Source organism: Paraburkholderia sp. C35, assembly GCF_003121405.1.
GTDB lineage: Bacteria > Pseudomonadota > Gammaproteobacteria > Burkholderiales > Burkholderiaceae > Paraburkholderia.
The window spans coordinates 1-57,036 of record NZ_QBUY01000034.1 but is presented as its reverse complement, the minus strand read 5'-3'; the positions used below and the strand labels follow the sequence as shown (position 1 = coordinate 57,036).

General features: G+C 63.9%; 58 protein-coding genes. 48 read left to right on the top strand and 10 right to left on the bottom strand.

What is annotated here, in order from left to right:
• Positions 1–134: 134 nt before the first annotated feature.
• On the bottom strand, positions 135–2,852 hold the full coding sequence (locus DK391_RS21050; RefSeq protein WP_109479918.1) for a hypothetical protein: 2,718 nt from the start codon (positions 2,850–2,852) through the stop codon (positions 135–137).
• Positions 2,853–3,016: 164 nt separating this feature from the next.
• Positions 3,017–3,235, bottom strand: a complete 219-nt coding sequence (locus DK391_RS21045) for a hypothetical protein (RefSeq protein ID WP_109479917.1) — start codon at positions 3,233–3,235, stop codon at positions 3,017–3,019.
• Positions 3,236–3,734: 499 nt separating this feature from the next.
• Here DK391_RS21045 and DK391_RS21040 point away from each other — a divergent pair, with 499 nt between their 5' ends.
• The 16 genes from DK391_RS21040 to DK391_RS20965 all read left to right on the top strand — a co-directional run bounded on the left by DK391_RS21040 (position 3,735) and on the right by DK391_RS20965 (position 16,353).
• Positions 3,735–3,980: a hypothetical protein gene (locus tag DK391_RS21040; RefSeq protein ID WP_109479916.1), complete on the top strand. Its 246-nt coding sequence runs from the start codon at positions 3,735–3,737 to the stop codon at positions 3,978–3,980.
• Complete coding sequence (locus tag DK391_RS21035; RefSeq protein ID WP_109479915.1) at positions 3,977–4,261, top strand: hypothetical protein; 285 nt, start codon at positions 3,977–3,979, stop codon at positions 4,259–4,261. The genes DK391_RS21040 and DK391_RS21035 overlap by 4 nt, the downstream gene beginning before the upstream one ends.
• Positions 4,262–4,553: 292 nt before the next feature.
• Positions 4,554–5,144, top strand: coding sequence for a hypothetical protein (locus DK391_RS21030; protein WP_109479914.1), 591 nt, complete (start codon positions 4,554–4,556; stop codon positions 5,142–5,144).
• 48 nt (positions 5,145–5,192) lie between these two features.
• Positions 5,193–6,380, top strand: coding sequence for a hypothetical protein (locus DK391_RS21025; protein ID WP_109479913.1), 1,188 nt, complete (start codon positions 5,193–5,195; stop codon positions 6,378–6,380).
• 1,228 nt (positions 6,381–7,608) lie between these two features.
• On the top strand, positions 7,609–7,815 hold the full coding sequence (locus DK391_RS21020) for a ribbon-helix-helix protein, CopG family (RefSeq protein ID WP_109479912.1): 207 nt from the start codon (positions 7,609–7,611) through the stop codon (positions 7,813–7,815).
• On the top strand, positions 7,812–9,035 hold the full coding sequence (locus DK391_RS21015) for a hypothetical protein (protein ID WP_109479911.1): 1,224 nt from the start codon (positions 7,812–7,814) through the stop codon (positions 9,033–9,035). Before DK391_RS21020 ends, DK391_RS21015 begins: the two co-directional genes overlap by 4 nt.
• Before the next feature lie 26 nt (positions 9,036–9,061).
• On the top strand, positions 9,062–9,991 hold the full coding sequence (locus DK391_RS21010) for a hypothetical protein (RefSeq protein ID WP_162600880.1): 930 nt from the start codon (positions 9,062–9,064) through the stop codon (positions 9,989–9,991).
• 125 nt (positions 9,992–10,116) lie between these two features.
• Positions 10,117–10,476, top strand: a complete 360-nt coding sequence (locus tag DK391_RS21005; RefSeq protein ID WP_109479909.1) for a hypothetical protein — start codon at positions 10,117–10,119, stop codon at positions 10,474–10,476.
• A gap of 227 nt (positions 10,477–10,703) precedes the next feature.
• Positions 10,704–11,294: a helix-turn-helix domain-containing protein gene (locus DK391_RS21000; protein WP_109479908.1), complete on the top strand. Its 591-nt coding sequence runs from the start codon at positions 10,704–10,706 to the stop codon at positions 11,292–11,294.
• Between the two features lie 161 nt (positions 11,295–11,455).
• Complete coding sequence (locus DK391_RS20995; protein WP_109479907.1) at positions 11,456–11,905, top strand: hypothetical protein; 450 nt, start codon at positions 11,456–11,458, stop codon at positions 11,903–11,905.
• Positions 11,906–11,917: 12 nt separating this feature from the next.
• Positions 11,918–12,463: a DUF5710 domain-containing protein gene (locus DK391_RS20990; protein ID WP_109479906.1), complete on the top strand. Its 546-nt coding sequence runs from the start codon at positions 11,918–11,920 to the stop codon at positions 12,461–12,463.
• A gap of 307 nt (positions 12,464–12,770) precedes the next feature.
• On the top strand, positions 12,771–13,004 hold the full coding sequence (locus DK391_RS20985; protein ID WP_162600879.1) for a hypothetical protein: 234 nt from the start codon (positions 12,771–12,773) through the stop codon (positions 13,002–13,004).
• A gap of 550 nt (positions 13,005–13,554) precedes the next feature.
• Positions 13,555–14,061 (top strand): DUF6876 family protein, encoded by a 507-nt coding sequence (locus DK391_RS20980; RefSeq protein WP_239482899.1) that lies wholly within the window; start codon positions 13,555–13,557, stop codon positions 14,059–14,061.
• A gap of 64 nt (positions 14,062–14,125) precedes the next feature.
• Positions 14,126–14,557 (top strand): hypothetical protein, encoded by a 432-nt coding sequence (locus DK391_RS20975; RefSeq protein ID WP_109479904.1) that lies wholly within the window; start codon positions 14,126–14,128, stop codon positions 14,555–14,557.
• Positions 14,558–15,257: 700 nt separating this feature from the next.
• Complete coding sequence (locus tag DK391_RS20970) at positions 15,258–15,878, top strand: LPD29 domain-containing protein (protein ID WP_109479903.1); 621 nt, start codon at positions 15,258–15,260, stop codon at positions 15,876–15,878.
• A 16-nt stretch (positions 15,879–15,894) separates the two neighbouring features.
• Entirely contained in the window at positions 15,895–16,353 is a 459-nt protein-coding gene (locus tag DK391_RS20965; protein ID WP_109479902.1) for a hypothetical protein, read from the top strand.
• A 95-nt stretch (positions 16,354–16,448) separates the two neighbouring features.
• Here DK391_RS20965 and DK391_RS20960 read toward each other — a convergent pair whose 3' ends face one another.
• Positions 16,449–16,937: a hypothetical protein gene (locus DK391_RS20960; protein WP_109479901.1), complete on the bottom strand. Its 489-nt coding sequence runs from the start codon at positions 16,935–16,937 to the stop codon at positions 16,449–16,451.
• Between the two features lie 222 nt (positions 16,938–17,159).
• Between DK391_RS20960 and DK391_RS20955 the strand changes: the two genes are divergently transcribed.
• The 6 genes from DK391_RS20955 (at position 17,160) to DK391_RS20930 (ending at position 24,788) form a co-directional block, all read left to right on the top strand.
• On the top strand, positions 17,160–17,960 hold the full coding sequence (locus DK391_RS20955) for a hypothetical protein (RefSeq protein ID WP_109479900.1): 801 nt from the start codon (positions 17,160–17,162) through the stop codon (positions 17,958–17,960).
• The gene (locus DK391_RS20950; protein WP_109479899.1) at positions 17,957–18,556 is read left to right on the top strand and encodes a hypothetical protein; all 600 of its coding nucleotides are present in this window, start codon (positions 17,957–17,959) and stop codon (positions 18,554–18,556) included. Before DK391_RS20955 ends, DK391_RS20950 begins: the two co-directional genes overlap by 4 nt.
• A gap of 356 nt (positions 18,557–18,912) precedes the next feature.
• Positions 18,913–20,787, top strand: a complete 1,875-nt coding sequence (locus DK391_RS20945) for an ankyrin repeat domain-containing protein (RefSeq protein ID WP_109479898.1) — start codon at positions 18,913–18,915, stop codon at positions 20,785–20,787.
• 183 nt (positions 20,788–20,970) lie between these two features.
• Positions 20,971–22,026, top strand: coding sequence for an ankyrin repeat domain-containing protein (locus DK391_RS20940; RefSeq protein WP_109479897.1), 1,056 nt, complete (start codon positions 20,971–20,973; stop codon positions 22,024–22,026).
• Between the two features lie 187 nt (positions 22,027–22,213).
• On the top strand, positions 22,214–23,197 hold the full coding sequence (locus tag DK391_RS20935; RefSeq protein ID WP_109479896.1) for an ankyrin repeat domain-containing protein: 984 nt from the start codon (positions 22,214–22,216) through the stop codon (positions 23,195–23,197).
• A gap of 79 nt (positions 23,198–23,276) precedes the next feature.
• Positions 23,277–24,788 carry an ankyrin repeat domain-containing protein gene (locus tag DK391_RS20930; protein ID WP_162600878.1) on the top strand — a complete coding sequence of 504 codons (1,512 nt, stop codon included), beginning with the start codon at positions 23,277–23,279 and terminating at the stop codon, positions 24,786–24,788.
• Positions 24,789–24,888: 100 nt separating this feature from the next.
• Here DK391_RS20930 and DK391_RS20925 read toward each other — a convergent pair whose 3' ends face one another.
• Both DK391_RS20925 and DK391_RS20920 read right to left on the bottom strand, forming a co-directional pair.
• Positions 24,889–25,602, bottom strand: coding sequence for a hypothetical protein (locus tag DK391_RS20925; RefSeq protein WP_109479894.1), 714 nt, complete (start codon positions 25,600–25,602; stop codon positions 24,889–24,891).
• A 56-nt stretch (positions 25,603–25,658) separates the two neighbouring features.
• Positions 25,659–26,594, bottom strand: coding sequence for a hypothetical protein (locus DK391_RS20920; protein ID WP_109479893.1), 936 nt, complete (start codon positions 26,592–26,594; stop codon positions 25,659–25,661).
• Positions 26,595–26,638: 44 nt separating this feature from the next.
• Here DK391_RS20920 and DK391_RS20915 point away from each other — a divergent pair, with 44 nt between their 5' ends.
• From DK391_RS20915 to DK391_RS20905, 3 genes are all read left to right on the top strand, one after another.
• Positions 26,639–27,316, top strand: a complete 678-nt coding sequence (locus DK391_RS20915; protein ID WP_109479892.1) for an ankyrin repeat domain-containing protein — start codon at positions 26,639–26,641, stop codon at positions 27,314–27,316.
• Between the two features lie 138 nt (positions 27,317–27,454).
• The gene (locus DK391_RS20910; RefSeq protein ID WP_109479891.1) at positions 27,455–28,228 is read left to right on the top strand and encodes an ankyrin repeat domain-containing protein; all 774 of its coding nucleotides are present in this window, start codon (positions 27,455–27,457) and stop codon (positions 28,226–28,228) included.
• 109 nt (positions 28,229–28,337) lie between these two features.
• A complete protein-coding gene (locus DK391_RS20905) occupies positions 28,338–29,123 on the top strand; it encodes a UPF0489 family protein (protein ID WP_109479890.1) in 786 nt (261 codons plus the stop codon).
• Between the two features lie 15 nt (positions 29,124–29,138).
• On the opposite strand, the gene DK391_RS20900 is transcribed toward DK391_RS20905, so the two are convergent.
• The 5 genes from DK391_RS20900 to DK391_RS20880 form a co-directional block, all read right to left on the bottom strand.
• The gene (locus tag DK391_RS20900) at positions 29,139–29,651 is read right to left on the bottom strand and encodes a hypothetical protein (RefSeq protein WP_109479889.1); all 513 of its coding nucleotides are present in this window, start codon (positions 29,649–29,651) and stop codon (positions 29,139–29,141) included.
• A gap of 21 nt (positions 29,652–29,672) precedes the next feature.
• On the bottom strand, positions 29,673–30,788 hold the full coding sequence (locus tag DK391_RS20895) for a Y-family DNA polymerase (protein WP_275426828.1): 1,116 nt from the start codon (positions 30,786–30,788) through the stop codon (positions 29,673–29,675).
• Complete coding sequence (gene umuD / locus DK391_RS20890) at positions 30,785–31,252, bottom strand: translesion error-prone DNA polymerase V autoproteolytic subunit (protein ID WP_109479888.1); 468 nt, start codon at positions 31,250–31,252, stop codon at positions 30,785–30,787. The genes DK391_RS20895 and umuD overlap by 4 nt, the downstream gene beginning before the upstream one ends.
• A gap of 132 nt (positions 31,253–31,384) precedes the next feature.
• Complete coding sequence (locus tag DK391_RS20885; protein WP_109479887.1) at positions 31,385–32,047, bottom strand: hypothetical protein; 663 nt, start codon at positions 32,045–32,047, stop codon at positions 31,385–31,387.
• Between the two features lie 332 nt (positions 32,048–32,379).
• Positions 32,380–34,824 carry an Eco57I restriction-modification methylase domain-containing protein gene (locus DK391_RS20880; protein ID WP_162600876.1) on the bottom strand — a complete coding sequence of 815 codons (2,445 nt, stop codon included), beginning with the start codon at positions 34,822–34,824 and terminating at the stop codon, positions 32,380–32,382.
• Positions 34,825–35,002: 178 nt separating this feature from the next.
• On the opposite strand from DK391_RS20880, the gene DK391_RS20875 reads away from it, so the two are divergent.
• The 23 genes from DK391_RS20875 to DK391_RS20765 all read left to right on the top strand — a co-directional run bounded on the left by DK391_RS20875 (position 35,003) and on the right by DK391_RS20765 (position 56,791).
• Positions 35,003–36,448: a hypothetical protein gene (locus tag DK391_RS20875; protein ID WP_109479885.1), complete on the top strand. Its 1,446-nt coding sequence runs from the start codon at positions 35,003–35,005 to the stop codon at positions 36,446–36,448.
• A 388-nt stretch (positions 36,449–36,836) separates the two neighbouring features.
• Entirely contained in the window at positions 36,837–37,076 is a 240-nt protein-coding gene (locus DK391_RS20870; RefSeq protein ID WP_109479884.1) for a hypothetical protein, read from the top strand.
• Positions 37,077–37,183: 107 nt separating this feature from the next.
• Positions 37,184–37,693 carry an ankyrin repeat domain-containing protein gene (locus DK391_RS20865; RefSeq protein ID WP_109479883.1) on the top strand — a complete coding sequence of 170 codons (510 nt, stop codon included), beginning with the start codon at positions 37,184–37,186 and terminating at the stop codon, positions 37,691–37,693.
• 52 nt (positions 37,694–37,745) lie between these two features.
• Positions 37,746–38,492, top strand: coding sequence for a hypothetical protein (locus tag DK391_RS20860; protein WP_109479882.1), 747 nt, complete (start codon positions 37,746–37,748; stop codon positions 38,490–38,492).
• Positions 38,493–38,561: 69 nt separating this feature from the next.
• Positions 38,562–39,224, top strand: coding sequence for a hypothetical protein (locus DK391_RS20855; protein ID WP_109479881.1), 663 nt, complete (start codon positions 38,562–38,564; stop codon positions 39,222–39,224).
• Between the two features lie 14 nt (positions 39,225–39,238).
• A complete protein-coding gene (locus tag DK391_RS20850) occupies positions 39,239–39,871 on the top strand; it encodes a hypothetical protein (protein ID WP_109479880.1) in 633 nt (210 codons plus the stop codon).
• Positions 39,872–39,992: 121 nt separating this feature from the next.
• Positions 39,993–40,577: a helix-turn-helix domain-containing protein gene (locus DK391_RS20845; protein ID WP_162600875.1), complete on the top strand. Its 585-nt coding sequence runs from the start codon at positions 39,993–39,995 to the stop codon at positions 40,575–40,577.
• Between the two features lie 80 nt (positions 40,578–40,657).
• Entirely contained in the window at positions 40,658–41,632 is a 975-nt protein-coding gene (locus tag DK391_RS20840; RefSeq protein ID WP_109479878.1) for an ankyrin repeat domain-containing protein, read from the top strand.
• A gap of 95 nt (positions 41,633–41,727) precedes the next feature.
• Entirely contained in the window at positions 41,728–42,210 is a 483-nt protein-coding gene (locus DK391_RS20835) for a hypothetical protein (protein WP_109479877.1), read from the top strand.
• 257 nt (positions 42,211–42,467) lie between these two features.
• Positions 42,468–43,571, top strand: a complete 1,104-nt coding sequence (locus DK391_RS20830; RefSeq protein ID WP_109479876.1) for an ankyrin repeat domain-containing protein — start codon at positions 42,468–42,470, stop codon at positions 43,569–43,571.
• Positions 43,572–43,590: 19 nt separating this feature from the next.
• Complete coding sequence (locus DK391_RS20825) at positions 43,591–45,282, top strand: hypothetical protein (RefSeq protein WP_109479875.1); 1,692 nt, start codon at positions 43,591–43,593, stop codon at positions 45,280–45,282.
• A 70-nt stretch (positions 45,283–45,352) separates the two neighbouring features.
• Positions 45,353–45,808, top strand: coding sequence for a hypothetical protein (locus tag DK391_RS20820; protein WP_109479874.1), 456 nt, complete (start codon positions 45,353–45,355; stop codon positions 45,806–45,808).
• Between the two features lie 289 nt (positions 45,809–46,097).
• Positions 46,098–46,808 (top strand): hypothetical protein, encoded by a 711-nt coding sequence (locus tag DK391_RS20815; protein WP_109479873.1) that lies wholly within the window; start codon positions 46,098–46,100, stop codon positions 46,806–46,808.
• On the top strand, positions 46,798–47,424 hold the full coding sequence (locus DK391_RS20810; RefSeq protein WP_109479872.1) for a uracil-DNA glycosylase: 627 nt from the start codon (positions 46,798–46,800) through the stop codon (positions 47,422–47,424). The genes DK391_RS20815 and DK391_RS20810 overlap by 11 nt, the downstream gene beginning before the upstream one ends.
• A gap of 297 nt (positions 47,425–47,721) precedes the next feature.
• The gene (locus tag DK391_RS20805) at positions 47,722–48,033 is read left to right on the top strand and encodes a hypothetical protein (RefSeq protein ID WP_109479871.1); all 312 of its coding nucleotides are present in this window, start codon (positions 47,722–47,724) and stop codon (positions 48,031–48,033) included.
• Positions 48,034–48,350: 317 nt separating this feature from the next.
• On the top strand, positions 48,351–48,626 hold the full coding sequence (locus DK391_RS20800) for a ribbon-helix-helix protein, CopG family (RefSeq protein WP_109479870.1): 276 nt from the start codon (positions 48,351–48,353) through the stop codon (positions 48,624–48,626).
• 41 nt (positions 48,627–48,667) lie between these two features.
• Complete coding sequence (locus DK391_RS20795; protein WP_239482898.1) at positions 48,668–48,949, top strand: type II toxin-antitoxin system RelE/ParE family toxin; 282 nt, start codon at positions 48,668–48,670, stop codon at positions 48,947–48,949.
• A gap of 93 nt (positions 48,950–49,042) precedes the next feature.
• Complete coding sequence (locus DK391_RS20790; protein ID WP_109479868.1) at positions 49,043–49,765, top strand: hypothetical protein; 723 nt, start codon at positions 49,043–49,045, stop codon at positions 49,763–49,765.
• A gap of 119 nt (positions 49,766–49,884) precedes the next feature.
• On the top strand, positions 49,885–50,766 hold the full coding sequence (locus tag DK391_RS20785; RefSeq protein ID WP_109479867.1) for a hypothetical protein: 882 nt from the start codon (positions 49,885–49,887) through the stop codon (positions 50,764–50,766).
• A 160-nt stretch (positions 50,767–50,926) separates the two neighbouring features.
• Complete coding sequence (locus DK391_RS20780) at positions 50,927–53,068, top strand: DEAD/DEAH box helicase family protein (protein ID WP_109479866.1); 2,142 nt, start codon at positions 50,927–50,929, stop codon at positions 53,066–53,068.
• A 30-nt stretch (positions 53,069–53,098) separates the two neighbouring features.
• Positions 53,099–54,721, top strand: coding sequence for an N-6 DNA methylase (locus tag DK391_RS20775; protein ID WP_109479865.1), 1,623 nt, complete (start codon positions 53,099–53,101; stop codon positions 54,719–54,721).
• Positions 54,718–55,890, top strand: a complete 1,173-nt coding sequence (locus DK391_RS20770) for a restriction endonuclease subunit S (RefSeq protein WP_109479864.1) — start codon at positions 54,718–54,720, stop codon at positions 55,888–55,890. Before DK391_RS20775 ends, DK391_RS20770 begins: the two co-directional genes overlap by 4 nt.
• A gap of 52 nt (positions 55,891–55,942) precedes the next feature.
• Complete coding sequence (locus tag DK391_RS20765; RefSeq protein ID WP_162600874.1) at positions 55,943–56,791, top strand: hypothetical protein; 849 nt, start codon at positions 55,943–55,945, stop codon at positions 56,789–56,791.
• Positions 56,792–57,036 lie beyond the last annotated feature (245 nt).

The following is a 57,036-nucleotide window of genomic DNA, read 5'->3' as shown; positions in this document are numbered from 1 at the left end:
TGTTTATCCATCCAATCAAGCAGATTGAAGATTTTAGTCAATAGCGAAACGCCCACTTTCAGGGTGAAAAGCACCCAAAACGAAAAATAAAAATGCCCCGCGGGAAGCGGGGCATTCAGGAGGCTGCGGGTCGATCAGCGCGGGATGGTGTGGCTCTGCCCGATCCCTTTGCGCTGAGCGTTTTTCAGTGCCAGTTGCTCTTGCGCGAAGGACTGCTCCTGGGCGCGCGAGGTCGTGGAAAGGTGCTCGATCGAGGCGGTCGTCCGTTGCAACGTCGGTGCGACCTCCGCGTTGAACTGCTTCACGTCAGCGCTCAACCTCGACGCGAGCGCCCCCAGGTTCGGCAGGTTCGCCGGCTTCTGGTTGGGCGACGTCTCAACGGACGGCTCCGCCTTCACCGGCTCTGCGGACGCCACCGTAGCGGTGACGCTGGGCGTCTGCTCCACCTTCGGCTGTTCCACCGGGGCTTGCACGGCCGGCTCGGGCTGGCGAGCGTCCACACGTTCCGCGAGAGCACCGAGGTTCGGCAGGTTCGGGCGCGCAGGGGCAGGTTCCTGCGGCGCCTGAGTGGCAGAAGCCACGGCAGGTGCTTCCACGTCCACCGTCGGCGACACCGGCTCCTGCGTGACCGCCGGGGCGTGAGCAGGCTGTTCCGGCTGGCGTGCGTCCACACGTTCCGCGAGAGCACCGAGGCTCGGCACCGGCGCTTGGACCGGCTTCTCAACCACCGGCGCAGCGTGCTGCACCGAACCGGCACCGCCCTGGCGCTGACCTTCCCCGTCGTCCTGCTGGACCTCGGGCGCGTTGGCGTGGGCACGGGAATCGAGCTTCGCCGCCAGACCGTCGCGCGACGGCAGGTGGGGGATTCCCACGACGTACCCATCGCGCTGGATCGTATCGATCGCGGACCGCTCGACGTAGGCGTGCAGCGCGTCCTTCACGAACCCGCGGGTGTCCTCGGTCACCGGGTGCCCCAGCGCCTGTTCCAGACGCCCGGTGGGCGCGGTGAACGCGTCGATGGCGTTGGGCTGCTGCTGCTTGCCCATCTCGAGCGCGTCCGGGTCCCACGACGCGTGACCGTTGACGGCTTCACCGTTAACCTTAAAGTCGAAGTACACGCCCTTCTGGTCGCTCGTGAACCCGGTGCGCATCGACGTCCCGGCAGCGTCCAGCGTTTCAGCCAGGACGTGCTGGTCGCTCTTGTGCTGCGTGAGCGCTTGCACGTGCCCGTCGTGCTGCGCGGGCATCCCACCGGGTTGACCCAGTCCGAGGCGCTGATCGCGCTCGGCACGCACGCGCTCGACCTCCGCGACGATGCGGTTGTCCGCAGCGGGCTCGACAGGGCTCTGCGCGGGAGCTTGCGCCTGCACGGGCTCCTGCACCGGTTCAGCGGGCGTGCGGCCCAGCAACGCATCGAGCTTGCGTTGCGCACGGGTCGATGCGCGGGCGACGCGCTCACCCTGTGCGTCTTGACGGGGCGTGGAGGGCGCGTCCAGCATGTTCGCGAAACCGTCGATCGTCTGCGTCTCGCTGGGGTTGCGCTGCTTCCAGGCTTCCGCCTCAACCTTAAACGCCGCAAAGCGGGCACGTTCGAGGTTGTCGTGCTGCTCCAGACGCTCTTCCTGGCGCTCGTCGTGGACGTCGCGTTGCCACTGATCGTGCTCGGCGAAGTCGTGCGCTTTCGCGTCCCAGCCGTTCCGGACCTGGTCGACCTTTTCACCGGTCGCCGGGTCGTTCTTTTCGCCCACGCTGTGCGAATCGGTCTTGCGCAGTTCGATCGTCTCGCCCACGGCGAGACCAGCACGGGCGATCGCCTTGGGCACGTCCACCCCGTTCACGATGTGCTGCTCACCGTGGCGCCCCTCGATGCGGGCGAACGGCGTGCGGCTGGACGGGTCGTCGTCGCGCATCAGGCGGGTCCCGATCTCCGCGAGGGTCCCCCGGTAGAACCGGTCACCGTCGGGTCCGGCTTTCTCACGGAAGTCCGGCTCGGGCTTGAACTCTTCGCGCTCGAACGGCTGCTCGACGAACTGCGGTGCGCGATCGTTCGAATGCTGCGCAGCCTGCTTTTGAGCGTCCTTCAGCGCCTGCTCCGCCTTCTCGGCGTCGATCCGGATGGTTTCCCGGATGGAGATGTCCACGTCGTTCGCCGGGCGCGGCAGCGGGTCGATCTGGCGAACCGCGACGCCCTTGTCGCTGCTGTGATCGAGAAACCCAAGGATGTGGTCCTCGGTCGTTTCGTAGATCGAGCGTTGAGGGGCAACGCGGTCGCCGTGCTCGACGGTATCGCGACCCTTCAGCCAGTTGAACGCCTCCTGCTTCGTGGGAGGCACGGCGATCAGGTCGCGGTCGGGGTTCGCGATCGGGTGGTTGTAGGCGTAGTCGTGCGCCTGCAGGTCGGCGAAACGGTCCTTTGCGACCTCGCCCAGCGCAGCGGCGTTCGGCGCGTTACTCAGCCGCGCGAGTTGTTCTTCGAACGAGGACTTCTCGGCGTCGCGCAGCAGCGTCAGACGCCAGTGGTCCGGACCGCTGGCGAGGTTCATCGTCCCCTGGAGAGACCGCTGGCGCTCGTCCCAGGCGCGTTGCAACCCGGCACGGACCTCGCCGGCGACACCGCGTTCGTTCATCCCGGAGTTCGCGTGCACGTCGCGAAGCTTCTCGACCACGAACGACGAATCGAAGAAGCCCGACAGGCGCTCACCGCTTTCCCCGACGGGGAACCCGTCCTGAACGTCCGGGGCGGCGTCGAGGGGCGACATGGCCACGTTCGTGGTCCGGTAGCGATCGCGCCAGTTGCGATACGCCTGATCCTGGTACTGCTCGGGAACGGTTTCCCAGCGACGGTTGGCCATGCTTGTCTCCTCCTCTGAACACCGGTTGAACCACGCGGTCGCGTGGCGCTTCAGGTCAAACTAGCGGTTCTGCGAACGAGCGCAAGAGCCCGGAGGCTCTGTACGCTAGATTTTTCGTAACCGCCCGTAACGGGGTGCGTTGCACCTGATGGCGGTGTGAAAAATCAGTAGGCGAAGTTGGCGGTCCGGTCCAGACCGTGGCTCTTCAACGCAATCACGCTGCGTTGGCGGGCTTTGCGCAGGTCCACGTTGCGCGAGCGCGTGCCGTGCTCGACGGCGTGACGGGCGAGCCCGTGCGCGCGGCGCAGAAGAGGGATGTGGTCCTCGACGTTCGCTTCGGTCATCGAACGGGAAAGGCTGCTCATGAGGGCGATGGTGCGCATGGTGTCTCACTCCTTTGGGTGCCCCTCGTGCGGGGGCGATGAACCACGGTAACTCGACCCCGGAGGAAATCAACCGCTCCGGTGAAATATATTTGCGTTCCCGCGGAACGCGATCGGGAGGTGCTGTTGCACCTGACGGAAAGGCGGTTCGCCGGTGCCCGGCGCTGCTCGCCGCAGGGCGTTCCGGGTCGCCACCCCTGCGCTGCACCGACCTCATGCCCGACCAAACCGGGACCTTGGCACCTTCGTCGGCCCGTTCAAGGCGCGTTGAACCGGGTGGTCGTTCGCTGCGCGCTCGCCTGCCCGCACCACTTCCCCGCTTGATTCCTTGACCGCTCCTCCGCTCGGCGCCGGGCAGGACCCGGGTCGGACATGAGGAAAACGGTGCAGCACACCACCAGGGCACTGGCTCCCCGGAACAAACGGCAAGGTCCAACGCGGGCCGCCACCAGGAGCCGGTGCATGTCAAGGCAAAGCATCACAAAGCAAGGAGAACAGCATGTTTGTCACGCGCGGCTACAAAGGGCATTACATCCACGTCAACGCGCCCGATCGGGGGCAAGAGATCATCGAAGTGCAGATCGTCCACGCCGACGGTGGTTTCGATCTCATCCGGCGCAAGACGTATGCGGGCGCTCAGCGCTTCATCACGAAGCACGTCGAGCAGGTGAAGCAGAAGGCGGTGTTCGCGGCCGGAGGCACCCTCTTCAACGGCAAGGCGGCGGGCGCGGAGGCACGGTCATGATCCGCATCGACCAGGCGACGGATTACCAGCGTTGCACGAACCCCTGGACGTTCGACCGGATCGAGGTCACCGGCTCACGCTTCACGGGCCCGGCGACGGGCACGCACCTACGGGCGGACTTCGACCGCCCCAGCGAACCGGGGGCGATCTCACTGCTCGGCACGTGCTGCTGCGAGTTCCCCGGCGGAGCGAACCTGACGGGGCTCTCGAGCGTTGCGGCGGAGATCCTGGGCTCGGGCGGGTTCTACGGCATGAGGAGTGGTCGACGGCTCAACCTGTGAGGGGCGGTGGGAGAGCGGATCGGGACCGGTCGCTGGCAGGGCTCAGGTGCTTTTGGCCCCGGCCCGGACCCCGCATCGATCGCACCCGGGAAACCAGACGGGGCGGGGCTTTGGCGAACCCGGCGGTGGGTGAGGATGGAAACATCAAACGTCAACACATGATGTTTTGTGTTGATTCTCGCATGACAGCGTCCTACACTTGCCGCGAGCGCCCGGTGGGCGTGGCACTTCACCGCGCTGGGCGAACCGTCCGGCGCATCAACAAGCATCGAAGAAGAAAGGAAGTGAAGCAATGAAAACGCATAAAAAGCAAATCACCGCGGGGTGGCTGGTCGTGATCGGCATGGCGAGCGCGGTACTGGCGGGGTGCAGCAGCGGACCGTCCAAGGGCGATCTCAAGGACGGTCTGGCGGAGTTCTTCAAAGCGAAGCCGCAGGACGTGTGCTGGAACGTCGAGAACAGCGCGGCGGTGCAGTGGCCCATCCGCATCGCGTTGCAGGGCATGGACAAAGGGCAGATTGCGATCCTGAACGGTGTGAAGGCGTCGGGCGTGGCTGACATCACGGAAGCTCCGAACGTGACCGCGTTCGGAACGATGGGCACCGTGCTGACGATCACGCTGACGGAGAAGGGCAAAGACGCCAAGGCATGGGACCCGCAGAAGGGCTTCTGCGTCGGCACGAAGCAGGTGAAGGACGTGACGGAGTTTACGGAACCGGGGAAAGACGGGGAGAACGTGACCGACGTGAAGTTCACCTGGCAACTGGACGACCTGCCGTCCTGGGTGGACCGCAGCAAGTTCCCGGCGATCGTGGGCATGACCGAGCCCGTGGCGGACGAAACGCTGATGCAGAAAACGAACAACGGCTGGCGCGTTCAGTGACGCCAACAGCCATAACAACATGACACCGGAAGCACGAGGGACCAACCCATGAAATCGCTCAACCTTCGGCGCGCGCCCCGCGCGCTCCCCACGCTCAGCGCCATCCTTCTGACCGCAGCACTGTCCGCATGCGGCGGAGGCGGTGGGGGCGGCGGATCCAGCAACAGCGGCTCCGGTTCGACAACGACGACCTCTGGTCAGTCGCTGCTCGACACGTACACCGTCCCGGACACGGTCGCGGCGGAGAAGACGGCGAACTACCCGACGGCGTTCGACGCGAGCAACACGTTCCTGCAATCGAACTGCCAGGTCGCGGGGAAGGCGAGCACGACGGTCTACGTCGGTCCGAACACGCTCGTCTACGCAACGACCGGCGTGTCGGACAAGGCGCAGGCGTTGGCGGCGGACTACGCGGAGCAGTCCATCGCCGCGGTCAAGGCGTACTTCGGCCTGGACACGTCCACGGTCGGGTTCGACGGCACGAAGGTGCAGGTCTGCGCGGACAACACGCTGGGCGCCAGCGTGGGCGACGACAGCACGGGGGTCAGCGGGCAGGGCGCGTTCCACGCGCTCGACGTGATGAGCGCCGATTCGGTCAACTTCGCCGCCCGGTATCCAGGTGCGACGAGCTTGAACGCACCGGTGGGCACCAGTTATTTCGATCTGTATCGACATGAAATGACCCACGTCTACGCGGAGACCGCGGTCGGGTACGTCGCCTCCGGCTCGCTCGAACGGTGGTTCAACGAAGGGCTGGCGACCACGGTCAGCCAGTTGCCCATGCCGTCGAAAGCAACGGTGCTGGGCTACGCGGCGCAGGACTTGATCGTCCCGGTCAGCACCGCGTCCACCGACATGTCGGTCTACCCCGCGTTCGAAGCGACGATCGAAATGATGACGTCATCGGCGGCGGGCGGGCTGAACAACGGCGTGGCATCGATCCCGACGTTCCTGGCGGCGTACAAGCAAGCCGCGATCAGCGCCTGCGCTATTCCCATCCCGAGCGGGTTGACCCCGACGGCAGCGGCGACGGAAGGCGTCCCGGCAGGCTTCGAGAACAGTTGTTACCAGCCGGCGGGCGGCACGTCCACGACGCTGGCCCCGGTCTTCGACACGACGTTCCGGCAGGTGTTTCATGAGGCGGACGGCGTGACCCCGTTGCTGCTGCACACGAGCGATGGCGGAAACTCGCTGGAAGCGACGTTGGCGACCCGGCTGGCAGCGTTCTTGCCCTGATGCTGGCCACGGTCCCGTAAAACGTCAACGAGGCAGGGCAGTACCCACCGCGGCGGCCCTCGGAGAACGCGGTGCGTGTGTTTAACGCGACCCTACGGGGTCGCTTTTTTTTGCGGCTGGGCTTCATGCGGGAAGCGACGGCAGGATCGCGCGGCCGGGAACGGTCGAACCAGGACGCGGCAACACCCGCCGGAGGCGAGGGCACTCAACCCCCCCCGGGGGCACCTGCGGCGAAGGACGGCGGGCGGTGGCGCTGCGCGTCCCGAAACGGCGCCGGAGGCTGGGTCGGGCTCCCGGGCGACCAGGGTGCGAGGCACCTGGCGGGTGCACGCAGATTCATGGAGCATCCCACCCAGTTCCCGCCCCCGGCACATGCTCACCAGCGGGCGGGCAGAACCGGTGGCATCCGGGTCGGTTCCCGCCCATCCGGCTGCAAACCCGACGGCGGGTAGCCGGAAACATCCGACCCAGTTCCCGCACCGGGTGCAGAGCGGGACGACCGCACCACGTCATTCCGGTCCACCGACGGTTCTGCACGCGGATTCATGGGGGCATCGCGCTCACAGCGTTCCAGGCCCGTGGTGACGGCCCCGGTTCGTCGCCGGCAGGCGGGTACGGGGTAGAGTGCCCAGCGGCGATAGCCGCCCAGGTTTTGGGGTTCCCCGAAGGGATTCGGTTGAACCGGGGACCGCTGAGAGCAAAGCGATCATTTCCACTTCCGGTGGGTTCGGGTGAACCGCCCCACAGGCGGGTTCACCCAAGAACCCCCAACGTGATTCCTCTAGAGTTTTACTAAAGAGCTATCAGCAGGGGTGCGCGCCCGAAGGGCGCACCCTGCTTAATAGCTTATATACTTAAGGGGCGCTGGAACGCCCGTCTGACAAGGCTTTCCGGGGTGTCCGCATCCCACTCGGTTCCCGCTTTCATCCCACCCAGTTCCCGGGTCCATCCCACTCGGTTCCCGCCCTGCGCGACGTGGTTTTATGACACCCGCATGAGCCTAGCCCCATCAATCAGCGTGCAGTACAAGATGGCCAACGGACCCGCACCGAGCGGCATGTAAAGTTTTTGCTACCAAAAACTTGACGGCCACCTGATCTCGAGTTTTACTGATCTCAGAGCGCAACACGCTGCGCGCAACGTTCACGATGGGCCTGCTGCGGCAGGCCAAGACCGACGCCCTTCGGACTAAACCCCGAAGGGCGTTTTTCGTTTACCGGAGACCATCATGGCCACCACCCACGTCCGACACAACCGCGAGACCGAACAGGTCAACATCAGGCTCGAGCCCTTCGTGCTCGCAAAGCTCGACGAGATGGCTGCGGCGCGCTCAACAACGCGAAGCGACGTTTTCCGGACGCTGTTGGCGGCATGGATGCGTGACCCGTCCTCGGTCACGGTGGGGTTCCCGGTGAACAACGGGAGCGAACAATGATCCGCCGCCCCTCACCGTTCCAGTATGTACCGAAGCCGGTCACCCAGACCGATGTGCCCGAACCGATGACCCCCGAGATCGTCGAGGTCGAGACGAACGAGACGTCGGCTGACATGCACCGCGCCGTCACGACCATCGACCCCCGCCAAGGCAAGCGCGTGACGAACGGTGGCGAAGAGACCGTCGCCTGGCCTTCGCCGTTCGTGCCCAACGCGTTCCTGCGCTTCTCCCTGTTCGGCGCACAGCGGGAGCGCATGACGGCCGACAAGATCTTCCCGCGCCGCTCGAAGTCGGTAGCGGACCGCTTCCTGGTCGCGGAAACGCCGCATTACCGTATCGAGTACGAAGGCGCAGAGGCGTTGAACTCCGATGATCTGATCGTGCTGCTGGTCTGCCTGGCGGTCGCACGCAATGCGGGAGACATGGGGGCGTACGTTCCAATCTCCCTCAGCGAGTGCAACCGCTACCTGTGGAAGTCGAAGAGCGGCAAGAACATCCACCTGTTCCGGCAGTCCCTCGAACGGCTCTACAAGGGGTTCATCAAGATCACGGTGGACGGCGTGGGGATCAAACGTCAGCGCTTTCTCGCGAACTACGACAACGACGACACCGATCCCAACAACCCGGTTTACTGGATTCGGATTGACAAGGACATGGCGCCGCTGTTTCAAGCCGACGCAACGGAAATCGACGTGGTGGGGATGGCGCACCAGCAGCAATACCTTGCGCGGTGGCTCTGGTCGTTCTACTCGACGCACGATGGCAAGAAGGACTACGCCGTCAGCGAACTGCAGCAACTGAGCGGGTCGTCCTACCTGCCGTTGTTCAAGTTCCGGGCGAAGCTCCGGGACGCCATGAAGGAGTTGATGGACACGAAAACGATCACGAACGAGAAAGGCGAGGAGCGCTCCATCCGGGCATTGTTCGCCAACGGCACCGCGATCACGAAGGACGACATGCTCCACGTCGTGAAGGCACGTCGGTCGATGATGATCGGTCCGGCAAAACCGGCGGACGCGGCGGCGATCGTTGTGCAGCCAGCAACCCGCCAGGCTGCTCCTGCGCGCGTATCGCCCCGGAGCGCACCGAGCGTCCCGTTCGTGGGCGACGAGGTGGACCCGTTCACGAAGCGAGCCCCGCAGGCACAACAAGGGGACCGCGATACGCGGTCCCCGGCGGAGAAAGCCGCAGCCCGTCAACGGGCGTTCGTCGCCCTCTGATCAACGGCCCTTCGGGGCCGTTTTTCATGCGTCACGCATCGCGCAACTTTTTGCGTGTTTCCCGCAACATTTTTCCGACGAACGGCGTTCGAATCGTCTTGTCCTGGACAGGTGCTGTCGTGCACACTGTTCCCGCCAATAACAACGACCGAACGGGTATGGACTTTCCTAGCTTTCTCCCCCGGATCCAGCCGGGTACAGACGACATCACCCCACGCCACCTGGGACGCTACGAACGGTTGGATTACGAGTTAGGTGATGCGCAAGACCTGATCACCCTGCTCACGTGGCGGTTCGTTGAAAAACCGCAAACCGAGGGCGACCCACCACCGGATCGCACGGGGTATCCCGACCTCGTTCTGAGCGACGATATGGTCGAGCATTGGCGCTGGTGGATGAGGCACAACTCGCACGACGAGCGCCCGATCGTGACGCGGCGCGAGATCATCGACCCTCGCGCGACGCAGATCCGCACGCTCGTCGTCAACTGGCCGTTCTCGTCCGGGAAGCACCACCCGATCGGCATCTTGAAGAAGATCAAGTGGGGCACGCTGATCGCGCAGATTTTTTCCGGCGTCTTGCAGGGCTACGGCGGTGGCAGTCCGGCCGATGCGTTCAAACAGATCACCGACCTCTTTGGCGCGTTCGACGTTGCACTGACGAACTTATCGCACCGCGAGGCGGCGGTCCTGACCATCGCGGACGGGTTCAAGTCCCCGGAATGGACGCAGCGCTGGCTGACGCGGTGCAACCAACTGCTGGCAACGTGGAGCGGCCCCAACGAAGACCTCCGGATGGAGCGACAGGAGTTTTTCGACACGCTGCAAGCCCTTATCGCTCGAGGCATCGAGGTCGAAACGGGCCAGCCGTCGCTGCTCACAGCGTCGGACGTAATCGGCATCCTGGACATCGCGAAGATTCGGATTCGCCCGATGATCCTGTTGATGAACTGGTGACGTTGCACCTTCGGCGACGACGCTAGAACGCAAATATTTTCGTCGATCCCGTTTGACTCCGCGCATGGACCTGGTAGTACATAGGTATGCCCCGGCCGCTAGAGCCGGGCACCAAGGAGACCACCATGAGCCTGTTCAAACTTTTCTCGATGTCCACGCTGGCGCTCGCCGCCGGCACCGCCCCCCTGACCGGCACGGCGAACGGGAGCACCCCGTTCACCGTCCCGACCTCCATCGCCTCGGTCCAGCAGGACGCTGAGGCGATGTGCGAGCGGGTTCCGAACGCAGCGGTCAACGTCGGGCTCCCGGCGCTCGCGGACAACCTCTCGACCGGCTGCGCAAGCGCGGTGCGGGAGGTGAACTCGAAGCTTGCAGCGGGGCTGGGCGATGGCGGCAGCGCGCTGGTGCTCCCGCAGAATGGTCAGCCCATTCTCGTCCGCGTCGCGCAGATGGCGCAGGGCATCGGCGCCCGTCTCCGTCAGTAAGGCGATGGGGTGCAAGGCACCCTGGGGCCCGGCGACACCCCCCGGAGGGGCGCACCGGGCGAGGACAGGGAGCCGCAAGGCTCCCATCCGCTTTTGAGGGGTTGCACGGTCCCGGGACACCTCCTCCGGAGGCTCAGGCGCCCCCGCTTCGCGCCGTCCCGAGGCGAGGCTTGTGTTCCGTCGCACGGGCGGTATGGTGGACCTCCAACGCCACTCAGGAGACCACCATGACCATCACCGATTCCACGATCGCGCAGGGCGATAGCGTGTCCAACGACCCGGACGAACTGCTCACCGTGATCGAAGCCGCTCAAACCTTGGGGGTCTCCGCGTCGCACCTCAACACGCTGCTCGTCGAGGGATGGATTCCCAGCGCATGGCGAACAGACGAGGGGATGCGTGCGCGTCTGGTCCGACGCGGGGATCTGGAGACCTATCGCGCGACGTTGCACCAGCGCATGACGGTCGAGGAGGTTCGACGTGCATTGGGGCTCCACACGCACGCCGGCGTGATGAAGCTCGTCAGAAGCGGTCACCTCAAGACGTTGCCCCTGACGGAGCACCGGCGGAGCAAAATCGCGTTTGCCCGCCCGGACGTCGAAAAGCTCGCCGACCAGCGCGCGCAGGAGGAGGCGGAGCACCGGCGCAAATACGACGAGAACCGTCCGGCGCTGATCGCCGTGCTCGAGCGCTGGCCACAGCAGCCGTACGACGGCGTGGCGCGCTCCCAGGCGGGTGGACGGGTCTACCAGGCGAAGAACGCGAAGGAGACGAACGGAAGCCCCATCGGGCTCCCGGCGCACTGGCGGGTCTTCTGACCTCGACGTGCAGCGCTTCGGCGCGGTCGCCGACCAACGCCCTCCACGGAGGGCGTTTTTTTTAGAGGTTTGTGGGTGCAAAACACCCTGATCGTGTTGACTCCCGGCGCCAGCCTGGTATTCGGAAGGGACAGCAACCCAACCCTCAGGAGGACACCACCATGGCACGCATCACGACCGTCTACAAAGGCACCTTGCAATCGCTTGGGCAGGGCATGAGGAACCAGCGGGGCTACACCGTCCGGGCGATCACCAAAATCGGGGATCGTGAGATCAAGGACCTGCGGTATTCGGCCTACCTCGCGGACTTCATCGACGACAGCGTGGGCGACGAGGTCGAGCTTGGCGTCTGTCGGTACCTCGGCGGTCCGGAGGTCATCGGCGTCCGGTTCCCGGACGGCACGGTGCGACGCGACACCGGTTCGATGCCGTTCCTGCTGGGCTTTTACGCGGTGTTCGGTTTCCTGTTCTTCTTGTGCGCCATGGGTTTTCCGCGCTCGGGGCTTTTCGTGACGATGCTCCCGACGCTTTTCCTGGCGTGGAAGGCGCGCAAACCGTTCAAGGGGCTGCGTCTGGCGCGCACGTTCAAACCGACGGTTCAACAGGAGTGACGGGGTCGCCGCATGTCGATGATCGCGCTCAACGTTCCCTACAGTGAGAAGGACCAGGCGAAACGGCTCGGGGCGCAGTGGGACCCCGTCGCCCGCGAATGGAAGATCGACAGCGGCAAGCTCATCGACTGGAAACGACGCGTGGTCCGTGAACCCTTCCAGCGCTGGCTCTACGGCAACCCGGTGGGCTTCGTGGACCGATTCGAGCGGGACTGGTTGCGCGGCATCGAAGCGGCGAAGGAAAAGGCTCGAATCGACGGCGAACGCCAGGCGTGGGCATCGCGCGCACCACGTGCGACGACCCCGGAAGGGGTGCTCCGGTTGATGGGCTTCACCACGTTTCGACCGTATCGCACAGGCGTCTACGACGAAAACTGGCGATTCGAACACTGGGAGTGGTGCTTCAACGACGAGAAGCACCTCTGCTACTGCGACGACCGGGACGACGGCCCGATCTGGCGCTCCGCTCGTCAGAACTGCCCCTTCGTGTCCCAGGCGGAGCAGGACCTCGTCCTCGACGCGGTGGTGAGGCATGGGTGGACCGGCTACGGCGCGTAGACCGTTCTTCAGGCATCGCTCGACTACGACCTGTTTTCGCAAACGCTCACCGCTCTGGTGGGCGTTCCCCATGCAGGTTTGTTGCCAACCCTCCCGTTCCTCTGCGCTGCTGGGGTGGTCCGCCTTGTGTGAACGACGACGTGTAGCTCCCCGTGTCCCTGATGGGTGCAAGGCACCCGCTGGCGCGCGGTGTCCTCTCCCGATCCCTGCGGGCGTGCGGCATCCGGCACCGACCTGGCACCCGGGCCACGGCTCGCTGATTCCACGTCATGGCGGCTCCACCGAGCAGCGCAACAGGAGAAACAGCATGGCGTACTACCTTCGAATGGGCAACGACTACCTCACCGACGCGGTGAAGCACACGACCAAGGCGGACGCGATCGCAGCGTTCCGCAAAACGAACGAGGAACTTGACCGCTTCGGCAACTCCCCGCTGGAAGCGTCGATCCACATCGCAACGTCGAAGGACGATCTCGCTGAATACCCCGATTTCGTCCTCGCCATGGGTCCGCGCGGCGGCGTCAAGGTCGAACGCGCGTGAGCGCGGCGCCCACCCTCGGGTGGGCGTGACCCTCACCCTGCGGGAAACCCAAACCCGGACAGGCGGGCACGCACCCGCAGACACCTTCGGTGGCTCGGGCGGGCACCTGGGTGATCAGGTGCGTTTCACCCTGCCGCGCGAGCAGGCTGCGCGAAGCGGCGTGCCAGGGGAGCGCAAGCGACCCCAATGGGGTTGTCACCCCATCCCGGCAACACCCACGTCAACGCCATCGAGCACCCCGGGAAGGCGTACAGGCACCCGCGGCGTCACCGCGGCGTGGTGGGTTCACCCGTGATGCCGTGCGTCCCCATCCTCGTCACGTTCCACCTGCTGGGTGGTCCGCCTTGTTCTTCGACGTGTAGCTCAACCCGTCCCTGATGGGGTCAAGGAATCGCGCGCTCGTTGTCTCACCCGTTCCCCTCTCTCCCTCTGGTCGATCGGCGCGTGCGGCTTGCACCAACGTCCATGACCCCGGTCCAGGTCTCGCTCATCCCACGCCGAGGCGGCTCCACAGAGCAGGTGCAACGAAACCGACGAGGAGGGCAAGACCATGACGCACAGCATCGAACCCACCACGTACGGCGCACAACCGCGCAGTTCCTCGCGCCCCGAGGCTCACCGCAAAGCAGGTGAGAACACCTCGAACACATCAACCCTGAAGGAGAGCAAGACCATGAGCGAATCGACGATCGACGCACTGACCTTGGCGCAGTTCACCGGCACCGAGAACTATTACAACCTGGGCATTTTGCTGCGCGACGCGCTGGCGACGGACGGCGTTCATTACCTGATGCAAAACGGGCTGGCTTGGCTGGTCACGGATGCCCTGGCGGTCATCGTGCTGCGTGCAGAACACGACGGGTTTTTCATGGTCGAGTTCACCCCGCGTGATGACGGATCGGGCGAACTGGTGATCGGCGCCGGCAACGGCCCGGTCATTCACCGCCAGGTCTACACCTCGCATTCCTACCCCCTCAGCAAGCCCCTTCGCATGTTCGCGGAATACGGCGAAGTCGTGAAACCGCGTTGGATCCTGCTCCTCGCGAGCGAGCACTGATCGAACCACCGCCCCGGACGCTACGGTTTCCGGGGCTCCTCTTCCCCAACATCGGAGCATGAGCATGGACCGCACCCCCTACATCGCAACGCGCAACACCCCGTCGAACAAGACCTATTCTCAACCGGTCTACCGTGACCACCCGGCTGCAGCGGTTCCCCTGACGGGCGAGTTCACGCTCACGTCGGACGAAGCCCTGTACATCCTCGGCGTCGCGGCGCAGGCGCGCGCGAACCATTTCGATTGGGTGAAGTTGATGGACGCACGAACGATCTGGATCGGTTACGACCAGAACCCGGCCGGCGGCTTCACCGAGCGCCGCACGAAGACGGTACCGCAGGACGCGGGAATCATGGTGTCGGCGGACAACTTCCACATTCAGGGTCGCCAGTTCAACGACGGCCCGCTGCTCAAAACGATGCACATCCGGCTGGACGACCTGGTCCGCGACTTCGCGCTGGTGCCCCGTCCGACCGACGAACGCAAGGCAGCGTGATGCACACCCGGTACGGTCCCGCACCGTGCTGAGCCGATCGACGCCCACCTCACGGTGGGCGTTTGACTTCTGGGGCGCTCCTGGCATTCGTACGCCGGGAGATCGGGGGAATCATCCGATCCGTACAAAGGGAGGAGACCAACCCAGATGCCCGCCATCGAGACCGAGCGGTTCACCGCTCGGTTTTCTGTCGCCTCCCGCGATTCGCGCTCGACGCCGACATCGTGCGTGAATCCCGCCCGTGTCGATCAACGGCAGGTCCAACGGCAACACCCGAAGGCATCCCCTTCACCGCGGCGCTCTTCGCCACGGTCGTGCTGATCGAAGCTCGTTGGTTCACGGTCCGCTTCCGCCCGGGGGTCTGCTGCTCCGTTTCGCCTTAACCGACGGATAGGACCGGCCCACCCACTGTCCAGGGCAAGGGGTTCGCTTCGCGCTTCCTCTCCCGTTCCCGTCCTCCTACGTCGTCCGCGCGTGCGGCATCCGGTGAGCCCCCTGGCCCTCGTGGGCGTTCTGTCCTGTTTATCCGCCAGGCGATAACGGATGCAGCAACGACAACCACCGAACGGAGTAAGAGCCATGACCGCGAACCAACCGATCAGCACGCAAACCTGCAAGACCGCGCGGTTCCTCGCACCCCAGGCTCCTACGTCTGCAACGTTTTGAGACCCGACGACCAACACCGATTGAGGACACGACCATGAGCACGACCCTTTACCTCTCCTGCGCTGAAACTGCCAAGCTCGTTCGCGCAGCGTTGAAAGAAGCCTTCCCGGGCGTGAAGTTCTCGGTGCGCAGCAGCACCTACAGCATGGGCGCGAGCATCCGGGTGGGTTGGGTGGACGGTCCGAACACGAAACAGGTGGACGCGGTCGTGGGCGGTTTTTCCGGATCGTATTTTGATGGGAGCATCGACTACAAAGGGTCGGTCTACCACATGACGACCACACCCGAAGGGTTCCAGCAGGTCAGCATGGGCGCGGACAGCGTGCACACCAGTCGGGAGCATTCGGACGAAGCGGTCACGCGTGCGTGCGAGGCGGTGTACCGCCGCTACCTCGGCAACTTCGAAGCCGACGGCGTGGCGTGTCCCACCGTCGAGCAATACCGGAAGGGCGCTTTGTGGAACGTTCGCCTGTCGGGCTTGCACGGCTGGAACCACCGCAACCTGCAGGACGAGGTCAACGAAGCCCTTTGGAAGCACTCGTTTGTGATGCGCGTTCAGAAGTCCACGACGGCCGCGCGGTTCTTTGTGACGCATGACGACGGCTATTCGATGTCGTGCGGCAGCGGGCACAGCGTCGCCCCCAGCGATGACTAACCCCTTGAGCCTCCGCATGTTCAGCGAACAGCAGGCGGAGGCGTCGTTCGGGTCGGACGACGCTTTCGGGATCCTCCTCGAGGACCAGCAGGGCAACCGCTTCACGCACGACGAAGCGCGCGCGATGGAGCAGGCGGGCACCCGCCCGGACCTTTGCAGCGTGTTCCCCGACGGATCGTCGGCGCTGCTCTGCACGAACTACGCGCGGCACGTGGCGGCAGCGCTCCCCGGTCGCGCGGCGGTGGTCGGCTTCTTCGAAGAGGACAACCCCGGCTCACGGCTGGCGCAGATCGCCGGAGGTCACGATTTTTGTGTTGTGGACGGTCGCTGGATCGTGGATCCGTGGGTGCGTCTGGTCGAGGGCGAATCCGAGCGGATCTGTTTCGACCTCGACTGCACGGACGATGTGGCGACCATCGATGACCTGTACGGCGACCGCTCCCGCTGGATCGCGGCGGACCCGCTCACCCCATGAAAAACGCCCGGGTTTCCCCGGGCGTTCCCACTTTCCGCGACGCGGTGCGGCGTGCTGCCGCCAGGCGCCTCCGCACCGCGTCGCGAAGAAGACCTTCACTTCTTCAGGCACCCGCCCGGCTTCCCGCAGTGCTCCGCGAGAAAGGTCGCGAAGCTCCGGGCTTGATACGCCCCGACGGACCCCGGCGCACGCTTTTCTGCGTCCGCGGCCATGGCTTGGGTCTGGCTGACCCACGCGTCACGCTTCGCGTTCAGGTCCTTTTCGGGGATTCCGGTGTACTGCGACGCCAGCGGCGTTTGCGAGGGCGCGGCGACCGGCGGCACCGGGGCGGGCGGTGGTGCAACGAACGTGCTCGGGGCGACCACGACCGACGGGCGGGACGGGGGCATCCCTTGCACCACCAGCGCGGCAACCGCCAGACCAACGGCGGACCAGACCGCACGCTTCACGCGCACGATCGCCGGCACCCGCGGCGACAGGTAAAACGCTTTGAAGCGCAACACGGCACCGCGCCAACCCCTGGCGGGTGCGACGAACGTCCCACCGGCGTTGCGCGCCGTGTCCAGCGACGAAAAATCCTGCATACGATCCTCCCCGGCCCGGCCGAGCCGTTCATTGATGATGTTACGGCAAGATTAGATCACCCAGGCAGCGCGTCAACCCCCGATGGGGTGCAATGCACCCAGCATCCCCCAGCGCAACGCAAAAATACTCGCCGTAACGTTTGACATGCAAATGCCATCCGCTAGTCTCAAACCAGGACCCACCTCCAAACGGTGGGCAGACACACATGAGACGGGGGAGACATGGAAGGCACGAACAACATCGTCGCAACGAGCGACCAGCAGGACGAGATCATCACGGCGGCGGAGGCAGCGCGCCGGATGAAGCTCACCTCGGGCGCAGCGGTGGCTCATCACGTCCGCCGCGGGCACCTCCCCTCGGTGCCGAATCCGCGTCGCCGACCCAAGGGGTTCCTGCTGCGGGCGAGCGACGTAGAGACGTTCATCGAAGCGAGCGCGGCGGCGGACCCGTCGGCGCTCATGCGATGCGGTGACGTGGCGAAACGGCTGGGGATCAGCCGGGCACTGGTGCTTCGACTGGTGGCAGCGGGGCGCTTGCGCACCGCGCCGCGTCTGCCGGGTCGTGGGCGGTGTGGGCGTCCGGGTCCGCGTTTTCAGGACGAGCAGGTGGCCCAGTTCATCGCGAGCGAGACCACGTCCCCGAACACGATGACGGCGGAAGAAGTGCGTCGGGCGCTCGACCTGGAGGGCGACGACCAGGTTCTGCACCTGGCGCGCACCCGCGGCTGGCAACACCTGGTCCTGCACGACGAGAACGGGCACGCCCAGGTTTACGTACAGAAGGACGACGTCGAGGCGTTCCGGAAAGCGGGGAGCAACCCGCTTCGTCACCGGTATTCGCTCGACCAGACGGCGGCGATCGTCGGCTACTCCGGGTCGGCGGAGATCTACCGGATGGTCCGGGACCACGTGCTGGACGGAGTCCGCGACGGCGGACGCTGGTGGGTGGCGGCAGCGGACGTGCACGCGCATCGGGACACCGTGGCGCTGCGCCGGGCGCGACGTCCGGGAGGTGGCGCATGAACGACGACCGAATCGACAGCATCGGGAACCCGTTCGTCCTGCCGGACCTCGCGTCGATCGACGCAGCGACCCAGCGCCTGAACGGTGCGTGCGAGGCGTGGGGGCACGACACCGCGGGCATGGCCACGCGCAGCCGGGCGAAGCGTTTGCTCAAGCGCACGCGCATGACGCGCTACATCGTGCTGACGCAGGATCCCTTGCGCAGCCGGTTGCGCGACTACGTGACGTTTTCGGAGGCGGTGAGTATGGTGGGCACGACTGCGCTCGTGGACGCGGTGGCGAACGGCACCGTCCCGATCGTCATCGCAGAAGGCGCGGATTTTACGTTCCGGCGCGGCGACCTGAAGGGCTTGCGTCAGACGTTCGGACCGGACGACTGGGCGATGCTGGCACGCGCTCAGGAGCAGGCGCGTGAGCAGGCGAGGCTGCAGGCGGAACAGGAAGCCGCGAATGGCAAACAAGCGGCAACCACGGCTCAGGCGCCTCGCCAAGCAACCACCGTGGCGAAGTCGGGAAATCTGTCGAAAACGGCGAAGCCCGAGAAGACCGCAAGGAAGAAGGCAAAGGCGAGCACGAAGGCGGCAGCACGCCGATGACGTGCGAGGTGCCGGCGGGAACGAAAGGGTCGGGCTCACCGACCCTTTTGCCTCGAGCGCTCACGCGCAAGCGGACGGCGCGAAGCGGGTCGGCATGGGCGGCGATCGCCGCTTCATGGTGGGGTTGGCTCCCGACGCGTGAAACCCCGCCGGAGGCGAAGGCACCCGCTGACGCCCACGACGCGCAACGCACGGCGATCCCATCCGACCAGGTGCAACGCCACCTGGATGCAGGTCCGTTGTAACCCTGCGTTACAAATGTGCGTACCCCCTTGACCTGGGCGGCGGGTGTCGTAACGTGGTCCGAGCAGTTCCACAACCACCACGCGGGCGTTCTGCCCCAGGAGACCCACAGCATGGACATCACGACGACCAAAAGGTTGACCCCGCAAGAGGCTCAGGAAGCGCTGTTCCACGCGACCACGGGCGACGAGGTCGACGAAGCGGTTCGCCAGGGCGGCGACGTCAACCGCATCGACGTCGAACGGGGGCACTCCCCGTTTCACCAAGCCTGCTTGTGGGGCTATCACGGCAGCGACACCCTCAACGCCATGATCCGGAACGGCGCGGACCTTGAGGCACCTGTGCCCAAGGTGGCATTGACCCCGGAGCAGGAGGCTGCGGGCGAGTACGAGTATGGCGATGAGGGCGGGGAATGGCTCACGGTGAAAGGCCAGCAAGGTCTTCGACCGCTGGACCTGGCGATCGCCCATGAGCAGAACGAGAACGTCGGCGTCCTGCTCAGCGCGGGCGCATCCGTCGAACGCACGTCGGACGAGAAACCCGTTCTCAATCGCGCTGTGGAGCGTAACGGGTTCTTCAGCACGTTTGGTGATGAATGCATCATGGAAAAACTGCTGGACCACGGCGCGAACCCCAACGCCCCGGATCCGACCAGCGGTGGACAAACGGCTCTTCATGCGGCGGTGACGTCATACCCCGCAGCGCAGATGATGGAAATGTTGATCGAAGAGAACGCGAACCTTGAGGCGAAGGACGATCAGGGACGTTCGCCGCTGGTACTTGCGATCCTGAAGGATCGCAAAGATGTGGCGCAGTGGTTGATCCAAAGTGGAGCACGTCCCACCGAAGCGTTGCAGCACCCATCGCTCGACCAGCACGATTGGTCCACCGGTCATGGAAGCGGCTGGTTCCTACGAGCGCGGACGGAGGGGAACACGTGGGACACGTACATTGATCGCAACATCGATACGCTGCAAGCGGTCCACGGGCTCGCGGGTGGCGGTGATGCTCACATCAAGAACCTCATCAAGGACGCGTACGACCGCGGACCTGATGCTTACGTGAGCGATGCGCAGATAAAGTTGCACCGCGCAGAGACGGCGGACGAGGTCGAAGAAGGCATTCGAATGGGCGGCGACGTCAACCTTGTCGATCGCATCAACGGAATGTCCCCGTTCCAAACCGCGTGCCGCAACAACGACATCGATTACCCCGTCGTGGAAGCCATGATCAAACACGGGGCGAACCTCGAGGCGCCCGTGCCCATTGGGCTTCCATATCATCCCGAAAACGAATCGTTCCACGAGTACGAGCGGGAGGACGTTGAAGGGCTACGCCCGCTCGACCTGGCGTTGGACCGCGGCCGCACCGACACGGTGAAGACGCTGCTCAACGCCGGCGCGTCGATCGAGCGGGGGCTCGACGAGGTTCCGCTTATCTGTCGCGCTCACGGCGACAATGTCAACATGTTGCTCGAGGCAGGCGCGGACGCAGCGGCGATCAACTGGCACAAGACCGGCGAGGACCTTCGGATCGGCGATACGCCTCTTCACATTGCCGCACGCAACGGCAACACGGCGAACGTGAAAATGCTGATCGACTACGGTGCACCGGTGAACGGGAAAAACACGCTGGGCGAGACCCCGCTGGTCGGCGCCATCCGACACGACTCGGCCGATGCGGTCAAAGTGCTGCTCAAACGTGGCGCGGATCCGGCGCTGGCATTGAACCACCCGACGATTTCGCAAACTCAGGTGGCCAACTGGGTGAGCACCGATGAAGACGACGATCGTGTGTTGGGCCCCGCAACCAAAGCCCTGGAAATCGCGCACGCGGCCGACGGCCGGACCAACCTCCACGCCGAACGGATGATCAAGCAGGCGCACGACCTGGTCGACGGCGCAAGGGCTGAGCGCAAGCAGGAGCAGGTCGTGGCGAAGCAGGAGGCCAAGGCGGAGCGCAAGCGGATCAGGATGGGCGGGTTGTGATCGGCAGGGCTGGGGAAACCCAGCCCTTTCTTCGTCGTCGGCAGTTGCAACACACCCCGATGGTGAAAAGTTGTAACCCTCCGTTACTTTTCGCGTTTCCCCCTTGTGGAATCCGTTCAGTTTCGTAACGTGGGTTGAGCAGTTCCCACAACACGAGCGCGTTTGACGCGCAGGAGACCCAGCATGGCAAACCGACCGAACTTGTACGCGACGAAGACCCGCGAGGAGATCGAACACAAGATCAAACTCGGAGCAAACGTCAATCTCAAAGAAGAGTACAGCGGCTGCGTCGGAACACCTTTCCATCACCACTGCCTGGTTGGCAATGCCGAGGCGGTGCAAACCATGGTGGAGAACGGCGCGGACCTCGAAATGCCGGTCCCGTACTACGAGTCCTACGGGCGGAAGGGTGAGTACGTCGGGTGGCGTCCACTGGAACTCGCCATGGAACCGCGATACGCGGATTCGAAAGACGTTCGCCAACAAAACGTGGACGCATGCGTGAAGATCCTGCTCGACGCTGGAGCGTCGTTGGAACGCGGTCGCGGCGAAAAACCGTTGATCGAACGTGCGATCGAGCGAGGGAACACCCAAGTGGTCGACAAACTGGTGGACGTCTACGGCACGGACGGGGTGGGAGCGATGCACGGTCAGAACGGTGAAAGCATTCTCAGCGTGGCATCCTGGGCAGACAACGCAAGGTTGAGCGGTCCATCGATGACGAAACACCTCTTGAGCAAAGGCATCGATCCGAACTGCACGGACAAGTTCGGTCAACCGGCGCTGATGGACGTCGCAAGCGGACGCATTCCGCAGTTGCTCGAAGCGGGAGCCGACGCGAACGTGGTCTCCCCGGTCTCTGGAGAAACGCCATTGCACAGGGTCTGCGTGCGGCACGGTGACACCCTGTCGCCGAACGCCGTGACGTCCGCCAAGGCGCTGCTCGACTACGGTGCGGAGGTGGACGCGTTGGACAACCAAGGCAATCCCCCGCTGGCGAACGTTGCGCTGCAGGACCTTGCTCCGCTCGCCGATCTCCTGCTGAAGCGGGGTGCCGAACCGCGCCTGGCATTGGCAGCGCCCATGCTCCAGGGAGTCCGTCAAAACCCGACCATCGCGAAGGTGCAAACCGCGGCGGTGGAGCAGGAAAGCCAGGCACTCCGGCAAGCCGCTGACGAGGTGGAGCAGGCGCCGCCCGTCCAAGCTCGTCCAGCAGTGCGCAACCGTCCTCGTTTGTGATCGGCAGGGCTGGGGAAACCCAGCCCTTTCTTCGTCATCGGCAGGTGCAACACACCCTGGTCGTGAAACGTTGTAACCCTCCGTTACTTTTCTCGTTTCCCCCTTGTGGAATCCGTTCAGTTTCGTAACGTGGGTTGAGCAGTAGTTCCCCACCACAACAGCGCCCACGGCGCAGGAGACCACCAGCATGACTGACATCATCGTACCGGACCGCCGCAAACCGTCGTGGGATCAAAATGCCCCGAAACCGGAGGACGTTCTGGAATGGGTGCAACGCGATCAGCACGAACGGGTGAAGGACGCATTCGAACGCTTCGCCATGCCGACCTCCAACCTGCTGCACGAGGCGCAATCCGGCTCGATGGGGGCCCTGCTCGTGGGCTCTGGGGCGGACGTGAACCAGACCTATCGGGAGGAAACGCCGCACGATCTGCGTGGAGCGGATCCGGTGACCGGAGTGCGACGGGAAGACCGGCTCGACACGCCTCTGCAGGCAGCGGTCAGGCAGGGTAAGAAAGAGGTTTTCGACCGACTGATGGCGCACGGCGCGGATATCGACATCGGCGATGGTCAACGTCCGCTGATGCTGGCGCTCGGGCGTATTAACCAGGGGGCGAAGTACACGGACATGGCGAACGACCTGCTGGACGCTAACGCGCGTGTCCAGACCGAGGGGCAAGAAATGCCGGCACTTTACCTGGCCGTGTCGGCAAGGTGCGACGCCCTCATGGTCAAACGGATCCTGGACGCGGGTGCTGATCCCCAAGAACATCACAGCGGCGGGGCCGCACCGTTGTACAACGTGGTGGACGCGCAGCCCGGTGTCGTCGATGTCCTGATGGACTATGGCGCGAAACCAAACGAACCGGTCAGCGAAACGAATCCCGACACCCCGCTCCATGCCGCGGTTTGGCGGGGGCAACCGGAAACGGCCGAGCGCCTGCTCAAACGGGGAGCGGACGTGGAGACGTTGACGGGAAGTCCCGACTGGCAGCGTTTCGGGCACGGCTACGTGCACTCCGACAACCCGCGTGTCCGGGAAGCGGCCGGCAAGGTGTTGCGCTTCCGCGTTGAGCAGGAAACCCAGGCGCTCCGGGAGGCGGCGGACGAGGTGGAGCAAGCACAACCTGTCCAGGCTCGCCCCGCGGTGCGCAACCGTCCGCGTTTGTAACCGTTTGGGCTGGGCGGTCCCCAGCCCTTTGTCCGTTCACACCAGGTGCTGATGCACCTGAATCCACATGGAGGAGACCATGGTCCAGCATCCGAAGACCCGCGAGGAGCTTGAACGGCTCCCCCTCGCGCACCAGGCGATCACCCAGCGCCAAGACCTTGATAAGGAGGCTTTGCGGGGCGTTCACGACCTGGACGAGAACGGCAACACGGTGTTGCACCGTGTGGTAGCGCAGATGACCGGCGAGAACAGTTACGACGCGCGCACGGTGTACGACCTCGTGCACGGGCAGGGGGTGGCGACGGACACGCGCAACGACGACGGGCAGACCGCGCTGGACATCGCGCGGGACCGATACGAGGCTCTGAAACCCGAGCAGAACCCGGGAGCGGCGCGGGCGGTCCGGCACGGCATGGTCGTCAACCTGTTGAACGCATGCGAAGCGGAACCGGGACTCCCCGTTCCCACCGGAGCCTCCGCGCAGGCGTTGGACAAAAACCCGATGCTCCTGCGCGACCAAGTCTACCTCGACGACATCGACGGTTTGCGCCAGTCCTGGAAGCACGCGGACCTGGCGAACACGTACCAGCACGATCCGGCGGTGGGGGCGACGCGGTATGCGTTCTTCGAGGCGAACAGCGAGACCATGATGCACGTCCTGGCGAAGGAACTCGGGGCGGACCCAAGCGTCCACGCGAAGAGCGAACCCTCCCGATACCACGACCTCCACGTCGAGGAGATGCGGAACACGCCGTTGCAGTCGGCGATCAAGAGCGGCGATACGTACCGGGCGATGTGCTTGATCGAGGTTGGCGCCAACCCGGACGGGCGGGGCATGTGGGAGGACAAGCGTCCCTTTGAACTTGCGCTCGAGCGACGCGACGTCGCATTGGCGACGCGCTTGCTGGAAGCGGGCGCCTCCGCGCAGACGACGATGGGGCACGGCTCGACCCCGCTCATGTACGCGGTCGAGCGGGGGCATTCGGTGGCGTTCGTCAAGACCTTGATGGACCACGGGGCGGACCCGAACGCGCTCTCCAAGACCTCGAGCAGGAGCGAATGGTCCCCGCTGCACAAAGTGACCGACCAGCACGATCCGGCGGTCCTGGACCGATTGCTCGACTACGGGGCGCGTCCCGACACGCAGGCGGTCTGCGATGACGCGAAGGTCATGCCGATCCCGCCGTCCCTCGGTACGATTCGACCCACCGCGCAGTTCATGGCGGCTTACACGGGCAACGTGAACTGCGCGCGTCGCATGGCGCAACGCGGTGGCGACCCGGCAGGGCTTGACACCTTGAACGACCAGGGCAACACCGCGCTGTCGCTTCGCCTGAACGACAAGGACACGGCGATCGTGGAAAAGCTCCTGACGAACGGTGCTCAGCCGGCGGCGACGATGGCGACCCCGATGTGGCGGGCGATGGAGAAACAGCACGGGGGGCACGACACCCTGGCGATGCAGATGGTCCGCACGCGTGACGCGGAGACCCTGCGGCAAGCGGTGGACGAAGCGCGGCAGGCGATGGCCGCGGAGCAGGGGCAGGCGCACGCCGAACCGCTCCGTCCGAGGATGCGGGCTCGGCTTTAGCGCTCCGCGCCACCGGCGTCAGCGCGTGCCCTCGCCCCCGGCGGGGGTTTTTCATGGTCCCGGGAAACCTCAACCCCGGCGCCGTCCCCGTCCAAACCGCTCAGGTGGCTTCTGGCACCACCGGGTCGAAGCGCTGACCGCGCCCGTAGCGGAACGGTTCGAGAGCGGTGTCCATCCAGTCGGCCAGCCGGTCCACAGCGTCCAGGACACCCATCAACTGCTCACCGGTGACCGACACGCTGGGCGCCATCAACCAAGCGGTCTCCCGGTCACCACCGTTTTCCGCAAGGCTTTGCCGTTCGTGATCGTCGAGGAAATACGGCTTGGCCATCTTTGCGAGGTCGGCTTCCGAATGGCTCGGTCGCATCAGCGACAGGTGCTCCTGATGCTGGACCCGGTTCCGCAGCAGCACGATCTGCTCGAGCAGGTCGAGGTCCACACCGCTGTCGGCGAGCTTCACGCGCAAGCGCGCGTCGAACAGGGCGGTGTAGCCGGCGACGAACCCGCGGTCTTTGAAGATTTTCTTGATCGGCGGGTCGCGCGGCAGACCGATCAAACGGTCCCAGGTGGCGAAGAAGACTTTCAACGTGTCGGACAGCATCGACACGCACGCGTAGCCGAGGACGTGCAGCGACTGATCGTCGATCCCCCATTCCTCAAGGAAGGGAGGCTCCCCGTCCTCGCTGTAAGGCGGCTCGAAAGGAGGCACCTCGTCCCGGATCATCCGCATCCGTTCGACGAAGGGTACGGACGAGCGCTCGTAAAGTTGGCGGATGAATCGCACCCGCTCGTGCAAAAACCAACCGACGTCCATATCCCGCTCTCCTCATGTTGTTCCGTCGGAAGGACGTTAGCACGGGCGCGGGCTGATCACGTCGTATGTAACTCGGTTTTCCGACGGCCGGCGCGCGCCTGATGCAGAACCGCCAGGCGGTGGTCGGCGCCCGTGTGGGGACGGGGCAGGCTGTTGCAGTGGATGACCTCTACGTCCTCCCAAAACCAGGCGACGGCATCCACGAAATCGCGCAGCCATTGTCGCGGCACGACGATGCGGTCGAACGTGGGCGGACCGGTGTACACGTAAGGCTCGGTTTGCCCCGGCAACATGATCGGCAGCGGTGGCCAGTCCGGCCACAACTCCGGGTGACGCTTGTAGAGCCGGGCGGCGGAATCCCCGTCCCCATGGCGGCACGCGTTCGCCAGGAGTTGGAGCCGCTGCAGGTCGGCGTAACTGTCGAACGCGTTCAGCGGAACGCCCCGCACCTCGTTCAGCAAGACGTTCATGGCGTTCAGGTTGCCGCCCTGCGCGCGCTCGATCCGTTCTTTGGAGTGGGCGAGGGCGTACACACAACCGGCCAGCCATCGCCGGATCTGGCGCTCGAACAGCGAATGGATCGCCAGGCAGAACGCTTCGGTCGTGGAGCGCAGTAGCTCTTTCGCGTCCTGGTGGGCGAAGGGCGCCCCACCTTCGGTCTCGTTGGCCCAGCGCTCGATGTCGGCGTCGAGCGCAGCAAGGGCGGGTTCCACCACGTCCCGAAGGAAGGCGCGCACGCGCTGGGCGTTGCCCGTGGATTCGATGTCGGCGAGGCAGAACGTCCAGCGGACGTCATCAAGGGTCGGCATAAGCAGGTCAATCGGTGATGGCGTTCTGAAAATATACCGGACGAGGCGAGCGCACTGAGATCTTGACACGCGCGCCCGGTACGAGAAGATCACCCCATCGGGCGGCGTCTTCACGACCGCAGCGATCGAGATCCCATCCGGGAAGCAGCACGTCACCCCGTCCGGGGTAAGCACCGTCGTCATCCGACGGCGGGCACGTTCAACTTCTTTTTGATGGGAGATTCCACATGAGCAAGGACAAACGCTCGCACGAGACCCTGCAACTCTTTTACACGTTGCGCGAGAAGCCCAGCGACGACACCATTTACTGGACCGAGCACTGGATCGACCGGGGCGCGGACCTCAGCGCTCGGGACTACCGCGGCCGGACGCCGTTGCACATCGCGGCGGAGCATGGCCACTGCAGCGCGACGGACATGCTGGTCGTGGCAGGCGCGGACCCGAACCTGCGGGATCGCGACGGGCGGTCCCCGATCGACATCGCTGCGAGCACGGACGAGGGCAGGGATACGCTGCTCTACATGCTCCGGGGGGCGAGCGCGGACGCGCTGAATCATCCCGACGCGAACGGCATGACCCCGCTGCACTGGGCGGCGTACCAGGGGCAGGAGGACCACACCCTGCAGTTCATGATCAACCAGGGCGCCGACCCGGCGATCCGGGACCAGAACAACCATCTTCCGACCGACCGGCTCACGTACCGGGAGAGCTACGCATCGCTGCTCCACGGAACGTCGGAGGCGTCGCAGAAGGTCCAGACCGCGATCAACGATCGGGACAACGAGCGGCGCGTGAGGTACGAGCAATCCGTGCTGCGGGCCGAGGCGGACCGGGCGCTCGGTATCGAGATCCCGGGTGCCGAACCGACGAAGGCACCGGCACCGCGCGTGCGGCAGCGCTTGTGATCCCCCGCGCTTCGCGACGCAGGCGTCAGCGACCGCCCCCGCTCCCCAGCGGGGGTTTTGCTTTTGGGCTCGGTTGACGCGGGCGATGGATCTCGTAACCTGGGTTGCGTTGCACCCAACATCCCACGAGGAGGCGCTATGCGGGAACCCTTTTTTGACCGCGAGATTTTCGACACCCTGTTCTACAACCACCCGGAACGGCGAGATCCTGCAGACTTCCGCGCGGACCTTCTCGCCGTCACCCAGCAACACGGCGCGGACGCCGTGAAAAATGCGCGAAACTGGGACCATGAAGGTCTGCTCCATGTCGCCGTGGGGATGGAGGACCCCGACAGTACCCGCGCGCTGCTCGAGGCTGGGCACGACCCGAATCGATGCGGACACCGGGGCTCAGTGGTTGACGTGGCAGCGCTCTTGAACCACGAGGAAAACCTGAAACTCCTCCTCGAACACGGTGCTGACGCGCGACCACGGGGGTTGGACGAGCACGGGCGCACGCCCCTTCACCACGCGGCGGCGCAGGGGTCCGAGACGAACATCGGCACCTTGCTGGACTATGGGGCACCCGTGGACGCGCTGGACAAGGATGGGAACACCGCGTTGGCGATCGCCGTTCGCGATGGTCAACTACCGAGCGCACAACTCCTGATCAAACGGAACGCGGATCTGGAACTGACCAGGCAGGGGCCGGCATGGCAGCACGCAGAAGACCGCCTGGCAACACCGATGCCTGTAACCGAACACCGTGGCGAGTTCGAGGCGACGGAGAGGGTCCGGAACTGCGTGAACCTCGTCCACAAAACCATCGTGGAGCGTGAGCAGCAGGCACTGCGCGCGGCGATCGACACCGAGCAGGCTCAGGCACCTGCCCACACGCCGGCACCGGTCGCGCGCGTGCGGCATCGGTTGTGATCCCCCGCGCTTCGCAACGCAGGCGTCAGCGACCGCCCCTGCTCCCAGCGGGGGTGTTTTGCACCGCGGCGTTGTATGCTGATGCCCCCACGCACACGCGCATCGCACCATGGCTCAGCAGCAACTCAAGATCGCCGGCAAGGACGTCTACATTGTCGAAAAGCACCACCACGTCCTGCAAGGCTGGGCGGAGGTTCGGCGCAACAATCCGGCAATCGTACCGGCGCTGATCACGCTCGACCACCACACCGATCTGGAAGCGCCTTTCGACGACCATCGATATTGGACGGTCCACCCGCACGGCGGCGACCGAAACACCGCGGCGACAGACGCGCTGTTACCCGGGATGATCAAAGCGATCGACTGGAAGGTCGAGGCCACCGTCATGGCGGCCATTGACGATCTCAAGCACGACGAGCACATCCGAACCGCGGTCCAGGCGAAGATCCTGTCGCGCGCGTTCGTCGTGAACCTTCAGACCGACAACATCGCGGACGCCGAGGTCTACGGCACCTACGGGGGATGCGACGCCATCGACTGCAAAAAACCTATCCACAACGATCGTTGCGTGCGGGCACGCTACGATGGGGTGCTCGAATCCACCTACCTCGACCACGAACTGGCGACGCTGACCCGCATGGCGCAGGCGGACGGGGTGCTGGGTCCCGAAGCGGAGCCCTACATCCTCGACATCGACCTGGACTACTTCCACACGGAGAAAGCGATCGAGCCGGACGACCCGACGACCTTCTACCGGCTCGTGCAAAACGCGCTGGCGATCACGATCGCGACCGAACCGGAGTGCGTCCGGGAACTGCGGCTTGGGCGATCAAAAATCACCGCGGATTCGCTCCTCGATCGGATGCAGCAGCACATCGTGACCGCCATGACCTGAGCGCCGCGATCGTGTTTAGCCCGGATTGATCTCGAGTTGATCCTCGAGCATTTCCTGGATGGGTGAATCCTCCCCGTCGAAGAACAGAGCGATGAAGGTGGAGGCACGATCCCACGCGGGCGTCATTTGGCAGAAGGCTTGGAGTTCGGTGCGTAGAACCTCGCGCACCTGCGCCGTCGTCGCCCTTGGCACGAGGAGCCCGTCGGCACGCATGGCGATGATCGAGCGTCCCAGGTTGGTGCGAATCTTCTCGAACGCCATGCGCCCCTTGTCACGCCCGAAAAGCGTTTTGTTGTTCCGTCCGATGTGCTTCGCACCGTCGTCGAACGCCATCTGAAGGTGCTGAAACGCCTTGAACGTGTTGGGCGCGCGGCTGTGAAACGCCTGCGCCATGTCTCGGTATTGCCCCGTGAACATGCGTGCTCCTCGGAAATCGTTTTTGTCGTGTGGTCCCGAGGCAAGCGCTTGCCCAAAACGCATACTGTCCGCCCCGTTTGCTAAAAAAATATAGCAGATCGAATCCTGCATGCGACGACTTTCAAGAGGGCATCACCGCACCACCGGCAGGTCTCCCCAGTCCGTCGTGTAGCTCGGCGTCTTCGCGTTTTGGCTCATGTGCCACGCCTGGTGACCTTCGATGCTCCCCACGCGAACGGTGTTCCGTCCGAATCGGTCGTTCACGGCGTCCAGCGCAGCCATCAGCCGGTCCCGTTTGCTGGACGTCGGGGCGAACAGGTCCTCCTGCACGACCCCTTCCGCCTGCAACTCGACCAGCATGACGCCGGCTTTCAGGTTTTGCTTGCGCATCCGCCCGGCGGCGGTGGCGGCGAAGTCCCGGAGCGCGACCGCCAGGTCATCGAACGCCATCACGGGCGCACCGAACGACCGGGAGCAGACGATCTGCTTTTGGGGCTGGCTCTCGCATTCGAGCGGGTAGCACACGACGCCGTTCAACTCGCGAACCGTGCGTTCGAGCACCACGGACACGGTCGACCGGATGAACGTCGGGTCCGCGCGCTTCAGAGCAAGCGCGGTGTTGATCCCGTCGGCGGTGAGGCGGTCGCGCAGGCGGCGCCCGACGCCCCACACCTCGCCAACCGCAATCTGCGCGAGCAGGGCGTCCACCTCCGGCTCGGGCAGGGCGGTCAGGTCGCACACCCCACCCCAGTTGCGCCCGCCGACGTTCTTCTTCGCGATGTGATTCGAGAGCTTCGCGAGCGTCTTCGTCGGTCCGATTCCGACGCAGGTCGGAATCCCGATCCACGCGAGGATGCGGTCGCGGATGGTATGACCGTAGACGGTGAGGTTCGGCACGGCCGGCGCGAGGTTCGAGAAGTCCAGAAAGGTCTCGTCGATGCTGTAAATCTCTTGTTGAGGTGCAAAAGAACCTGCGATCGCCATCATGCGGCTGCTCATGTCGGCGTAGAGCGCATAGTTCGACGAGAGGGCGATCAGCCCGTGGCTCTCCGCCAGGTGGCGGATCTGGAACCACGGTTGACCCATTTTGACGTTCAGGTCTTTCGCCTCCTGGGAGCGAGCGACCGCGCACCCGTCGTTGTTCGACAGGACGATCACGGGCTTGCCGATGAGGTCGGGACGGAACACGCGCTCGCATGACACATACATATTGTTCCCGTCCACGAGCGCGAAGACCTGCGCGCTCACGACGACCCCGGCATGCGGGTGGGCAGCACCTGTCGAAGGTTCCAGGTGACCACGCCCCACACCGTCATTTCCTGACCATCCCCGAAGGTGATGGGCGGGTAGGCGGGGTTGGCGGCGACCAGTTTCACGACACCGGCGCGCTTGTAGAGGCGCTTGCACGTGAAGTCCCCATCGACGCAGGCGACGACGATGTACCCGTGCTTCGGTTCGAGCGATCGATCGACCACGAGCTTGTCCCCGTCGAAAATCCCGGCACCGGTCATGCTGTCACCGGCCACGGTGAACAGGAACGTGCTCAGCGGGCGGGGCACGAGCAGTTCGTTCAGTTCGATCGGACGTTGCGTGTGATCCTGAGCAGGGCTCGGGAACCCGGCGGGCAGGCGGTCCAACGCCTCCGCGAGCAGCAAAGCGGCCGGATCGTCCGTGAGCGGGACGGGGACGGAAGGGACGACGACGGTGTTCATGGGGCAGAGCAAGAATACTGTATGGATATACAGTCTAGCAGTCCACCACGCGCACAGCCAAGGACCGTGCGGAAGCAATCAGTAATGGGGCTCCATCGGAGAACCTTTCCGTAGCTCACGCCCGATGCGGCGCTAACCCCGTGCGCGGGGTGGTCGCTTGGCGTCCGCCTCGTCCAGGATCGCGTTCTCCGGGAACCGTTCGAGGTAATCCCTCAACCCATGGTTGCCCTTGCGGACGTCGTGGGCCTCCGCGATGGCGGCGAGGTCTGCCTCGTCGATCGGATCTTTCTTGTCGTCAGGCCACGACGCGAATCCGTACACGATGACCAGCGACGCTGGGTACAACCCGTTGCGGCCGTTGGCGCGGTCCTCCTCGTACCAACCCTTCGGGCGAAGGGCGTACATCTGAACCGCATCGGATACGCGATGACGCCAGTATTCCTCGTGGTCCTCGCACATCACCTTGTGCGACGGTTCGGTCACCCCGCGCTTGAGCTTCTTGTAAGTTTCGATGTGGCGCGCGGCCGTCAGCCAGTTTGCTCGATCCGGTTCGGCATGCGGATTTCGACCATCGTTGGTCAGCGCCGCGTGCGCGCGCTGCATCGACAGGATCGCCTGGTCGAGGTGATTCTTGCTCTCCCGATCCTTCTGCGGCGTCTTGATGGCGGTCCACGCGATGAAGCCGGACACCCCGATCGCGATCGCGGACACCATGGGCGAGGCGATAGCGGCGATGAGTTTGATGGTCCCGTATGGATCGGCCGCGACAGCGGCGACGGTGGTTGGATCAGCCATGGAGCGCCACCGTTTGCCAGGCCGGCGTCGTAGTGTTCCCGTTGCTCACTGGTACCCCTCGCATTCGTTGATGGTGTTATCGGGACGGACGAGCCGGTCCCGTTGCGAGGAGCATTCTTACACGATGCAATGAACAGCGGAAACCGAGGCACGACCGCAACCGGCGGGACGTTCCTCCCGCGAGGAAACGGGCGTCAGCAGCAGTGTCCTGGGCGCTTGCGCCCCAGTGGGTTTGGGGTTTGCGCGGTTCACGGGGTGATCCCATTCCCATGCAAACCCCTCCTGCGGAGGCTTCGGGCGACCCGCTTCGCGCCATCACCCCCGGCTCCCGGTCAGACGTTGACGGTCTCCGGCGCCACCGCCTCGACCGCCATCGCATCGCGCTCCACCGTTCCGGCATTCCCCATCGGCACGATGCGCAGCAGGGCGGCGGTGTAGGTGTGGTACGGGCGCGTGCTCTTCTTCGCACGACCGTAGCGAAAGATCGCCCGCCACGTGCTCTCGCTTTCCAGCACGCGCTGCACGCGGTCGATGTCCGCCGGGTCGCGCGGCTGAACCACGAAACCTCCCACGAACAGGAAGCGCCCGTCCGGCGAGATCTCACGCGGGGTGATGCGAATCGGCTTCATCGCTTCGCACGGCCAGCAGGTCACGAGCAGCACCGGCAGGTCCGGGTCGAGCGTCAGCATCCCGGCACGGCGACCAAAGGCATACCAGTCCTCGATTCCCTTCGTTCCGCGCGCGTCCAGCCGGTCACGGCGGGCGCTCAACCACTTCAGCGCGTCCGCACCGAGACGGTTCTCCGGCACGAGACGCCACGCCGCGTCGTACGGGGCGATCATCCGGTCGGTGCTCGCGTCGAGCTTCGACCGGTTGTGCAGACGGTTGAGCTTCAGGAACCGAGGCGTCATGGCGAGCGGCAGGCGCACACCCTGACCCGTGAGCGGATCGACCGCGTGCACCCGCTCCCCGACCACCTGACCGCCTTCGACCAGGAAGGCTCCGTCCGCGCTCGTGTTCACGCCGGAGTGGACGATCGCGATGTCGTTCAAGGTCGGACCGTCCACCGCACCGCGCAACAGACCGTCCAGATCGCGGTCCTCCCCAAAATACCAGCCCGTGTCATCGAGCGGACCGTTGTCGTCGCGGAAGAACACCTCCCACGGCGTGCCTTCTTCCGGGAGGTTGGTGCGATGGAGCAGCGGGGCATGGGTTTCCGGACCCGTCACAACGATGGACGTGTAGGTGGCGGCTTTCGTCCCGAACACGAGGCGCATGCCGAAATCCACGACAGCACGCACCCGAGGGCGGAGGTGAGCGCGCAGCGCGTCGGCGCAACGGTTGCTCATCCACGTGGTGGGCACGACAAGCACAGAGCGATCGCTCTGGCGGGTGGCTTGCTCCATGAACCCAAAATACAGGTCGAAGTTGCCGGCCCCGCAGGCGATCGGGAACGCTTCGCGCAGGCGGTCACGGTAGTCCGGCTCGAGCGCAGTCGTGCGGACGTAGGGGGGGTTCCCGATCGAAATCGAAAAGCGTTCGCGCGACCAGCCGGCGAAGAGGGCATCGCCCACCCGCAGGTTCGGACGCAGGTCCGACACCACCCCGTGCTCGGCAAAGTACGACGTCCACAGGTTGGCGAGGTCGTCGATCGCTTTCTCGCACACATCTTGAGCGAACAAATGCTTTTCAGCCCACGTCGCGGTCTGCTCGTACGACCAGCCGCGCTCATGCACCCAATGCTGAACGATCGCCCACAGGAACACGCCCCTCCCCACCGATGGTTCCAAAACACGGTCCGTCGGCTCGAGGCGGGCCATGCGCACCATCGAGCGGGCGAGCGCGCTCGGCGTGTAGACAACGCCCCCGGTGCGGCGGGCCTCGTCGGACAGACCGCTGTCGTCGTGCAGACGGTGCGCTTGCTCGAACACCGTGGGCAACGGCTTGGACAGCGTTCCCGCGTAGCCCGCGACCAGTTCGTCCTGGGCGATCGACGGGTTTCCGGCGGTGCGGCGCTTCACGACCTCCCACGCACCGTCCGACTCCAGACGCTCGAAGCGCTCGCGCACGAGCTTCTTCTCGAAGCGGTCGGTGGCACGCACGAAGTAGTGCGAGCCCGTCGGGACGCGACCGAACATGTCCTTGACCGCGCCGGCGGCGGACCCCACACGCTGGACGGCGAAGTCCGCGCTCAACCGCTCGGCGTCGGAGAGCAGGACGAAATCCGGGTGCGTGCGCACCACCGGCACCGGTTCGCTGGCGTGGACCGCGCTGCGCTCCCACAGCATGAACGTGCAGGGCACGTCGTACGGCTCGCCCTCGTGAACGAACGCGCTCTCCGGCAGGATCTCCTGGTGAACGAGACGGAATCCACGGTCGAGGCGACGTTGGACCGACGCCTTTTCGAACGAGCGGGGCACCACGAACGCGATGAAGGAGGTTCCCGGGAACGACGCGGCACGGTTGAAGAACCGCACGGCGAGCGACGCGTTCTTTCCGAACGGCGGGTTCCCGACGAACGCCATCGGCGCGGCCGGCTCCTCTGGCGTCCAGTCGAAGAAGTCCGCTTGCTCAACCCCATCGCAACGCGGGTCGAGGTCCAGACCGATCGACCCGGCGGGGAACTGCTCGAAGAACGCACCGGCGCCGGCGGACGGCTCGACGAAACGCAGACCCTTCGCCTTGCGTCCGAGACGGGTCAACAGCGTTTGGTAGAGGGAGTGAGCGACCGCCGGGGAGGTGTAGAACTGGTCGAGGCTGCGTGCGGTGGTGGTCATGGCGTCCGTCGTAGAAGTTGCGCGGACCCCCATTTAAATGGCACACCCCTCCCGCTCGCGGACGTGGATTTTTCGGAGAGGCGAAATCCAGGCCAACCCGCTGGCAGGCGGAAACGGCACCCGGGGCAGCAGGCCGGCTTACAATCGGACGAATCACAATCGGACCGGGGCGAGCAGGATGGTGACGAAGGCAGGCAAGACGGTGGACGGGGCAGCAGGAGCAAAAGCACCTAAGAAGCCGCACGGGAATGCGAAACTGGCGTGGCACGTCCCGCGCACGCAGGCGTGGGCGAGGTGGTGCCGCTTCGAAGCCGAAGACGCGCTCAACGGGACGAGCCGGCTGGTGCTCCCGGAGGGCAAGACCTTGGAAGCGCTCCGGGCCTATCTGGTGAAACGGGTGAAGAACCCGCTGATCAACGACACGGGCGACGCGGACGAGACGTTGGCACGGGACCTGCCCGGCGGGAAGGCATCGAAGGGCGAACGGCTGCAGGTGTCGCGCGACGCCATGAACGGGCTGCTGGACGGCCAGGCGGGCACGGCGTGGCACAAGTACGAACGCGGGACGGTCGGCAAGCTCGACCCGGCGACCGTGTTCAAAATGGACGGGTGGATCCCGGGGGCGCGAGCGTTCTACGACGTTGGCCCGCATGGCGTCCCCATCTGGGCGCTGATGGGCGGTGTGCTCACGGTGGACGACTGCTGGCTCCCGATCTTGCATTACCGCGAAGGTCCGACCGATGCGCACCGGCGCACGGCGGACCTCCTGGAACTCGACGTCCTACCGGTGGGCGAACACCCGGATCCGGACGGGCGTCCGGCGGTTCCCCGGGCGCTTGCGGACAAACCTGCCCATCAGCGGTCGGCGGCGGACTGGCGTGTGATCGACGAAGCGATGAGCGCGAGCCTTCGGATCGGTGCGCGGATCATGTCGGAATACACCCCGCAGCAATGGCGGCACGCCATCCAGGCAGGCTACAGCGTCGATTTCCCGAAGATCGCACCCGCGGAGAAGGAGAAGCCCAAGGAATCCGCGCAAACCGCACCGGCACCGACGGGCAAAGCCGGTCCAAAACCAAAACCGGCGATCAAGGGACCGGACGCTCCGGGTGCGAGCCGGGCGGCGTACGCAGCGCAGGTGCAGGCCCAGACGGAGGAACCCACCCGCGAAGCCCGGGACCGCACGGAGCAGGAACGGGGGACGCCGCCCGAGGACGACGGTTTCATGATCGGCGACGTTCTGGTCCTGGCGGTGGCGGCGCTGATCCATGCCGGCGCAAAAAGCACGGGGGACTACGCCTGGAACCATCCCGAAACCGGTTGGCTTGAAGACGACGTCTTCGTGTCGTTGCGGGACCGCCGCCGGCTGTTCGAGGCGTTTGGCGAACTTGGCTTCTTCCGCGACGACATGAACGCTTGGCTCGACACCCTATGGGCGGGCTACCTCGACCGCAACGGCTACGACACCGAGCCGACGGAAGAGGAGATCGACGCCAAACGGGCGGCGTACGCCCGGCTGGTCGAAGAAGAAAACGCGGCGAGCGCGAACACGCGTCCGTCCGACGACCTTCGGGTGCAGGCGCTGGCGAAACGCAAGAAGCCATCGACCGTCCGGGTCGATTGACAGCAAGGCGGGGCGCGGCGTTTCCGCACGCCCCCGCAACCCTCCACCACCAACCTCATCAACCCCACCCGGGGCGCTCCGCTTCCCCGGCGATCGCCCGCGCACGCCACCGGCGTCGAACGGCGGGCTCCTCGATCGTTCAGGTGCAAATCACTTCCGCGGACGTGACGGGCGGCAGCGGGTCGTCCCGCGGCGTTAGCCGCCCGGGTCTTTAGGGGACGTCACGGGTCCCCGTTTCCCTCCATCCCGCGTCCAGCAAGGCACCCAGCAGCGTCTTCCCGGGACGTTGTCCCGGATTTCGCGCGTCCGAAAAATCCGAATCCGCGGCTTGGGGCCTCGCGACGTGATCATCCATTCCATCGCAACACACCACGGAACGGAGATCACCATGACGACGCTTCACCAACCCACCGCTGAGCACTCGATCGACCCCACCGGCTCGCTCGTCAATGTGCTTCCCATCGCCCACCGCGCCGGCGCGCTGCTGAACACCACGGCTCCGATCCTCGTTCCGTTTCACGCGTTCAGCGCGTGCTGCGACCGGGCGGACGCTCGTTCCAGCCGCGGCATTGGCAAGAAGAGCGACGGGCTCTGGCGCGACCTCGCGCGTCACCAGGTGACCGTCTGACCGTCCCCTGTCCCGGATTTCGGGTCCTCGAAAAATCCAGATCCGCGGCACCCCGGCAACCTGCCCGAAACTGCATCCATCGCAACCAACCACCTAAGGACACCACCATGAACGCACCGACCGTACAACTGCTCGACACCCTGACCGACGACCTCGAAACCCGTTTCAACAGCCTGCTCGACGCGACCGTCGCAGGGGACGTCACGACGGTCCGCACGCTGGTGACCCGTGAGCGCAACGATTTGCTCGCTCTGCAACTGAACAACGGGTGCGACGCGCTCATCGTGGCAGCACAATGCGGCAACCCGGAGATCGTGCAGCACCTGATCGACTGCGGTGCCGACCTCAGCGCGCGCTTCGAGGCTCCGAACGGCGAGACCCTGACCGCCTTGGACATCGCCCGCTACAAGAAGAACGGTGACGCGGTGACGGTCCTGCTCGCGGCGTGCGACGCGCAGGACGTGCGCAACGGCGAGTCCCGCACCATCGTCGCGGTCAAGTCTCCCGACGGCACGCTGGACGTGCGGGTGCGCAACCGCCACACCGGCGAAGCGCTGACCGACCGCCTGTCGCTGGCTGCGGCAGCAGAAGGTCGCCAGGCAGCGCTGCGCGTGTGATCCCCGTCCACCTCGACACGACCATACCCATCATCCCCAAAGGAGCAAAACCATGAACTTTCGCTCGGACGCGACCGGCACCCTCGTTTTGAACCGCATCACCCCCGTTGTCCACGCGCTTTTCGACGCGTTCGACGTCACCGCGTTGGGCGATGGCGAAGCGATGATCGCGTGGTCCGACGACGACGGCGCTGGGAACTACGCAACGACGGCGATCTCCGACGGCACGTGGGGCGACGCTCACCAGGGTCTGATCCGGCTGGCGAGCGACCTCGGGGTCCATGTCGATCAGGCGGACGATGACGAACCGGTGCTTCCCCCGGTGTTCGCCGCGCTGATGGACCACTTTGGCGTGCCGGTCGCATCGCGCGAGACGGTGAACGACCTCGTCGACCGGCACGGCTTCGACTGCATCGACGAGTGGTTCGACACGCCGGCGGACTTCGCCGACCTCCTCATGCTGGCATCCCTCTTCGACGACGGGCACGGCTTGGCGTCGATCGCACTGGACTGCGCGAGCGTGGGAAGCCGTCCGGCGATCCAATCGTATTACGGCACCGCGACCTTCCAAGGCGTCCAGTTCTCCCATTGGGTGAACACTTCGAAGGAACTGCTCTGGGCGGAACGCCTGCGCAAGGCGATCGCGGCGCAGAACCTCGACCGTGCGAGCAAGGTCGTGACGGAGAAGGTCACGCGTTTGCTCGATGGCATCAAAGACGAGACCGTGCGCGCCACCGTCGCACAAAACCTGATCGCGGCGCTGCAAGCAACGCAAACGCAACCGCCAGTCCCCCGTTGATGGTTTATCGCTGATCCGTTCGTTTTCATTTATCCCAGCATCCTCCCAAATCCATAAGGACTACATACCATGATCAAGACCCGTGAGCAGTTGATGAAGGAACTTCACGTCGCGAAGGAAAAGCAGGACGCCGGGCTCTCGCAGCGCGTGCTTAAGGAGTTGCACAAGCTCCACGTGGTGGACCCGCTGGAACCTTGCATCGGCACCACGAACGTGAAAATGATCATCGACACGCACAACAACCATGTTCTCGCGTGGGCGTGCGTCCCCAAGGCGAAGCGCAACGCAGCACTGGAAGCACTGCGTGAGGGCGGCAAAACGGTGACCGCCCACGTGGATGCGACGGACGGGCGTGAAACGGTGATGCACCTCGCGTGTCTGGCCCTCGCGGGGGGAAACACGGCGAACTACATCTTTGTCCTCCATACCGTGACCAGCACGAACGCGCGGGACAAGAAGCTCGTGGTCAACGGGATCCACAACCTGATCGTCCTCGAAAAACACGTGCAGCATTTGCATTCGCTCGGCACGGCGTTGACGGAGGTGAACGCCGAGAGCGGTCCTCGTGCGTCCCTGATCCAGATCGCGGTGATGGCAGCGATCAAGGCGAACGGTCCGCGCAGCGACAACGTGAACGACCTTGTATCGCTGTTGACCGAGTTCTACGGTGACGCGGCAAAAGCCGCGCTGTCGGAAGCGATGATGGAAAAACTCATGCACGCAGCGGCTTAACCCGGAGACCCCTCATGCAGATCCTCAAGATGACCGACGGCAAGCTCACCCTCGCGCACGTCACCCCGGTGATTCGCGCGCTCTTCGCCCCGTTCGGCGTGCAGGACGACGGCACGTTGAACATGAAAGACCCCAACCCGATGCGGCTGGACCTGATCCCGTTCCTGCGCGGCCTGATGGACACCATGGGCGTCGATTACCCGGCGGAGGTGACCAGCACGGCGATGCTCAACGCAATCGCACGTCGCCTCGGGAAGCCCGATGCGGTGAGCGACGACGACCAGGAGGAAGGGGAGGACGGGGACGACGAGAACTACCTGATCGAGGACGCGTTCGATCTGGCGGTGGCGCTCGACGACGGGCACGGCCTGATCGAAGCCACGACCTTCGCGACGGAGCACGGCTACGGCTATCACGACGGTCCGGACACCACGACGAACTTTGTGACGCGCCACGTGAATCAGTTCGACCGCACGATCAACGGCTACGAGCACGCGGCGGCGGTCCACGACGCTCTGCAACGGAAGGACTACCGCGGAGCGGCGGACACGATCGAGGTGAAGATCGACGAACTGCTCATGCAGATCCGCGACCCCAAAGCGCGCAAGAAGGTGGCAGCACAGATCAAGATGCCGCAGGGCGGGTAATCCATCCCCACCAGGAAGGTTGTTGTCCCGGAAAACAGGTCCTCGCGAAATCCGAATCCGCAGCAAGAACCCTATCCGAACGAAACTGGCTTCACTGTTCAACCACCCACGGAGAAATCTCGTGAACGTTACCTGCACGACCGCAGAACTCCCGTCCCTCCTGCCCATGCTGGCCGGTCTGAAGTCCGCGTTCCACCTCACCGTGAGCGACGCACCCGTCGAAACCGAATCGGTCGCACCGTCGAAGACGCCCGAGCCGACGGTTACCATGGCGGCACCGGTGCCGGTCGTGAAGCAGGACGTGGTGGGGGAACCCACGGCGGTCCAACAACCGGCACCGAAGGTCAAGGGCGAGCCGCGCTGGTATTCGACGGACGAGGTGAGCGCGCTCTTCGGTCACACCTACACCTCGCGCACCATCGATCTGATGAAGCGTGCCGGAATCGACGCGCTCCTCGCGAACCGTTACGGGAAGTGGGGCGACACGCGCAACTACTACGACGCCGACAAGGTCGACGCCCTCAAGAAGCTCTTCAACGACACGTTGAACGCGAAGGACGCGGCGTCCCTCATGGGCGACAAGAGCCAGAAGCCGATCTACTACCACACCAAGCATCGCCACATCACCCCGACGAAGGTGGCAGGGAAGATGCGCTACCGCCTTGATGACCTTCAACAACTGATGCGCTTGCGCAAGATCGCGTAAGGCATCACCGATCAACGGAACCCCGAACTACAACTTCACCAGGTGCAACGCACCCTGCGAAAACCATCAAGGAGAGCATCATGGGCAACACCCAATCGAACACCTACAACCCGCTGGCCCCGATCGCCGCACCGTTCATGGTTCTGGTCCCGGACGCGACCGGCAAGCGCACCTTCGACCCGGCGTTGCAGCCGGCGCTCGAGCAGATGTTTTGGAACGGCATCCGGGGGGACGTTCCGGCGATGAAAGCCATGCTGGACATGGCGACGACCGCCGGGTGCGCGAGCACCTTTCGCTTCACCGCTTACCAAGATACGGGCGTCACCTCGTGGCTCAGCCCGCTCCACTTGATGGTCATGGTTCAAGGGGTGTCGTGGAACGACGAGATCGCGACCCTGCTGATCGACGCCGGACACTCGATCGACGCGGGATCGGACAACGGGACGACCGCGCTGATGGCGGCGGCGATCAATGGGAACGCGCAGGCGGTGTCGGCGATTCTCGCACTGGGGGCGAACGAGAACCTGTATGACCGTCACGGTCGCACGGCCCTGTTCAGCGCAGCGGCGTGGGGAGAGACCGACTGCGTGCAACGTCTGGTGGTCGGTAGCGTGAACCCGAACCTCAGCGACCATGACGGCCAAGCACCGTGCGACACGGCCGAAGCGTGCGGCTACCCCGAACTCGCAGCGATGCTGCGTCCGCTCACCATCCAGCGCATCAAGGCAAAGGGCACGGACCCCTACCCGACGCTGGACGATTCGGGCTATTCGTTGCTGCACTGCTTCGCCGAAATGGGCCAAACCGCGGCGGTGGAGGCGATTGCTTCCGTGAAGGGCTACAAGCCCCCGCGCACGGCAGGCGGCTTGACCCCGGCGCACCTTGCGCTGCTGCACGGCCACGGTGAAACCGCGGTGGCAGCACTGGGCGCCGGGGGCGACTACTCCAAGCTCGAACCGCTGGTGAAGAACCTGCGCAAGAAGGGTTTCAACGTGCCGTCGGTGACGACGCTGATCGTCCTCGAACTCCACGGCCAGCCGTATCGCTCCGTGTGATCGACCAATGACCACCCGTCGTCGGCGATGGACGGCGGGTGTTTTCTCATCCACCCACCAGGGCGATCCTTGTCCAGAAACGTAGGAGAAAACGCATGATCCTTCATTGCACCACGGCAGAACTTCCGACCCTCCTCCCAGCGCTGGCAGGGATCAACCTCACGCTCAAGATCCACGTGACCGACGCCCCGGGTGGGACCTCTGCGCCCGCCATGACGCCCCATGAAGCGGTGCGCATGTATGACGGAAAGACCGTGGGAGCGATGTTCGGTTACATCAACGTCACCACCGCTGGGCGCCTGATGAAAAACGCTCGCATTCCGGCGGTCACGATTCGCACCGGCGCCCGCGGCGGGCGGCGGGCTTACTACGACGCGGACCGTGTGGACGCGCTGCGTCGTCAGATCGACGAGACCGTGACCGCGATCGACGCGGCGATCATGATGGGCGACACGAATCGTGGTGCTCTCGATCTGCACACGCGGCGGCGTGACATCACCCCAGTGCTGGTAGCAGGACGCCGCCGCTACCGCAAAGAGGACGTCGTGGCGTTGATGAAGCTCCGTGGACTCTCGTAAAACCATCGATCAACCACCCACGAGGACGATCGGATCCCCCGGCGACGGCGCGAAGCGGGATCTCCCGGGCGCGAAAGCGCCCCACCTGGGTGTTCATCGCCCGAAGCAAAACATAGCGACGAGGATCGAACCATCGTCAGGTGCAACGCCACCCAACCACCCAATAACCGAAGTATTTTTCGCCGTTCCTCTTGAGTTTTTTTGGCCACGCAGTAGCTTGGATCAACACCCCACCCCGTTCGCACCGGAGCATCGACATGAGCAACATTCCCCTGGCTTGGCTGCCCGCATCGCAACAGGAAACGGACTACGCCCTCATCGGGGCTGTGCAAACCGGGAGCACCGGGGTGGTCGAAAGACTGCTGGCCGCGGGCGCGGACCCCAAGGCTCAACGCCCGTCCGGATGGGCGAACGGGCACGTGCTCACGCCGTTGAACATCGCAGCGGCACCCACCGACCGTTATCACACGCAGGCGCGCGCGGCGATCCTGGGGATGCTGCTCGACCACGCCTCGAACGCGTTCACGCAGGAGGAGAAGGACGGCGCGTTGGGCATCGCGATCGGCTCGGGCGCGGACGCTGTGCGGGTCCTGCTGAACCACGGCGCCAACCCGAACGCGAAAAGGGAGGACGGCACCACGTCGCTCCACCAGGCGATCGTGGCGCACAGCGACCCTGAGATCGTCACCCTGTTGCTCGATGCCGGCGCCGACATCGACGAACGGGACGAAAGCCAGAACGCTCCGCTGCGGATGGCGATCGAACTGGGCCGTGCCCGCGTGGTCCGGCTCCTGCTCGACCGTGGGGCGGACGTCCACGTGACGCACTCCCCGGACAACCACGTCTCGCGTCTGGCGACCGAGGGCGGCGACATCTGGTCGATGCTCGTGCTCGAGCCGCGCACGGGTCCCTTCCGGCAGCGTTTCGAGGAGGCGGTGATGGCAGGCCATTCCGCGACGCTCAAGGAACTCCTGACCCAGCGCGCACCGGGCGACGACCTCTCCGACGGAATCCCCGATCTGCTCGACCGGGCTTACATGTGGACCTCCGGCAACCGCGGCGGCGATAAGGTGAAGTCTCCATCGCAATGGTGGGCGGAGGCACGGCGTTGCGTGCGAGCCCTGGTCAAAGCCGGCGCGCTGGACCGGACCATCAGCCACCACTACGGTAACGGGTCGAACCTCACGATTCCCGCATGGTTCAACACCGTCCGCCCCGAGATCCAGTCCGGGGTTGCGGAGTTCGAACGCACCGCGAGCACGCTCAGCGCGCTCTTCATCAAGGAAGAGGAGCGAGCGTTGCGCGCGGCGATCAGCACGATCCCCGTCACCGCTGCACGGGCCACGCGCGCGCGTCTGTAACCCCCACGAGAGCGTCACCATGGCGAACCACCACCACACCCTTCACCAGCACAGCGTCGATTTCCTCGACGACCTCGTCGAGGACGCTGGCTCGGACACGGCGCGGATCGTCCGGCGCCGGATGGGCTACCCCGACGACGTGACGTTCTTCGAAGAGGCGCCCGCCGGCGTGCTCGCTCACGACGCGATGATGCCGCTTTACCTGGCTTGCACCCCGCACGAGCGGGAGCAGCGCATCGAGCACGGCTGGTCGAGCTACGTCTCGCTGCGCAACGCCTACCTGACCGCGGCGGTCGTCTTCGGCCGGGCGGACCTGCTGGCGATGCTGCTGCTCGATGCGGTGGGCTTGGGCGACCGCTGGCAGCACTACATCGACGCCGGGGAGGTGCACCGGCAATCGCCCGTGTCCGTCCTGCACGTTGTGCTGGACCGAGCGTCCCCCGAACTGCTCAACGAGTCGCTGACCGTGGACCTCCCGGGCACCTATTCGCTCCCGGTCTGGGTGGCGCTGCTGCTGGCAACCCGTCCGAGCGCAGACCGTTACCGGGACGTGTTGCGGCGCTTCCAGGACGCCGGCGCGACGGGCTTCGCCAGGCACCTGCGCGACAAGCACCCGGTCCTCATGAACCGACGGGCCCTGAACGCGGCGATCGACGACGCCGAGCGGGCGGCGTTCATCGCGATGACGCAAGGCACCATCGATCGTCTGAGCGCGACGCGCGAAACGCTTCGCCAACCCTCCAACCTGCTCGCGTTGCTCAAAAGCTTGACCGATCCCCTCGGTCCGATGAGCAACGCGGACGCCGACGGCGAACCTGAACCGCCGGCGGAGGATCCCCCGACCACCGACGGTCCGGTGGATGCGACCGACCTCTACATGAGTGAGGTGGAGGAGCGCGAGGCGGCGAATCACGCCGTGACGCAGGCGAGCGGACCTCAGTGGATGGAACCGGGGAAAAGCGCGTGGGGTTGGAACACGGATCTCACGGACGAGCAGCAAGCCGCGGAGCGCGCTCGGTTGGGGCTCCCGCCCCCGATCGTGTTCGATCCCGCGACGTTTGATCGGAACCAGCGCCTTGAGCGGCAACTGGTGAGCGCGATCACCGTCGGCAACATCGACGACGTTCAACGGATCCTGGACGCAGGGGCGGACCCGGACACTCCGAATCACTGCCCCGGCATGGCGTTGGCTCGCTCGATCGGGGTCAACGAACAAATCACCGCGTTGCTTCTGGCACGTGGGGCAAGTCCAACGCGGCGCTTTTACGGCGTCACGCCGCTGACGATGCTGTGCCAGAAAGCGGATCAGCGTAGCCAAGGCATCGCAGATGCTGAGCAGTTGGAGGATGCGCTGAACGTCCTCGTGCAGACCATGGGACTTCTCGTGCGGGCTGGCGCGACCGCGTCGCAACAGAACGACTTGAAGAACCAGGCGACGGTTTCTGTCATCGGCAACGTGCCCGACGCGTGGCAATGGATCGTCAAAATGCCGATCCTGCACGAGGCATACCTCGCAGCGTTGGAGGAGCGCAAGGACATCGAGGAGGAAGCGGCGCAGGGGCTCGAATCAATCCGCCAAGCGGTGGCGGATTACCCCGCGCAATGGGCACGGGCAGGGCAGGACGCCCAGGTGATGCTGGACAAGGCGAAACGCACGGTGTCAGGTGGTGTTGCACCTGGCCACGGAAGAAAATCTGGTCAGAAGCGTTGACCTCTCGGGTGGACGCGTTACCTTGGTTTGGAGGGCGATCACCGATCGCCCACCACCAAAGGAGGAGACCATGCTCACGTTGTCCACGTACACCACCCCACGATTCCCGACCCTCGTCGCCAAGCGGAGCGCGCTGTCGGACGCAGCGAAAGCCGTGCTCGACAACGCCGAACACAGCGACGTTCAGGTGCTGCTCGAGGAGATCATCGAGAAGATGGACCCGTTCGGCGAGGCACCGATGCCGACCGACTGGGTGCTGTCGAAAGCGGAGGACGCGAAGTGGCGGATCACCGCGTTCCACGAAGTGCTGCTCTACATGAGCCTCGCGCTGGCGTCCTGGCGCGTCGAGGTCGAATCGATCACCATCGACGCGAGCGACCCGGACGAGCGGCGGGCGTGGCTCGACGAGGCCGCGCTCCCCGCGAACTACATCGAAGCGCGCTCGCTCGCAGAAACGCTCTACGCATCGTACAAGCAGGTCTGCGTGCACGTGTCGAACATCACCGGGGTGCCCGTGGACGCTTGATCAGGGGGACCATCGCAGGGACGGTAAGGGGCGCGCGGGCGCCCCTTTCGCATGGGCGGCACGGTTGCACCCACGGGTCCACCGGGCATCGACCCCTTTGCGCGACGGAGCAGCGCTGGGTCGAACGGGGCGCGGGCGCCGGTCGCACCGGCTGGCGTGCCGTCCCTGGACTATGGGCACAACCCCGTTCATTGAACTTTGCTACGCTGTGCGATCGCCGGGGCGGACCGATGAACGTCCGACGCAACCGGCAACGATCGTAACAACACAAGACCAACGAGGCGCAAACATGCCGGAAGCATTTGACCACAGACCCCTCGACCCCTTGAGGCGAGCGGAGCACGCCCTGAGGAGGCGACTGGAAGAACTCGACGATGGCGGTCTACGACTGCCCGTCACACCGGGACCGTTTTTTGTGCTGCTTGCGCAACCGATCGGCATCCCGGACTTTGACGTCACCTACGGCACCCAAGAGTGCGACGCGGCGGCTCGAAAGCTCCTGCGGGCACGTCCGGGCGGCTACGACATCAGCGATCGAAAGCTCCGATTCATGCCGCCTCACACGTTCGGCTCGGTCGAACCCAACCCTACCACCAGGCCGGATCGCTTCGCTTACGTCCACGTCACCGAGGACGGTTTGGTCGAACTGGCATCGGGGGAAGTGGCGGACATGGGCAGCCGGGAGATCGTAGGCTTGGGTGGCATAGAGGACGAGATTCGAAAGCACGACGCCCAGGCGATACAGGAAGCGTTCGAAGAACTCGGGGTAGAAGGACGTGTAATGGTGACCGTTGCGCTGCTCCGCACGGGAGGCGCCAAGGTCCGGTGGATCGAACCGGTTCCGTCCGAGGGAGTGCTGGGTGATTCTCACGTCACCATCCAACCGCGGTGCTTCGCCACACCGTCCGACCTCTCCGACGCGAACCTGATCGGTCTGGTGCAAAAGCTCTGGACGACCATCACCCGACAGGCACTGCCCGTGGCAAAAAATGGCGCTTGACGCACCGCGCACCCTGCGCTCCCTGGACGCGGTCGTGCTCCGCCGGGCAATGCTGACCGAACAGCACATCGCACCGCTCGCGGCGTACGTCGCGGACCTGCGCGTGCGGCACCCGGACTGGGAGTTCCAGGACTTCGACCCGCTCGACGGCGGGGTCGAGGCGGACATGCTGTTCCTGCTCGAAAAGCCCGGTCCGATGACGTCAACGACGGGCAAGAAGCAGGGCTCCGGCTTCATCAGCCGGAACAACGACGACCCGACCGCGGAGAACCTGTTCAACTTCATGAGCACGGCCGGGATCGAGCGCAAGCGCACCGTGCTCTGGAACGTCATCCCGGGCTGGAACGCGACCATCAAATACAACGCGGCGGAGATCCGCCGCGGCGTGGAAGAGCTTCGGAACCTGCTCCCGCTGCTCCCCAACCTCCGTACGGTGGTGCTGGTCGGGAAGCCGGCTCAGCGGGCGAACCGGTTGTTGCAGACCGTTCGTCCCGACTTGCGAATCCACACGTCGGCGCACCCCAGCGCGCAGTGCTACCGGTTCAACCCGGACCAGTGGCGCGCGATACCCGGGCAGTGGCAGACCGCAGGGCAGGCCGGCGGCGCTCCGGTCTAACGGCAGGGAGCAAGGGTCGGCAGGATCCCTTCGGGACACCCCACCGGAAAAAACGGGCACGCACCCCAAACGGTGCCGGAGGCAGGGGGGCTCATCGTCAGGTGCGTTTCACCCTGGGCGGCAGCGGACGGCGCGCAGCGGGAGAGCGGGCGCTTGCGCCCCGAGGGGTTGGGGTCGTCGTCGCCGGTTTGATCTCGCGAGGAGGAGGGGCCTCAGCGGCCCGTTTGACAAACGTTCTGCGTCGATTAGTGTGGTCATGCAGGCGGGCGTTCCGCCGAAACCATCGCAGGAGGGCACATGCAAGACACCAACCGTGTATCCGTCATCGACAATACGTTCGCGAAACGGGATGCGCTGAATGCGCTGAATCGGGCAATCGAGACCGTGTTGACGGCGGCGGCAGCGCTCGGCACCGACGAGCGGCGAGCCATCTACGAAGCGCAGGTCGCGGAAGCGAAGGCTCACCTTCGAGCGGCGAAGGACGCGCTCGAAAAGCTCGACACGCTGCGCCACCTGGTCCCTGAAGCGAGCGCGCTGGAAGATTCGAGCCGTTGGCGAGCGTTCGAGCACATCCAGGCGGTCCTCGACGAGACCATCGACGATCTCTGATCGAGGGTGGAGCAGGTGAAAAACAATGGGAGCCCCGCGGCTCCATTTTTCGGTCCCGAGCCACCGTCGTTCCGTCCCCTTGGGTCACCGACGACCACCATGGACGGTCACCTGTCCACCCATAGACGTGCACCTAACCCCCGAAAAGCGCGGTTTTGCAGAGGGAGGTTTTCGTGATTCATGCGAGGGCTGAAAGCCTTATCTGGCGAGAGTTTGCGCGGTCTTTCGGTCCAAAAAATAGATGAAAAAAGCCCCCCTAAAGCAAGGCTATTGTTTTACAATAGGACGTACTGAAACGCAAGAGGCGGAGGTTCAAAATGGCGGAAGCGCTGAAAACGGTGACGGCACAACTGCCCGTCAACCTCGTCGATCGCATGGACGACATGGCGACCCGGCTGGACCGATCAAAGCAGTGGATCGTGCGTAAGGCCGTGGTGGCTTACCTTGCGCGTGCGGAACGCGAGCGGGCAATGATCCAAGAGGGTCTGGACGACGTCGACGCAGGACGGCTGGTGTCGATGGAGGCGATGGAACGATGGGCCGACAGCCTGGGCACGGACAACGAACTCCCGCTCCCGAAGATTGGTGAGTGATGGCCATCCCGGTCGTTTTCACGAGCAAAGCAGCGTCGGACATGCTGACGATTTTCGAGTTCGAGAAGAAGCTCAACGGGGCACCGAAGGCGCGGGAGATCATCAAGGCCCTGAACGCCGAGGCGAAATCGCTGGGCGTCACCCTGCGGCACAGGATCGGCGAAGAACTCGACGGGTGGGAAGGCCCCCCGGCGCGTGAAGTCCACAAGGACATTTGCCTGCACGGCGACTACGAGATCCATTACGAACTGATTCCGGCTTACGAGCCAATCCCCACCGGCGTCGCAATCTTGCGGGTGTGGGACACCCGGCAGGACCGATGAACGAAAGGGCCGCAAGGCCCTTTTCTGATGGGACATGTACGAGCGGTTTACCGAGGTGACGACCGAGTCACCGTCAAACGAAAGGGCTAAAGCATGGACGAGGCGAACAAAAACAGAACGGATGAAGCGGCTACCCATGAGGTGCTCGACGACGTGCGCCAGTTGAGCGAAGGCGAACGTCATTCGTACGTCGAGATCGCACTAGCACGTGCCAGGGGCATCGCGGCACCGTTGTCCGATGGTGAAACGCTTTATAAGGTGTTTGAGCCGATGCTGCGTTTTGTTGTCACCCCTCCCTCCTCACGTCCCCCGTTTGCGGGCGGTTGCCACAACACCTCGGCCGTGCTTTACATGTTGCTGCGTGAAGCCGGATTGTCCGAGGACAACCTTGCGTTGTGCGTGGGGGAAGTCATCGGCGACGAGGCATGGCGTCGCTATTGGCTCGGAAGAAGCGGCAGGATGCCCCGGTTCGACCATTCTTGGGTCGAAGTGAGCGGCAAGGTGCTCGATGTGGCCGTTTGTGTGCCGGGACCAACGGGTGGGTTTGCTGGTGGCCCGGTCTTTGGCGGAGTGGACCTCGGAAGCGATGCCGTGCCCAAGATCAAGTTTGGTATCGCGTCCAACGACGCGCTGGACGATGACGCTCGCATGGTCAATGGTATGAATCTGCGCCAGTATCAGGACCACCAAGATCGGATGCGCCATACGTCCATGGCAGAACTGGTGCAAAGCGTGTACGGCCTGGACGGTAAATCGCTGATTGCCAAATATGGCGACGTCAGGCGCGATTGGCGCAATCCGGCGTTGAATCCGTAAAATCGACGGACCCATGCGCCGTGCCCTTGGGTCTGTCGCTCACGAGGCGATCACAGCGCTTCGCGCGGCGGCTATTCCCCTCACAGGACACGCATGAACATTCCACAGTCGAAGCAGCCATGACCGAATCAAACGATCAGCCAATCCAAAACAGTCACGGTCTTGATGAGGCCATGAAAACCATCCTAGGGGTGGAGCGCGCACTCGCCGAGCGTGGGTTGACCTGCCACTCCGGGAGTGCGCTAGGTTCTTTGTTCGCCAAGGTGCGCCGCCTCGCCGACGACACCAAGCGGCCTTTGTCCGACGAGAAGAGGCGAAGGACGTTCCTCAAGGCCAACGAGGCGCTTCGCATTGCGCGCGCGGTCAACGAAGCACTGGACGATGACGGCGCGAAAGAAGCCATCCATCGCGTCAGGACGAGCGATATGAATCTTGACACCAGGCAAAACGTCAACGGCAAGGACGCTCTTTGGGAGCTAGATCTACACCGCCGGTTCAAACTTGGACAGACGCCCGTGCGCATCGAAGAGCCGGACCTGGTGATCTCGCTGGGCGAAACGTTCGGCGACTATTCGCTCGCCTGCAAAAAGATCTACTCTGAAAACAACGTTGCCCATCACTTTGACCTCGGTTGTGACCAAATCTCAAGGCACGGAAGACCGGGGATTGTCGCGTTCAACCTCGACGATATCGTGCCCGAGGGTGAAGCGTGGGAGTTCCCGACAGAGCGGGAACTCAGGCAAAAGCTCAACGCGATGAATCAGGATTTCATCCTGTCAAACGAAATCCACTTTCGATCTGCGATCGCACGCGGAGCATGCGACGGGGTGCTGGTCTCCACCTCCGTCATCTCGAACGTCCTCGACATGACTCCGGCCGTCAACGTAACGCACTCAACGGCGTCATGGTTTCACGGAGCACGGCCGGAAGCTCAGACACGCTTCAAAACCTTCCTTAAGTGCCTTGATGGCGTTCTCAGGTCAGGCGCTGATGCAGAATGAATCAACCGTGACCGATCCGCTTTCATCGACAGGGGCGAATCGGCGCCGTGTGAGCAAGGCGAGGCGATAATCGCCCACCGGTCGCGGTTTTCCGCGTGTTGGGCACCCCGCGAGCCCGATGACCGCTTAAAATAGGTAAAAGTCCCAACGGCTCAAGGACATGACAAAAAACGAAGCGTTTTCCCGGGTGCTCATCGACGCTCTCCTGGCGGATCAGGGGTGGAAGACCACCGACCCGACGCAGGTCCGCTACGAAGTGGTGATGCCAGACGGCACGCGTGCCGATTACGTCCTGTGCGACCGGCACGGGCGGTCTTTGGCCGTCGTCGAGGCGAAACGCTTCACGACCAATCCAGCAGATGCGGCGGAGCAAGCAAAGCGCTATGCCGAGCATTTGAACGTCCAGTACATCTTCTTGACCAACGGGTCGGAGGTGCTGTTCTGGGAGTGGCGGACTCAAGCCTTCCCGCATCCGGTCAAAACGTTCTTCAAACAAGACGACCTCGAACGTCGGTTTGCGAGCCTGACCGTCCGTAAGGACGTGCTCTCGGTCCCCATTGACCTGAAAATCGTCGAACGGGACTATCAGACGAAGGGCATCGACAAGCTTTGCGAAGAGATGCAGCAAGGTCGGCGGAAGTTGCTGGTGGAAATGGCCACAGGCACGGGAAAGACGCGCACAGCCGCAGCCTTGATCAAGCGTCTTTTTGAGGCTAATGCCGTTACTCGTGTGCTCTTCCTCGTGGACAGAATCCCCTTGGCGAAGCAGACGGAAGACGCGTTCACAGAGCATCTGCCTGACTACCCGGCTTACGTCCTTCGGGCTGGCCGCAGGTTCCGGGACGAAAAGCGAATCACCGTGACCACGTTGCAAAGCATGGTCAATATCTATTCGGAATACTCGTCCGGTTACTTCGACCTGATCATATCGGACGAGTGCCACCGTTCGATCTACGGTCAATGGTCCGGGGTGCTCAAATACTTCGACGGCATCCAGATCGGCCTGACGGCCACGCCGTGCGTGGCAAACCTAGACGACGCCCAGGCAGACGAGGAGGACAAGCAGTTCGTGCGTGACACGCTGCGGTTCTTTGAGGTCGATAAGCCGACGTTCTCGTACAAGCTCAAAGACGCCATCCAGGACGGCTGGCTGGTACCGTACCAGGTCTACGCGGCGCAGACCGTCAAGACCGCTGCCGAGGGCGGATTCGAGGTTCACCGAAAAGATCTCGATTTTTCCGCGATGGATGAGGAGACCGCGGCCGATTTTGAGCAACTCTTCGCCGTTCGAGATCCCATCGTCATCGATCCCGCCGCGCTGGAGCGAAAGTTCACGATCCCGGAACGCAACCGAGCGATCGTCCGAGAGTTCCGTGAGGTGCTGCAAAACGGCTTCACCGACCACAAGGGCGTGCTTCGGATGCCACTTATCGGCAAAACGATCGTGTTTGCGGTGAACAAAAAACACGCCGAGACGCTGGCAAATCTCTTCGACGCTCAGTTCGCCGACAAGAAACCGTCGCCGGACGTGCGTTACGCCGACTATGTGGTGTCCGGAGCAGGGCCGGATGACACGGCCGACGCCATGGCGAAGATCAAGCGATTTAAAAAGGAGCAGTTCCCGCAGATCCTCGTTTCGGTCAACATGCTTGACACAGGTTTTGATTGCCCGGACGTTGTGAACCTGGTCTTCGCACGGTTCACACGATCGGCGATCCTCTACCAACAGATGCGGGGGCGTGGCACTCGAAAGGCGAAAAACAAGCCGGTCTTTACCATCTTCGATTTTGTGGGAGTCGTTGCCTACCACGGCGACGAGGATCCAGTAGGCGAGGGCGGCATCGTCGTGTCGAAAACGCCGCAAACAACGAAGCATGAACCGACGCGCCTCCTGTCACTAGACGTGGACGATGACATCGATCCAACCACCCGCGAGTGGATCACCATGGATGAGGATGGGAACATGCAGTTCCCCGAGGTGTCAGCGCAGCGGGCAGAAGAACTGGGAGCGCGATTCGAAGCATGGCGACTGCAACAGACGCTGACTGCAGAGCAAGATCGTTGGCTGCGGATTCTGGGTGCTCAGATCCGCGCGAACGCGGACGATCTAACAGAGTTGTTGCCCGAACATTTCACTTTTTTCCATACGTTCAATCAGATGGGTGGTTTGAAAGAGGCGCAGCGTGTATTTGGCGGCGATGAACCCATTAAGACTCTCCTGGATAGTTTGAACGCGGCGCTCTTCAGCGAGCCCTTGCCGAACAACGACGGCGGTGACGCACCGCAGCCTACGGCACACTGATCAACTACGTTTCACGCTTTAAGGTAGGACATGCCTCTCACACCCAACATGCGTCGGTCTATCGACCAAATCCGTGATTACTTATACGGCGGTGGTTACCCGGATCCAGTGTCGAACGCGGAACAACTGTCGTTCCTCTTTTTCTTTTACCTCGTCGAAGGCATCGACAGCGACAATCAGATGAAGGCTCGGGTCCTCAAGCGCCCCTATGAGAGCCTTTTTTCTGGCGAGTGGACCGTCAAGAATCCGCTGAACGCCGAGGAGGGCAACAAGACGATTCCGCGTGATAGGTTTAAATGGTCGGTCTGGGCAAAAGCGATGTCAGGCGAGGCATTGGTTCGCTTCCTTCGCGACGAGGTTTTCGCGTTCTTCGCCGAGATGGGCGAGCGCAGCGCGACCAACTTCATGGAGGGCGCTCGTCTTTCGATTGTTGATCCGACTGTCCTCACGCAGGTCGTCAACCTTGTGGACAATCTGCACTTGGACGATTCGGACGCGGATACGAAGGGCGACCTTTTCGAACACGTATTGCGTCAGATCCGGCAAGCGGGTGAACTCGGCCAGTTCCGCACGCCACGCCACGTCATTCGGATGATCACTGCGATCGTCGATCCAAAAATCGGTGAGACAATCTACGACCCGGCAGCAGGTACGGCAGGCTTCTTGGTCGCCGCATATAACCACATCCGTCTGGCCAACTCCTCGGAAAACACCATCCAGGAGGTCGAGCTTGACGGCAAGGTACAGCGTCGCGGTGTCGGCGACCGACTGTCAGCCGCGCAAAGCTCGGCGCTGCAAACCGGCACCTTTTTCGGCAACGATGTTGATCCGAAAATGGTTCGCCTAGCGACGATGAACCTGACACTTCGAGGTCTACCGAACGGCCGGGTTCTTCTGCGCAATGTGCTCACCTCGTCGCTCGACGCCGAACGACGGGAGGCGCTCGGCTTGCCGGCGGAGGGCTATCACGTAATCTTGGCAAATCCTCCCTTCTCGGGGCGGGTGGACAAGGACCGCGTAGTAGAAGATGTGAAAGTTGGCAACAGCACCGCGACGGAACTGCTCTTTTTGAAGTACATGATCGACAGTCTGCGCGAAAGCGGTCGATGCGGTGTCATTGTGCCGGAAGGCGTGCTGTCCGGTTCAACGCTCGCACACCGTGAGCTTCGGCGTCAACTCGTCGAGAACAATCGCGTTGAGGCAGTGATCTCCCTGCCAGGCGGCGTGTTCCAGCCATACTCTGTGGTGAAGACGTCGGTGCTGGTGTTCAGCAAGGGTGGCACGACCGATAACGTGCTGTTCTACCATCTCGACAACGACGGCTATAAGTTGGATGCCAACCATGACCAGCCTATCACCCAGGATGACTTACCAGACGCGATCGAGACGTTCCATGACCGTTCCGCCCGACTGACGACATGGCGAGCACGCGAGGAAGGAAGTGAATGGGACGCAAAATATTGGTTCGCTGACGCGGCGAAAATCAAGGGTGCAGGTTTCAATCTGTCTGCCAGCCGTTACCGACCGGCAAGCCAACTGGCTGCGGAGCACCGTGACCCGCTCGAATTGCTCGATGAACTGTCAGCGATCGAAAGTGAGATTGTGGAAGAAGTCGCCGCATTGCGCGCTGCGCTTGGAGAGATGTCCCTGTGAGCGAACCTGTGAAGTTGCGGGATCTCGTCACCGTTCCGACGGGCACGATCAATCCAAAGAAAGAGCCAGCGCGCCCATTCATGTACGTGGATGTTGCGTCGGTTGATAACGTTGTAAAGGTCATCCGAGAACCGAAAGAGTTGATCGGCGCCGACGCGCCTTCGCGTGCTCGGATGGCCATTCGCGTCGGCGACGTTCTTGTGTCAACCGTTCGTCCAAATCTCAACGCGGTAGCAATGGTTCCTGAATCGTTGCATGACCAGATCGCGAGCACGGGTTTCTGCGTTCTGCGTGCGAGAGAAGAGGTTTCTGCCAGATACCTCTTCTACTTCACACGTTCCCAGCGTTTCATCAAAGGTCTTCAGGCTTTGGTGGCGGGAGCGCTTTATCCGGCGGTCACCGATAAGCAGGTGCTCGACCAGGAACTGCCGCCACATTCTCCGGACGAACAGAACCGATATGTCGAGCTTCTGTCACGTGCAGAACACATCGTGCGGCTGCGCGCAGATGCCCAACAGAAGGTCGCGGACTTGATGCCCGCGACGTTTGCAAAGATCTTCGGCGACCCGGCGACCAATCCTATGAACTGGCCGATGACCACCATCGGCCAACTCCTCGCGGACGCGGACTACGGCAGCAGCGCCAAAGCACACACCGATCCAATCGGTTTGCCGATGATTCGGATGGGTAACGTCACGTACGAAGGTGACCTCGACCTAAACGACCTCAAGTATGTCGAGTTGGAACCGGACGACATCGAGCGCTTTCGCTTGATCGAGGGCGACATTCTTTTCAATCGGACGAACAGCAAAGAGCTTGTAGGAAAGACCGGACTCTGGGACGGAGCAATGGATGCCATCGTCGCTTCCTACTTCATCCGAGTTCGAGTCGATCGTGCAAAAGCCTACCCATCCTATCTCTGGGCGTTCCTGAACTCTCCGCACATGAAACGGATGATGTTCGCCACGGCCCGCGGTGCGGTCGGACAATCCAACATCAATAGCAAAGAGTTGAAGGCTTTCCCGATCCCACATCCGCCAGAAGGATTGCAGAAGAAATTCGACGAGCACTGCAAGGCATTGCTGGATTTAGCCGCGCAGCAGCGCACGTCTTTTGAAAAGGCTGAGGCAACGTTTCAAGCGCTACTCGCACGAGCATTCCCGGGATAGGAACTCGATTACCTGGCCTATGAAAGCGCCTTTTTACGCTGGACTTGCCGGCTTGTCCCTGCCCGACGGCACCGATGAGATCGAACTCGGGCAGGGGCTTATATTGCGGCGGACGTACGCCCACCTCATGAGTTCGTACACGATGGCGTTCAAGCCACCTGTCGAGCCAAGCAGGCATCATCCTGCACCCTGGAAAGCCACGACCCGTCACGACGCGTTCGATGTTCGTGTCGAACTGGTCGTTCCCCCTGAATACAAGCCACCTGGTGATCTGACACCATACGAGATCGCACGAGTGCTGACCTGCGTCCTTCGGTTGGTGATCAAACCCGAAGCACGCTTCCTCGTGCAATCGACGCATTCCCTGTCCCAAATAGCCGCGCTCGATGATCAGAGCATAAGAATCTCGCCCGTAGAAACGAGCCAGCAATACATCGAACTCGCACTGGTGAACCCGTTGGCGGATGACGTCCGCTGGGAATGGGTTCGGAAATACTGGCCCCATGCCGTGGCGTTGATGGCCACGCACGCGGACTTCCGCTTGGCGATGGAGGCGTTCGAAATGTCCACCTTCGTCCCGCACCACGCCCTTACGCTCGTGTCGCTGTGGGGTGCGCTCGAAGCGCTGTTCTCGCCTTCGACGTCCGAACTGCGGTTCCGGGTGTCGGTACTGATTGCCTCGTACCTCCACCCACCCGGTGAAGCCCGCCTGGCTCGGCAGCGCGAGGTGTTCGACTTGTACGACAAGCGGTCGGCCGCTGCGCACGGGAAGCCAAGGCACAACACGACGCACCTCGTGCAGACGTTCAACATCGTCCAATGCGTGCTGGTAAAGATGATCGAGTTGAACGAGGTCCCGAGCAAGACCGCGCTCAACAACATGCTGCTGGGCGCACCGTAAGCCGGTCAGCGCTTCGCGCGGCGGCTTTCCCACCCTGACGCACAGGACTGCCGCCCCTTCGCACGTCATGACACGTGCACAGGCGGCACCAGCGGCGGGCGCGTGTCGAACACGCTGGCCACTGGCCTGATGGACAGCGTGACAAAACCGGAAGGCTCGACGCACCGCGGGCGATCCCAACACTGTCTCTAAAACACAGCTCCGCGCCCACGAGACGGGCTCCTCTCTCGGATGCCGGCTGCGGG

Excerpts from the sequence above, each read along its gene's own strand:
- DK391_RS21050 (WP_109479918.1), bottom strand. The coding sequence starts at position 2,852 with ATGGCCAACCGTCGCTGGGAAACCGTTCCCGAGCAGTACCAGGATCAG.
- DK391_RS21045 (WP_109479917.1), bottom strand. The coding sequence starts at position 3,235 with ATGCGCACCATCGCCCTCATGAGCAGCCTTTCCCGTTCGATGACCGAA.
- DK391_RS21040 (WP_109479916.1), top strand. The coding sequence starts at position 3,735 with ATGTTTGTCACGCGCGGCTACAAAGGGCATTACATCCACGTCAACGCG.
- DK391_RS21035 (WP_109479915.1), top strand. The coding sequence starts at position 3,977 with ATGATCCGCATCGACCAGGCGACGGATTACCAGCGTTGCACGAACCCC.
- DK391_RS21030 (WP_109479914.1), top strand. The coding sequence starts at position 4,554 with ATGAAAACGCATAAAAAGCAAATCACCGCGGGGTGGCTGGTCGTGATC.
- DK391_RS21025 (WP_109479913.1), top strand. The coding sequence starts at position 5,193 with ATGAAATCGCTCAACCTTCGGCGCGCGCCCCGCGCGCTCCCCACGCTC.
- DK391_RS21020 (WP_109479912.1), top strand. The coding sequence starts at position 7,609 with ATGGCCACCACCCACGTCCGACACAACCGCGAGACCGAACAGGTCAAC.
- DK391_RS21015 (WP_109479911.1), top strand. The coding sequence starts at position 7,812 with ATGATCCGCCGCCCCTCACCGTTCCAGTATGTACCGAAGCCGGTCACC.
- DK391_RS21010 (WP_162600880.1), top strand. The coding sequence starts at position 9,062 with ATGCGTCACGCATCGCGCAACTTTTTGCGTGTTTCCCGCAACATTTTT.
- DK391_RS21005 (WP_109479909.1), top strand. The coding sequence starts at position 10,117 with ATGAGCCTGTTCAAACTTTTCTCGATGTCCACGCTGGCGCTCGCCGCC.
- DK391_RS21000 (WP_109479908.1), top strand. The coding sequence starts at position 10,704 with ATGACCATCACCGATTCCACGATCGCGCAGGGCGATAGCGTGTCCAAC.
- DK391_RS20995 (WP_109479907.1), top strand. The coding sequence starts at position 11,456 with ATGGCACGCATCACGACCGTCTACAAAGGCACCTTGCAATCGCTTGGG.
- DK391_RS20990 (WP_109479906.1), top strand. The coding sequence starts at position 11,918 with ATGTCGATGATCGCGCTCAACGTTCCCTACAGTGAGAAGGACCAGGCG.
- DK391_RS20985 (WP_162600879.1), top strand. The coding sequence starts at position 12,771 with ATGGCGTACTACCTTCGAATGGGCAACGACTACCTCACCGACGCGGTG.
- DK391_RS20980 (WP_239482899.1), top strand. The coding sequence starts at position 13,555 with ATGACGCACAGCATCGAACCCACCACGTACGGCGCACAACCGCGCAGT.
- DK391_RS20975 (WP_109479904.1), top strand. The coding sequence starts at position 14,126 with ATGGACCGCACCCCCTACATCGCAACGCGCAACACCCCGTCGAACAAG.
- DK391_RS20970 (WP_109479903.1), top strand. The coding sequence starts at position 15,258 with ATGAGCACGACCCTTTACCTCTCCTGCGCTGAAACTGCCAAGCTCGTT.
- DK391_RS20965 (WP_109479902.1), top strand. The coding sequence starts at position 15,895 with ATGTTCAGCGAACAGCAGGCGGAGGCGTCGTTCGGGTCGGACGACGCT.
- DK391_RS20960 (WP_109479901.1), bottom strand. The coding sequence starts at position 16,937 with ATGCAGGATTTTTCGTCGCTGGACACGGCGCGCAACGCCGGTGGGACG.
- DK391_RS20955 (WP_109479900.1), top strand. The coding sequence starts at position 17,160 with ATGGAAGGCACGAACAACATCGTCGCAACGAGCGACCAGCAGGACGAG.
- DK391_RS20950 (WP_109479899.1), top strand. The coding sequence starts at position 17,957 with ATGAACGACGACCGAATCGACAGCATCGGGAACCCGTTCGTCCTGCCG.
- DK391_RS20945 (WP_109479898.1), top strand. The coding sequence starts at position 18,913 with ATGGACATCACGACGACCAAAAGGTTGACCCCGCAAGAGGCTCAGGAA.
- DK391_RS20940 (WP_109479897.1), top strand. The coding sequence starts at position 20,971 with ATGGCAAACCGACCGAACTTGTACGCGACGAAGACCCGCGAGGAGATC.
- DK391_RS20935 (WP_109479896.1), top strand. The coding sequence starts at position 22,214 with ATGACTGACATCATCGTACCGGACCGCCGCAAACCGTCGTGGGATCAA.
- DK391_RS20930 (WP_162600878.1), top strand. The coding sequence starts at position 23,277 with ATGGTCCAGCATCCGAAGACCCGCGAGGAGCTTGAACGGCTCCCCCTC.
- DK391_RS20925 (WP_109479894.1), bottom strand. The coding sequence starts at position 25,602 with ATGGACGTCGGTTGGTTTTTGCACGAGCGGGTGCGATTCATCCGCCAA.
- DK391_RS20920 (WP_109479893.1), bottom strand. The coding sequence starts at position 26,594 with ATGACGACGGTGCTTACCCCGGACGGGGTGACGTGCTGCTTCCCGGAT.
- DK391_RS20915 (WP_109479892.1), top strand. The coding sequence starts at position 26,639 with ATGAGCAAGGACAAACGCTCGCACGAGACCCTGCAACTCTTTTACACG.
- DK391_RS20910 (WP_109479891.1), top strand. The coding sequence starts at position 27,455 with ATGCGGGAACCCTTTTTTGACCGCGAGATTTTCGACACCCTGTTCTAC.
- DK391_RS20905 (WP_109479890.1), top strand. The coding sequence starts at position 28,338 with ATGGCTCAGCAGCAACTCAAGATCGCCGGCAAGGACGTCTACATTGTC.
- DK391_RS20900 (WP_109479889.1), bottom strand. The coding sequence starts at position 29,651 with ATGCAGGATTCGATCTGCTATATTTTTTTAGCAAACGGGGCGGACAGT.
- umuD (WP_109479888.1), bottom strand. The coding sequence starts at position 31,252 with ATGAACACCGTCGTCGTCCCTTCCGTCCCCGTCCCGCTCACGGACGAT.
- DK391_RS20885 (WP_109479887.1), bottom strand. The coding sequence starts at position 32,047 with ATGGCTGATCCAACCACCGTCGCCGCTGTCGCGGCCGATCCATACGGG.
- DK391_RS20880 (WP_162600876.1), bottom strand. The coding sequence starts at position 34,824 with ATGACCACCACCGCACGCAGCCTCGACCAGTTCTACACCTCCCCGGCG.
- DK391_RS20875 (WP_109479885.1), top strand. The coding sequence starts at position 35,003 with ATGGTGACGAAGGCAGGCAAGACGGTGGACGGGGCAGCAGGAGCAAAA.
- DK391_RS20870 (WP_109479884.1), top strand. The coding sequence starts at position 36,837 with ATGACGACGCTTCACCAACCCACCGCTGAGCACTCGATCGACCCCACC.
- DK391_RS20865 (WP_109479883.1), top strand. The coding sequence starts at position 37,184 with ATGAACGCACCGACCGTACAACTGCTCGACACCCTGACCGACGACCTC.
- DK391_RS20860 (WP_109479882.1), top strand. The coding sequence starts at position 37,746 with ATGAACTTTCGCTCGGACGCGACCGGCACCCTCGTTTTGAACCGCATC.
- DK391_RS20855 (WP_109479881.1), top strand. The coding sequence starts at position 38,562 with ATGATCAAGACCCGTGAGCAGTTGATGAAGGAACTTCACGTCGCGAAG.
- DK391_RS20850 (WP_109479880.1), top strand. The coding sequence starts at position 39,239 with ATGCAGATCCTCAAGATGACCGACGGCAAGCTCACCCTCGCGCACGTC.
- DK391_RS20840 (WP_109479878.1), top strand. The coding sequence starts at position 40,658 with ATGGGCAACACCCAATCGAACACCTACAACCCGCTGGCCCCGATCGCC.
- DK391_RS20835 (WP_109479877.1), top strand. The coding sequence starts at position 41,728 with ATGATCCTTCATTGCACCACGGCAGAACTTCCGACCCTCCTCCCAGCG.
- DK391_RS20830 (WP_109479876.1), top strand. The coding sequence starts at position 42,468 with ATGAGCAACATTCCCCTGGCTTGGCTGCCCGCATCGCAACAGGAAACG.
- DK391_RS20825 (WP_109479875.1), top strand. The coding sequence starts at position 43,591 with ATGGCGAACCACCACCACACCCTTCACCAGCACAGCGTCGATTTCCTC.
- DK391_RS20820 (WP_109479874.1), top strand. The coding sequence starts at position 45,353 with ATGCTCACGTTGTCCACGTACACCACCCCACGATTCCCGACCCTCGTC.
- DK391_RS20815 (WP_109479873.1), top strand. The coding sequence starts at position 46,098 with ATGCCGGAAGCATTTGACCACAGACCCCTCGACCCCTTGAGGCGAGCG.
- DK391_RS20810 (WP_109479872.1), top strand. The coding sequence starts at position 46,798 with ATGGCGCTTGACGCACCGCGCACCCTGCGCTCCCTGGACGCGGTCGTG.
- DK391_RS20805 (WP_109479871.1), top strand. The coding sequence starts at position 47,722 with ATGCAAGACACCAACCGTGTATCCGTCATCGACAATACGTTCGCGAAA.
- DK391_RS20800 (WP_109479870.1), top strand. The coding sequence starts at position 48,351 with ATGGCGGAAGCGCTGAAAACGGTGACGGCACAACTGCCCGTCAACCTC.
- DK391_RS20795 (WP_239482898.1), top strand. The coding sequence starts at position 48,668 with ATGCTGACGATTTTCGAGTTCGAGAAGAAGCTCAACGGGGCACCGAAG.
- DK391_RS20790 (WP_109479868.1), top strand. The coding sequence starts at position 49,043 with ATGGACGAGGCGAACAAAAACAGAACGGATGAAGCGGCTACCCATGAG.
- DK391_RS20785 (WP_109479867.1), top strand. The coding sequence starts at position 49,885 with ATGACCGAATCAAACGATCAGCCAATCCAAAACAGTCACGGTCTTGAT.
- DK391_RS20780 (WP_109479866.1), top strand. The coding sequence starts at position 50,927 with ATGACAAAAAACGAAGCGTTTTCCCGGGTGCTCATCGACGCTCTCCTG.
- DK391_RS20775 (WP_109479865.1), top strand. The coding sequence starts at position 53,099 with ATGCCTCTCACACCCAACATGCGTCGGTCTATCGACCAAATCCGTGAT.